The following is a 57,671-nucleotide window of genomic DNA, read 5'->3' as shown; positions in this document are numbered from 1 at the left end:
CTAGATTCTTAGCAAAAGCTGGCCTTGATATTGCAATATTCGGGACATCCCGCACAACAGAGATAATTATTATGTCCAGAACGCAAAGAGAAAAATCGCAAGGAAAAACAGGCACAGCAAAATTGTTTGGTAGGAATGGAAGGCACTTTAAACGCAACCTGGATGAGGCAAGTGATAGCGGCCGCAAAGGCGCTCACTTCCTTAGAAGTAATCGCAGGCACAATCAGAATTACACTGAAGATTTTTTAAGTGGATATGCGGACTGATTTTATTATTTCAGGGCGTCCATAAATACGCGATAGAAAAGGCGGCAATTTGTCGCCTTCCAATATCCCAATTCCCGGCGAATTGCATCCAATGTCAGGTTTTTAATACATCCCTCCTTGTTATTGCCAATAAAAATTATTGTCAATAAAAATGAATTTTTACCAAGATCAACCGTCAACCTATAAAGGGTCATTCAGGAGCATGTATTATGAATTCACGCAATCGAAAAAAAATTGAACCCATAAATAATAACCGCCCGGCCGAGGAAGACGAACTTAACTTTGAAAATGACCAACCAACACCCGGCTTTGATGAGCCTGTAGCTCCTCCGGGAGATGACCCTCATAGTAAAAATGCGGGACTCACTGAAGCATCCCAACCAGGACAGGGGCCAACAAATGACGACCTGACACCAGAAACATTAATTTTAGAAGACGGCGCACGCTCCCAATATGAACAGGAACAAGGCAGCCTTGAGCCAGCAGATAAAAGCCTGTCAGTTGTAAATGATAATGAGATTGGTGCCGGTGGTGGTTTGGATGAAGCAGAACTGGCCAAAGTAGACCCGATAAGCCGAAGAAAATAGTGCTTCGAAAATAATGCGTTAACTGTTAGTGTCAAGAAAGAATAATTTGAAGGCGATTTTTAATAAATCGCCTTCAAATTATTTATCCAGCAGCGTCAATAACACACCGTTAGTCCAGCCAAAACCATCCTGGACCGGATATTCTCCACCACCGGCTGTTAACTCAAGGTCATAGACATTGTATTTTTCTACCATCTTGCCGGTGTTCTTATACACGCGAAGATTTACGTTAACCCACCGCTCCTGGATTGTCGCAGCCAATTTATGCTGTTGGTAATTTTGTAAACCTTTAATCGTAATCCAATGCAATGGCGCCCATCCATTGGGGGCATCCCATTGTTGGTGGGTATTATTTAATGTAGTGCTCACCCCACCGGGTTTTAAAAATTCATGTTCAATGGTATGCGCTACGCGCTCTGCCTGATGTGATTCGGCCATCATAAAATATAAAGGGAACATGGCAGCGAGCGATTTATTATGCGTTGGCCGCTTCGAAATAAAATCATAATCATGAAAAAAACCATCGCGATCATCCCACATATAACGTTGCATTGCCTGCTGCCGTTGTTGTGCAAGCACCAGGTATTTTTTATGCAGCGCGGTATTTCCAGCACGTAAATAAGCCTCTGCCAATACCATTTCATGGTGATAAAGTAATGCATTCAAATCAATCGGAATGATCTCGGTAGTATGAATGCTCGACATATTGCCGTGGTCTTTAAACCAGCGGCCGCTAAAGTCCCACCCGGATTCTGCCGCAGCGCGGATATCGCGATACCGCTCAACAGGAAGGTGATGTGCCTTTACCAACTCAATATCTTCGATATAGGATTCCGGGCGCGGTGTAGCACGGTCATCCCAATAGCGATTCATAATAACGCCGTCAGGCAATAACACCACGCGCCTGTATGCTGGTTTTTCGTGAGTTAATTCCGCTGCACCATCCATCCAGAAATCATATTCTTTCTGCAGTTGTGCCATGTATTTTTCCAACACGGCCTCACCCTGTTTTTGTGCAAGTAATTTCACCATTAACGAATAAAATGGTGGTTGTGACCGCGATAGATAATAGGTGCGATTACCATTGGGAATAAAACCGAGGGTATCGATAAGATAGGAAAAGTTATCCACCATATTTTCAATCAAATCCCAACGATCCGATGCTGCCAATCCCAACATAGTAAAGTAGCTGTCCCAATAATAAATTTCGCGGAAGCGGCCACCGGGAACAACATAGGGTTTGGGGATCGGAATCAAGGTTCCGGTATCAGTCACCGTGCCGGGTTGGCGAGTTAATACATCCCAGAGAATGGTTATATGTTCTGCAGCTGTTTTGGAAGGGTCGGTTATAAAATGCGTCGGGCTATCCAATGGAACCGCAAAATTTTCTGCTACAAAATCGCTTAACCGGAAACCCGGCTGGTTTTTGCCAAGCTGATAACTTGCCAAAATCTGCTTGTCAGAATTTAACGGAATCGCGTCGACAAATGTTTTGGAGTCACTGAACAATCCCGATGTTTGAACTGCAATAAATAGTTCACCAAAGCGATCATCGGGGCCGGCCAAACTGACTGATGTGGTGTCAATCGTATTGACCACTGGCCCTTCCGTATTCGCCACCTCTGTATGAGTACAACTGACGCAGAGTATTTGCATTGTAAGGCACACGCTGCAGATGAGTGGATTCTTCATAATCCATCCTTAATTGCCAGGCAACTAAACATCCTATCCTCTTCTAAGGACAAAACTTCAATAGCTAAGTTCATGCCACAATTAAGGACGCATTGCCTGCGCAACAAAAAAATAAAGCGGCCAATGCCGCTTTGACAGGGGTACAGGTGTTACTTATCAGCACATGCTTTGCGGCAAAAATTTCCCAAACCAAGCATACTCAACAACAACAAAATAATCATTGAAGGTTCACTGACTGCCGTCCGTGTAACTTCAAGCTCCCAGCGCACCTCATTCATTGCCAGATTAGTGGAGTAATTTGTCATCGCAATTCCAAAGTTGCCGCTTTTAACAGGATCATAAGTGCAGTTGTCATCCATATCCCAAATTGCGCAGGTATCTTCCCCGGGTGCCCAACTCAAACCAAACGCAATAGTTTCCGTATCAATATCTGCATAAACCAATTCGCGATACCCCCATGGCATTGCATGGAATATTAAAAACTCCATAGTGCCAGCATCCCAATCATCACCGTCATCCACAATTTCACGGAAGCTCAAGAATAAAGTGATGCTGTGGGCAATATCAGTGTTGGGGTTATAACCATGCTCGCGCATGTTGGTAGAAAAACCGGTATATCCTGTTTCAAGCGGCACATCCCTCACCACATCGACGATAATAAGTGCGGAGCTCTGTAATGATAAAAGACACAGGATTGTTGCGAGCAACCAGCGTTGATACTTCATGATACTTATCCTTTAGTGGCAGTTCCCGGTGAGTGAAATTGGATTAAATTCCAATAGGTAATTTTTGGCGAAACAAAAAGCATTTTGCTCCAGCAAACAGGAGCAGCATTTTCCTATCGCAGGGGAAATTTTAGAAGATATTGAGCCGGCGACAAATGAAGTAATTTCATTAAAATCGCTTAAGGGATTGATGAAATTTATAGCTCATAACAAGCAGTAACACAGAAATTATCTATTGGATATTCTCCTCTGTCTGAGGCGCACCGCTTCCTTCTTTAATAGTGTTGTTGCAATCTTCAGGATCATAAGTTTTCTGGATTCCTCCTGCCACAAAACCAATAAGGAATGTCAATATTAAAACGGCACAAGAAACAATAATTCGTTTGCCAGGGGTGTGTAAGGACATGCCATTCTCCCGCTCTAACCAGATATCTTGCTATGTGAATTTACACCGGATTACATCCTTGACCATCATTGCCTGTGTTGTTTCCTTTTGTGCCAAGATCAAATAATTATGTATAAACAGCGTCAATATAAATATAACGCGTTATTTTTTTGCTGCGATAATCAACGCCCGGCAGTCGGCGTCATCGGCATTACCACTTTCAACAAATGCAAGCAAGGCTGCGAATGGAGTAAGCAAAGTTCCCAGAGCAATTGCAGCGGCACTACGAGCTCCCGCTTTTTTGCTATCCAGGCCAATTTCAGGCGACTTCAGGTTACCCGATAGGGTAATAGGAATGCGCGCAGAAAGCAGACTGTTATCCTTTGGTTTGGCATCCAGGCGCGCATCGATTTTTTCTTCTTTCAAATCGACACCAACTTTTCCCAGCAAGGTTGAATCATTAGTATCCAGCACAAACGTTTTGGAATTCAGCTGCCCATCTTTTATATTGAAGTCAGCGACGCCACAGCGGATTTTGGTGGACTTATCTTTGCCTAGAAACAACGGCAGCGCTTCGCCAACATCCACATCGGACGCTTCAATTAATAGCAAGCTGATTTGACCACCTGACATAATAATCGCCATCTCACCATTACTGGTTCCCAGTACATCAGCTAAGGATGCGCCCGTACCATTTATAGAAAAATTCCCGCCGAAGAATCCTTTTGTGGTTGATGCAAAGCGCGTATTTTCAAAAAATTTATTCAAACTCAGATTGCGCAAATTCAATTTCATACTCATAGGAGGGATATCGGGACGGGCATCAATCGTAATGGCGCCATCGACAGTACCGTCTGCCAATACCGCCTTAAAAGGGTCGAGCCTGAGTTGCCCATCCTTTAACAGGAACCGAACTTCCATTCCTTTGAACGGTACATTGGGTGCATTAATTTTTTTCGCTTCCAGCATTACATCCAAATCCGTTGCTCGCAGGCGCTCCACATTCAACGGCACATCAGGAATTAGCCTCGAACTTGCTTTTTTCTCCGCTGCCGCTTGTTTTTGCTCTGCAGTAACCGCTTCCTGTTCCGGGGATGGAGGAAGCCCGATAAAACCGCCCAAATCAGCACTATCCAGCACATTGGAAAGTAAATTCGCTTTGAGAAAACCGCGTGGGCCTGTTACATCGTATGAAAGTGTTCCGGACAAATCGCTTTCACCCACTTTACCGGTAAATTTATCATAGCCCCACACGCCGCCGTTTTTAGTAAGTTGGCCTTCGAGGGTATAAGGCGGTGTTGGAGGTAATGGAATTGCCGTCAGGTAAAAAAGATCCGCGAGATTGTCGCCAACAATTTTTAATGTCGCGTTGATGCCACTGAAATTAAATGCGTTGTTAAATACACCATTTAGCTCTACATGGGTTTGCCCCATTGTAAGTTTAAATAGCAAGGGAAAATCGGCTTCAGGGTCGCGCAGTGCGTCAAGGGAACCACCAGATGCACTCACAGTGAGCGGGCGGTTTTGTAATTTTCCATTCCCCGATAAAGTAAACTCATACTTTTTGCCGGTTTCTTTATCCGATTTTCCATCGTTTTCCGCCTTTACTGAATCCAGTTTTAAATCCAGATTCAATTCACGCACAGCATTGCGGAAGATAAGTCGACCATTATTTATTTCAATCCTGTCTTCCAATTCAAAATTGCTGAGTCCCGATCCTCCACCATCACTATTTTCAGCCATGAACGGAAAAGTCCAATTAGTGTCATCAACGGATTTTCGCTCAAGAACAATGACAGGCTTATCTAACGAAACACTACCCAACTCAAATCGGCCTATTAATAATTTCCAGGGTTTGATAGTAAAGTTGATAGCCTCAATAGAAACCATATCCGGCTCGCGATACCCTTGCGCGTTACTTAACCGAATATTCCTGGCATGGACTGCGGCATAGCTCCAATGCCAATCAATAGCGAGCGGACCATCTATAGCGAGTTCCCGCCCCGTTGTTTTACTGCCGCGCTCCTCAACAAACCAGCGGACCAAAGGCTCTGAAAATATAATAATGCCAATTATTGCGATTAGCAGCGTCAGCATTACAGCGCCGATAAAAGATCCTGTTTTATGACTACGAATTCGCTCAACATTCATCGGAATACCTACCCCACCAGTTCCTGATGACAATTGGACGACAATTAAACCGGTTTTGTTCATTACGTTTTTTACTGGTGCTTTTTTAATTATCGAGCTGCCATCAAAAAATATAATTTTTTAACGCAGACAAACACGACAATGCAACCTTCTGCTGGCTTTGCAGTCCATTTTTTATCTGCTTCATTTCCATTATTCGCGCCATACCCAAACAGGGAGCCTGCCCGATGAGAACTGCAATTATTGTTTTGTTCTGTTTATGCCTTTTGCCTTATGTGATGACGCTGATCTCGGCTTATTATCGGAAGCAACAATTGGGAGCCGTGAATAACCAACAACCACGTGAACAATACACACAATTGAAAGGTCCGGGCGCACGCGCTGTCGCAGCACAACATAATGCCTGGGAAGCATTAATAATTTACAGCGCCGCATTACTGGCCGTGGTTGCAACCCGGGCAGATCCACCTCACCTTGCACTCGCCGCAGTAATCGTCCTTATCGCACGTGTTCTACATGGATTCTTCTATCTTGCCAACCTGGATAAACTGCGCACCCTCGCATTTTTGATCGGTATCGTTCCCTGTTTTTATTTATTTTTTGTAGTTATCGCCGGCCTCCTGATGAGGTAGCCAGGGTATCTATAAAGAGGCAGCATAATGTTTGTCGCCATACAGTACCGGCGCTTGCTTACTGTCAGATCCAGGCTTTACCATGCGGGGAAAATATGCAGGAACACTTAATACATGCCCCATATATTAATTCTGGAAGACGAACCCTCTATTGCCGAAAGCCTGGTTTTCGTGCTTCAAACCGAAAGCTTTTCTACACATTGGGAAACGCTGGCCCATAAAGCGCTGGAGTATTTAAAAAACAACGCGGTGGATCTGGTGGTAATGGATGTAGGTTTACCGGATACCACTGGATTTGAAGCCTGTAAACAATTGCGTAAGTTTTCCGAGGTGCCGGTTATTTTTTTAACTGCGCGCGGTGCCGAGCTGGATCGTGTTGTCGGGTTGGAAATAGGTGCTGATGATTACGTAGTAAAACCATTTAGCCCGCGAGAATTAGCGGCGCGCGTCAAAGCAATTTTAAAACGTACGCGCCCGTTGCTGGCGGTTGCACAGGAAGTCGCCGGGTATAACGTTTCCACGGCAACCAATAACAGCGATACAGAATCACAACTTGCCACTAATTATGAATTTTTTATTGACGATGAACGAAAAATAATTCTTTATCACCAACAAATACTGAATCTCACCCGCCTTGAATTTTCGCTGTTGCAAACATTGATCGCACAACCCACACGGGTATTTAGCCGCGATCAATTACTGGATGCCATCGGCATTAACCCGGATGCGGGTTACGACCGTAATATTGATGGCCATATTAAAACCTTGCGCGCGAAATTACGCACCATCGCACCGGATGCAGAGCCCATTAAAACCCAACGCGGTTTCGGCTATGCCTATCATCCCGAAAAAAACAACTCACTCTGACCAGCAAAAAACAGAATGTATTCCATCGGCAATTTCAGGGAACCAACATGAGCCTAAGCGCACGGATTTTTATTGTCTATCTATTGTTTGTCGCATTCTGCAGTTATTTTGTATTGCGCACGGTGATGGATGAAATCCGGCCCGGTGTACGCCAATCCACCGAAGAAACCCTGGTCGACACCGCCAATTTACTGGCAGAGTTTTTGCGCGAACCGCTCCTGGAAAATCAACTGCAATCACCACGAATTCGTGAAATTCTCAAGGCTTATGGCCAGCGTCAACCCAATGCAAATATTTGGGGAGTTAGCAAGTTGCACGTGAATCACCGCATTTATGTGACCGATAACAAAGGTATTGTATTGCTGGATTCCAGCGATATTGCGGTAGGGCAAGATTACTCACGCTGGAATGATGTTCACCTTACTTTGCAAGGAAAGTATGGCGCGCGCTCCACATTGGAAACACAAGGCGATGAAAGCTCCAGCATCATGTACGTAGCCGCACCGATTACCCATGCCGGGAAAATTATCGGTGTTGTGTCAGTCGCCAAACCCAACCGCAGTTTACAGCCCTATATTGATCGTACCCAACGTCGCCTGGGTTTATTGGGGGCCGGTTTGATTTTATTGGGATTAATTTCTGGCGGTATTTTTTCCTGGTGGTTTAGTCGCGAGTTGCGCCGTTTACGTGAATATGCACTGAATGTGAGCCAGGGCCAACGCGCAATATTAACCCCGGGCTTAATTTACAGCGGTGAATTGGCGCAACTGGCAAAAGCATTGGAATCCATGCGCAATCAATTGGATGGCAAAGCCTATATCGAACAATATGTGCAAACATTGACACACGAATTGAAAAGTCCCCTTGCAGGTATCCGCGCCGCAAGCGAATTATTGCAAACTCCGATGAGCGAAGCACAACAGAAAAAATTCCTCGCCAATATCGAATCCGAAAGCCTGCGCTTGCAACAATTGATTGAACGATTACTAAACCTCGCGTTAGTTGAACAACAACAAAGCTTGCAAGCTCCACAAAATATTTTATTAAAGCCGCTCATTGAATCATTGCTGGATACACGTTCTGCGCGAATATCTCGCCAGACTATCCAGCTGCAATTGCAACTGGATGAAAATGCAGAAGTTTATGGCGAGAAATTTTTAATCGAACAAGCGTTATTAAATCTGCTGGATAATGCGCTGGATTTCACTCCGGTCGCCGGCAAGGTTCAGTTACGCACACAGCTAACAAATAATGGCTGGATGGTTTCCATCACCAATCAAGGTGAACCTATTCCCGAATTTGCAATGCCGCGCCTGACCGAACGATTCTTCTCCCTGCCACGCCCTGCTACTGGCCGCAAAAGCACCGGTCTCGGCTTAAGTTTTGTACAGGAAGTCATGACACTACACCGGGGCGAATTCCAACTGGAGAACACACAGGATGGCGTCTGTGCAACGTTACGTTTTCCACAATAAGTAGCCCGGCAGCAGAACTCCACACAAACTCCACATTTCTTCCATATAAACCCCACAAGCACTGGCGATCATAGGTTCACTTAATTGACAGGGAGAACCTTATGAAAAAATCGCTACTTTTAAAATTACTCACGATTGGAGCACTGATATTGTTATTGCTGGTTCCCGTCGGGATGATCGGTAACTCTATTGACGAACGCCAGCGCTACAGCGAATCGGTAGTGCGCGACATCGCAAAAAGCTCCACCCAAAACCAGACATTGACCGGCCCGGTGCTGGTAATCCCCTACCGCAAGATGGAACATATCACTACGCTGAACGATAAAAAGGAAAAGATTACCGAAGAACGCGAAGTTACCGGGCAATTATACTTTTTACCGGAACTGCTGCGCGTCGATTCCGATATGAATACCGAATTGCGTAAACTCGGCATCTATCGTGCGCACCTTTATCACACACGCAATAAAATCGATGGGAAATTTATTCTACCGCCCGCATTTGGCTTGGGTGATGATATTGCAAATTACGAATTTAAAACGGCTTATATTGCTATTGGAATCAGTGATATCCGCGGCATCGAAAATGCACTCGACCTGACCTGGAATGCAAAAAAGTTTACCGCTGAACCCGGCGCACAATTATCGCTACTGGGTAATGGTGTCCATATAAAACTGGATGTCCCCGATGCAGGAAAAGTTTACGATTTCTCACTCAATTTACAGCTGCAAGGAACCGGACAACTTAACCTGACACCACTGGGAAAAGAAACCCATGTGGCACTCGCTTCCGATTGGCCCCATCCCAATTTCCTGGGTGACTATTTACCTGTTGAACACACTATCAGTGACGCTGGCTTTTCTGCACGCTGGCAGACCAGCTATTTCTCCACCAATATGGAAGAACATTTCCAACGTTGTATTCGCCAGCGAGAGTGCGGCAACTTCGAGCAAAGTAAACTGGGGGTAAATTTAATCGATCCCATCAACCACTATGTAAAAAGTGACCGCGCCATTAAATATGCCTTGTTATTTATTGCATTAACCTTTGCCGGATTTTTCCTGTTTGAAATCCTCAAGCGCTTGCAAGTCCATCCAATCCAATATGCGTTGGTAGGTTTAGCATTAGCATTTTTCTATCTGCTACTCATTTCATTATCGGAGCATATCGGGTTTACGCTCGCCTATGTAATTTCAGCGGCAGCGTGTGTAAGCCTGATCGGATTTTATGCCAGCTTTGTACTACAAAGCCTCACTCGTGCACTGGGCTTTACCTCTGCACTCGCATTGCTCTACGGTTTGTTATACGGCTTACTCAGCGCAGAAGATTACGCATTATTGATGGGATCGATTTTATTATTTGCAATGCTCGGTGCCTTTATGATGCTCACACGCAAAGTGGATTGGTACAACCTGAATGCGGGGGCCAGCCAATGATTAACCTTATAGGTTCAATCATTATTCTGCTGGTTCCAATATTGAGTGCATGTTTCATCACCGTACGGTGCTGGAGGCAAGGCTGGAGTGCCAGGTTTGCGCTACTCATTTGCACAGCATTGGTTAGTTTGCATACGCAGGCGTATTATTTTCCAGCACAGCCACTGAAAGATCGCTACGCAAACATTATGTTGAAAACACCGTCAACGAATTGATGTAGCTATCCACAAAAGCTGTGGATAAAATTGTGGATCGCCCTTTGGTAAATGGGATGAAGCCAGTAAACACCAAGGCTGCGCAGTTTGATTAATATAAAAGCAGAAATGAAAATCTGGTCTATTATGAGCAATACATTTACAAGCAACTGATTGTAATAGCACGAATGCACCGCTTGCATGAGAAGGAGATTGTTAATGCCTATTCAAACAGTGCGGAACAAAAACCGTGCGCCCCGAACAACCAGCATTGCACTATTGGCCGGATTATTTGCAGCCCCATACAGCGCTGCCAACGACATTTTTGATCTCAGCCTTGAGCAATTAGTAGAACTTAAAATCATCAGCGCTTCCAAAAAGCCGGAGCCCATCGCCCACACCACTGCAGCGGCTTATGTCTTAAACGGTGACGAAATCCAACGCTCGGGGGTTACCACAATCGCCGACGCATTGCGCATGGTGCCAGGTGTCCAGGTCGCACGTGCAGACTCCAATAGCTGGGCGATTAGCATCCGCGGCTTTAATAGCACCCTCGCCAATAAATTACTGGTACTTATTGACGGGCGCAGCATCTATAACCCGGTTTTTGGCGGCACCTTGTGGGAAGCCCATGACCTGATGCTGGAAGATATAGAGCGCATCGAAGTTATTCGCGGCCCTGGCGGTGCACTTTGGGGAGCGAATGCAGTAAACGGTGTGATCAATATCATCACCAAACATACGCGCGATACCCGGGGCACATTGGCCAGCGTGCTTTACGGCAACGAAGAACAAGGTACATTTAGCGCCCGCCACGGGGGAACAATGGGCAAAGATGGCAGTTACCGTGTTTACGCCAAAGGTTTCCAGCGCGATGCGTCACGCAAATTGTCAGGTGCGGATACCTTCGATGCGTGGAATGGATTTCGTACCGGTTTCCGGGCTGACTGGAGCGACCGATTTACATTGCAGGGCGATGCCTACCGCACGAATGCAGATCAATTACGCATCGATTATTCGCTCACTCCTCCCTATATGCCCGTGAAAGAACAACGCATTCATTATGAAGGTGCACACTTATTAGGTCGCTGGACTGAAATACGCGCGGACGATTCACAATTTTCCGTGCAAGCTTATATCGATTGGGCAAAGCGCGATGAACCTTTTAACTTCATTGATGATCGGATGACCTACGACCTGGATGCGCAATACAATTTTGCGCCACAGGGCATGCACGAATTTATTGTCGGTGGCGGTTTGCGCTTTCTCGCCGATGATAAGCAAGGTAATCGCAATGTAGAATTTACGCCCCGCAAACGGCGCGATGAACTATACAGTTTTTTCGTGCAGGATAAAATCGCACTGCAACCAGAAAGCTTATTTCTAACACTCGGCGCCAAATTCGAACACAATAATTTCTCCGGTTATGAAACCCAGCCTAATATTCGTTTGCAATGGCAACCCAATACACAACAAACATTCTGGTCTGCTATTTCACGCGCGGTGCGCACACCTACGGCAATCGAGGAAGACGTGACCAGCACCTTGGGTACTGCCGCCAATGTACGGCTCGCAATTGAACCCAACGACAATTTTCAATCTGAAGAATTAATTGCCTATGAGCTGGGTTACCGGCAGCAACTAAAGCCCAATCTTTCATTGGATATCGCCACTTTCTATAATGATTACCAACACCTGATGACGACCAGTATTCAAACCCCGCGATTGGTTATCAACAAGATTGATCCACCCTATATTTTTATTCCGGTTAAATTTACCAACAATATGGAAGGCACCACACGTGGAATCGAAATCGCCACGCATTGGTCGGCGACAGAAAATATGAAATTGTCCATGAATTACTCGTACTTGCATTTAGCGCTGGATGCACAGGATGTAACACAAAAAACGGCCCAACTACTTTACCCACGCCACCAAGCAGGTCTCGCACTCTTTTACAATCTCGGCAAGCAATGGACACTGGACACAACTGCAACCTATGTTGATCAGTTGGCCACAACACAGTCCTATATCCGCTGGAGTGTAAATATGGGAAAACAGTTAGGAAAAAACCTGCGGATTAATCTAACAGGCGAAAACCTGGGTGATAATGCGCACCCGGAATTTGGTAGTGCAGCAGATATTAACGCAGGGGAAATTGAAAGAAGTGTTTTTGTAAAATTAACCTGGGGACTCTAAAAGGGCGAACATTTTCATTCGACATATAAAAATGGGGATACGATTTAACCCTTGATTTGGCTTTTATATAAATAGTTTCCGAATAATCGAATTGATCAGGGTAGAGAAGTTTACTCTTTTCTATAAATTTTCTTGTATTATCTATTTTAGAAAAATTTTTATCATTGCTGCTAAAATCCAACATAACATTGCTCATTCAATGTGAAATAGCGTTTTATACGCTTTTAGCTAACCAGCTCCGGCCTGCCATTAATGTTTTTTGCAATTCATTCTCCGCATCATTAAAACTGCGTATTAAATTGTCAGGTGATGCACCATTACCTATCAGTTCTTCAAGAATTAGTGCGTGCTCTGAAAATTTTATCGCACCGACAACCCCAAGGGTTCCACGCAATGTATGGAAAATTTTAGCGACATCTTCGTATTTCCTTTCATCAAAAAGATGTTTTGCTTTTTGCAAGGAAGCATTGCTGTTGCGGATTAAATTATCCACAAGCACCACAACTTTTGATAAGTAGCCCGGTACATTGGCACCCATTTTCAACAGGTTAGTTACATCAAAAACACCGTCTTTCTCTTGCGATACCGAATTACCCTCCTCGTCCGCATCAAGTGTGAGCGGCATTGCAGATGTATATTGCAGTATTGTCGCCAGCATTCTTTCAGATTCAATCGGCTTTGCGATTAAATCATTCATACCGGACGCAATACAGGATTCCCGTTCAAAAGCGGTAACACCGGCAGTCATGGCAATAACAGGAATATTTATTTTCAAATCCTGCCTAATTATCCTGGTTGCGGTAAAACCATCCATAACCGGCATTTGGACATCCATTAAAATTGCGTTGTAAGATGCTGCGTTGCTACGAAGAACATCAATCGCCAACTGGCCATTCTCAACAACATCAATAACTGCACCAGCCTGTTGAAGCAAATCGCGTGCAACGATTTGATTAAACTCATTATCTTCAACAAGTAACAAGCGAATACCTTCCAGTGGCTGATAAGGTTTATCGCTCTTTTGACCAGGCTTTTCACTATTTGATGGATAGCCCATGGCTTCGCTAACAATGTCGAACAAATTATTGGCAAGGACAGGTTTAAGCAGTAAATAAACTGCATTACCCTGATCCAATATTTCCTGTTGTGAAATATGGTCACGCATATACATATTTACGATGAAAATGATGGGAAAATTTCCCGTAAAAGAGCTGATTTTTTTAAGTTCATCATTGCCATCAGGCGCCTGGGCTCGCCAATTAACAATAGCCACGTCATATTTTTTATCGTTCCATTTTTTTTCATCGACTGACTCCACGTCATTTTCTGCAACGGTTATAAAATCGGCTTTCCATTGCCACATTGAAATACAGTTTTCCAATGCCCGCCGTGATGATTCATTTTTATCAATAACAAGGAGCCGAAGGTTTGTCAGTGAATGCCGCGGGAAATCGCGACGCTCAATATCATCGCAGCGAGAAAAGGGGATGGTTAACGAAAACTCACTGCCTTTACCTGAATAACTTTCTACTTCAATTTCACCTCCCATCATTTGCGCAATACGGCGTGAAATAATTAATCCTAATCCAGTGCCTCCGTATTGGCGTGTTATCGACGTATCTGCCTGGGTAAAAGGAGTGAATAAACGGTCCTGCTGTGCTTGCGTCATACCAATGCCGGTATCATTAATACTGAAGCGAATAGTAATCCGATCCGCATCCATATGCTGGCAACCGGCCCGCACACTGACCTCACCTTCATCAGTAAATTTGATTGCATTCCCGGCAAGGTTAACCAGGATCTGGTGCAAGCGATGGGCATCACCAACAACAATGGATGGAATTTCAGGATCAATATCAATGATAAGTTCAATGTTTTTTTTCATTGCCGCCATGCTCATCACTATACCGATGGACTGCATGACATCGTGCAGCCGGAATTGCACAGGCGTGATATCCATTTTTCCGGCTTCGATTTTGGAGAAATCCAGAATGTCATTCAAAATATTCAAAAGGGATTTTCCAGAAAGAGTAATCATATCCAGATATTTTTGCTGTTCTTTCGATAATTCCGTTTTGTGTAAAAGCTGGGCCATCCCCAGGATAGCGTTGAGAGGTGTGCGAATTTCATGGCTCATATTGGCCACAAATTCGCTTTTCGCTTTGTTTGCAAACTCTGCTTGTTGAGTGGCGAAGCGCAGCCGCAATTCCGCTTGTTTGTGTTGGGTAATATCGCTGGAAATACAAACCACCGTGCGTGGGTTTCCAGCTTCAACGATCATTGGCCTTGCAGTAACCCTGATTATTTTTGGCTTTGATGAATCTGCCTGGCGGATGATCATATCCGCAGTAGCTTCACGCGCACCTTTGAGTACTTTAACAGCGGGAAGATCATCGTAATGAAAAGCAGATCCATCCATGGTAGAGATATTATATTGTGCGTGCCAATCTTCCAACGTAACAATGGCAACATCTTTTCCGTATATTTCCAATAGCACCGGATTGTGGAATAGTGTTTTTCCATGTGCGTCAATGACAGACAACCCTTCACTCATACTACTGATAACGGATGTCAATAAATTTGATTGATGCCTTAATGAAAGCTCTGACGCCTGCTTCATTCGGAAATAGCGCAAAATAAAAAAATAAAGGCTTGCGAATAGCAACAGGTTTAAAGTTGTGAGCAGCAAAAAACTATAAAAGGTATTTTGAAAATGATCGCGCGCAACGCTTGCACGCTCACGTAATAGTGATCGCTCGGTTTTTTCAAAGGAAGATAATTTTTCGCGCAGCTCCCGCATGAGATTATTGCCGCGCCCCGTTGCAACAAGCTCCAATGCCTCAAAGTGCTTTGACTCATGTTGTAAATCTACTGTGGTTTGCAGCTCACTAAATTTTAACGCAATAAGTTCTTTAATTTTTTTCAGATTTTGTATTTGCACCGGATTATCTGCCGTGAGCGAACCGAGCAAATCAAGTTGGTGTGCGATGCTTTGACGGGCGTTATTGTAGGGTTCGAGGTAAGCTGCATCCTGGGTCAGAAGAAATCCGCGTTGCCCTGATTCTGCATCAGTAACGGCAATCCTTAATCCATCCGCTGCTTGCAAAACAGCCATGGTATGGTCGACCCACTGTTCACTACGCAAAAGCAATTGAACATTGCGGTAGGGCAAAAGGGCACTAACTGCAATTATTATCAGCCCGAATAAAAAGCCCGCTTGAACAGCGTTTAGAATCACTTTTTTCATTGAATGTTGGTCTCTCACGCTCACAACAGAGCGCCCTATATTGATATCCATGCATGACGCATAAAACCGCAATAAAAGAGAAGCACATTTATTGAATGATTATAACCCCACCGTCCGGAGCCTGATCTTTTAATTTAGCCGGAAGGCGGGGATTCGCCGCGCTTGGGAAGTGCGAGATACATACGCTCGATCATTTGCTTTCCATGCTTTCGTTCGAGTTTTCGTATAATGAAATGCCCGCGTGCCATGTCTTGAAAATGATCGATAAATATTGTGTTAATTATTGCCCCACCCGCAGCACCAATCGCAGGAATGGCCTGGGCGGCTGCTTTCTCTGTTACCTGAATTCCAAACCGCTGTGCAACAAGCGCGATGAACCTGATTAATAGCGGGGCACCTTCGCTGGTTAAAGTATTGTTTGCAATAAATTCCGAAGCCGCGGCAACAGATCGCGCCAATGTGGCGCGCACTGCATAATAGCCACTGTCTGAACCATCATCCGCCCTGCTATTTCCACCCAGTGCAAACACCTCCAGGCAAGCCAGTTTTGTTTCTATTGCAGAGATGGATTCACCTTCGCTTCTTGCAACGTCGGCAATCGAACGCAACATGATGGACGTTGAAACCGGTAATTCAATCGATAACGCAGCGATACCAAAAAAACCGCCGACGCCGCCACTAACAGCAACACCAAGCTTGTGCCAAATGTTTGAGGACTCTTCACCGGGAATATCTTTCATCGTAAAAATGGCGGCCTCTGACGCCTTAAGCAATGCAGCCTGAGTGACTTCGCCAATATTTTTATTCCAGCTATCCGGTAATAACGCGAGCCCCTTTTCGATAGGAGTTCCTATAAAACTGGTTACCTTTGCTGCAACACCGGGGTTTTCCAATAAATTTTTGGCAACCTGTAGCTCCTTTCTATCCTGTTCAGGAAAATTAAGTTCCATAGGTATCCCCCATCGTAGATTTCAAGCGGGTCCATAACGTATTGGTTAAAGCACGATATAGCGCGTATTTATCTCCGACCTTGCCACGAATACTTAAGTTCGTATGAGTAGGAAATTTTGTCGGGATTTGATAAGGAATGTTTTCGTTTTTTTATTCACCGTTTATTAGGAACGTTATTATTGCGACCAACGTTACCGGGTAATTTTCATTCCCTTGCATGTATCAATTTTAATTCTTCCGTCGCCAGTCCAACCCCTTCTTTTGCTGCCTCTTCCAAAAATTGTAAGCCGCGCGCTTTATCCTGGCTAACGCCACTGGAGCCGTAGTAAAGACTAAAACCATACGTAAATTTTGAATGGGAATGCCCCTGGGCGATTGCGCGCTCAAAATACTCACTTGAGCTTTTGGAGTTGGTATCGACAAAATCACCATAAAGATAAATCACCCCCAGGCGATAGGACGCTTCCGCAACACCGCCCTCGGAAGCGCTGATTAGCAATCTCATACTCCGCTCTTCAAACTCTTCTTCAGTCTCATTTTTACTTTCCAGACTGAAGCTTGAATACAAAAACTCCGCATCAGGATCTCCCTGCTCCAAATAAGGCGCTAGCAATTCATACAAAACGTCCAAATCACCGTCATCGAAAAGTGCTTCAGCTTTTTGTTTTATTGATTTTTCCATCTTTAATACCATATCAAAACCGCCAGAAAATCTGGCGATGATTGCACCAAGGTTCAATTGTTAAAATTCACAAATACCAGAGAAGAAATTACCTTCCTCCGCTACATATCCCCCCATAAAAATGGCCTGGGGCCGGATACAAAAAAGTTGGGTTCAATAATATTGTAAACGTTAAGCAAAACGGGTCAGTAGTGCAAGTATTAGCGGCGAAGTTACATTTGTAAACAAGAAGAAAAAAGGCCTGGAAACTGGTCGTTAAGCATAGCGATATATTAATAAACATCGCGCAAATAACGCTTGTCCATATTCAATTTACGGATGTAGTTAACGGTTTCAGCTTCATCGAATTTTCCGTATTGCTGGATAATATTGCGCAATGCCAGGTCTACATCTTTCGCCATCCGGCTGGCGTCGCCGCACACGCAAAAGTAAGCGCCCTGCTCCAGCCATTCCCAGATATCGGCGCCGCGTTCACGCATGCAATCCTGCACATAAATTTTTGTTGTTTGATCGCGCGAGAATGCCAAACTTAATTCATTGAGTACGCCGTCTTTCTGGAATTGTTGCAATTCATCCCGGTAATAAAAATCCGTTGTCGCGTGCTGCTCACCGAAGAACAGCCAGTTTTTTCCAGCATCACCGCGCGCTTGCCGCTCTTGCAGAAAACCACGGAACGGAGCGATGCCGGTGCCAGGGCCGACCATGATTAGCGGTGTATCGCCATTTTCCGGTACGTGGAAATGTTTACTTGGTTGAACGAAGATTGGCACATCCACATTGCTCGCGCGGTCAGCAAGGAATGTAGACGCAACGCCTTTGCGAATTTTTTTACTTTCGCGAAAACGCGTGTAACGCACCGCCGATACGGTTAAATCAATTCGTGTTGGCTGCGCTTTTGAACTGGAGGCGATGGAATATAAACGCGGTTGGATGCGTTTTAATACAGCGATAAATTCTTCCACGTTTGTGCGAATTGGAAATTCCTGCAGGATATCCACCAACTGGCGACCATAAAGCCACTCCTGCAATTCCTGCCTGCGTTCGGCATCCATTAATTTTTTTAGATCATTACTGTTGCAACGCGCTGCAATAAATTGCAACGATTCCAGGCTGGGGCGGCAAATTTCGTAGTTTTCTATTAATGCGCTGTGCAATGGTTTTTCGTGGGTATCGATAACTACCGGAGCATCTGCATTCAGGCCAAGTGCCTGCTCCAATTCATAAACGTAGTCAGGGCAGTTCTTTGGCCAAATGCCAAGCGCATCACCCGCTTCATACGCGATACCGGAATCGCCCAGATCAAAACCAAATTGGCGAACGTCCTTACCGGAACCTTCGCCACTCAAACGATTATTCACCACCAAACGCGATGCGTAGGGATTGGCTTTGGTGAAACCTGTTGCACTTGCACTAACAGACATAGGTGATATTGAACTCGCAGAAGCCGTAGTGGCCGCTTGTGCAAGCACATGCGGCGCTAATTGTTCCTTGAGCTTAGCAAACCATTCTGCTGCTGGCACTTCAAAATCCGTGTCGCAATCCACACGCTCTACTAACGCTTTGGCTCCAAGGGCTTGCAAGCGTGCGAATAATTTTTTGCCATGGCCACAGAATTGATCGTAATTGGAATCGCCCAATGCCAACAAACCGAATTGCAATTCATTGAGTGCTGTCACGGCACCATCATTTAATTGACTCCAGAAATCGCCGCCATTATCCGGGGCATCACCATCGCCAAAAGTGCTGGTAACAAAAACGGCAAATTTATCCACAGCAAGCCTTGCTATTGAGTAGCCATTCATGGGTTGCAAATTCACAGCCCAACCTTGCGCCGATAATTCCTGCATGAATTTTTGTGCAAGCGTTTCTGCGTTGCCGGTTTGTGAAGCCCACAGCAATGTCAATACCGGTTTATTTTCTGCGGATGCGGTGTTTACCCCCAAGGGCAAAACACGGCTAAACATACCGGCAAGCAAACCGTTTATCCAATGGCGATACTCCGCGTTGACCGGTGCATCACCCGGCAATACAGGCACGGCCTGGATAAATTTAGCACTGGCATGCAAGCCGCCGATAAAACCCGCGAGGTAAGTTTTTTCGTCCGTCGAAAAAGTCGGTGCGATTGTTTCAGCTACACCGACTTTTTCGGCGAAGGTTTTAATTAAAGTCATACTGGTTTCCTCGTCCGCAGGCGCCAATAGCCATTGACTATTTAACACGTCCTGTGTGCGGGCAGGTGCGGCGGTATAGTTATTGAAGCCGGGGGATTCTTCCGCAAAAACCTCAATACGTTTTAATACAACAGCGGCTACTTTTAATTCCGGTTGTAGGGAAATTGCATCCACTTTGTCATTGGTCACAGCATTGATGCAGAGATTATCGCCATATATATCGTTCCAATGGATGGGCGCGAAACAATTTCCGGGAAGTACACGATCCGTTATTACAGCGGGCAGAATTACGTAACCGCGGCGGGAACGCACTTCTACTTTGTCCTTGTTTTTTATGCCCAACTCAATAGCATCGTGCGGATTTATTTCAACAAAGGTACCGGGGTTTAACTTATTGAGTGTCGGGATTTTTCCAGTTTTAGTGAGCGTGTGCCATTGGTGCTGTACGCGACCGGTATTGAGCACCATGGGAAATTCCGCATCGGGCATTTCTGCCGGGTTCACATGGGGCCGCGGCAAAAAAATTGCTTTGCCGGACTCGGTAGCAAATTGGAATGCGGGAACCGAACCATCATCAGCAGTTTTTAAAGGTTGATTGACACCGGTATTTAAATAACGAATCGGATTACGATTGGAATTTTCATCGGCACAGGGCCATTGCAATGGATCTTTACGCAAGCGTTCATAGCTGACACCACGCAAATCGTAACCGGTTTTGGGGTTGTAGCTTTGCTTGATTTCGTCAAACACCTCAGCGGCAGAATTAAAATTGAATCCTTCACTAAATCCCATTTCGCGCGCAACACGCGCAACAATTTCCCAATCAGCCATAGCATCACCTGGAGGTTGAACGGCTTCCTGCATCAACGTGATATTGCGTTCGGAGTTAATCATTACGCCCTCCGCTTCTGCCCATAATGCGCCGGGCAATAAGATATCGGCATAGCGATTGGTTTCGGTATCAAGAAATGCATCTTGCGCGATAACCAGCCCGGCTTTTCGTAAACCTTCAATCACAATTTTGCGATTGGGCACAGAAGCCACAGGATTAGTGCAAATAATCCAGCAGGCTTTTATTTCTCCGGCGGCCATGCGCTCAAACATATCCACCGTACCTTTGCCTAATGTGGTACTGATGGAGCCGTGCGGAATACCCCACAGTTTTTCGATAAAATCGCGATCCTTTTCTACCAACAACGCACGTTGCCCCGGCAACCCTGGGCCCATATAACCCATCTCACGGCCGCCCATCGCATTAGGTTGGCCAGTGAGCGAAAAAGGTCCGCTGCCAAGGCGGCAAATTTTTCCAGTCGCCAAATGCAAATTACAGATTGCATTGGTATTCCAGGTGCCGTGGGTGCTTTGATTCAGACCCATGGTCCAACAAGTCATAAATTCGGGCGCAGCGCCGATTAAATCCGCTGCTTTAATAATTGCATCGACAGGAAGGCCGGTAATTTCACTGACATTTTCCGGCGTGTAATCAGCGAGAAACTCCGGAAAATTTTCCCAACCTTGCGTGTATTGCGCGATAAATTCTGAATCGGTTTTACCATTTTTGTGCAACAAAAATAACAAACCATTTAACAACGCGAGATCAGTACCGGGTTTGATCGGCAGAAACAAATTGGCTTTTTCAGCGGTGGTGGTACGACGCGGATCGGCGACAATTAATTTTGCACCGGCTTTTACACGATCCATCATGCGTAAATATAAAATTGGATGGCAATCGGCCATGTTTGCACCGATTACAAAAAATAAATCGGTGTGATCAAAATCCTGGTAAGAACCGGGTGGCGCATCGGCGCCCAATGAAAGTTTGTAACCCATCCCTGCGCTCGCCATACACAAGCGCGAATTGGATTCAATATTGTTGGTGCGCACAAAACCTTTGCAGAGTTTGTTCACCAGATATTGGGATTCGATAGACATTTGCCCGGAGACATAAAAGCTGAGCGAGTCAGGGCCGTGTTGATCAAGAATTTCGCGCAGGCGTTTTGCAGTGGTGCTGATTGCTTGCGCCATTGGCGTTTTCACGGGATCGCGATTGCGCTCGGTGCGCACAAACGCTGACTCCATGCGCCCGGAATTAACCAATGCCTGGGCGCTGGTTTGCCCCTTGGTGCACAGGCGGCCGAAATTGGAGGGATGATTTTTATCGCCCGATACCCTGGTAACTTTTTTACCATCGGTTTCAAGAACCATACCGCAGCCCACACCACAATAAGGGCACACAGAACGTACAGATTTAACAACTGAACTCGACATAGGGCTGCAACTCCTCGTTGGGAGGGGTTTAGCAAGCGCTATGCCAGTGGCTGGCAGCGGGAGTTGTTTTCGCCAGTAACACTCATTTGAGATCGAAAACCAAAGTTAACAATTTGATTTTCAATATTTTTTTATTTTTTATCTGGATCGGATATAAAGCCGGCCAAGAGTTCACTTGCAGAAAATTAAAATTTTTCGCCCCAGATAAAAGCAGTTTTCAGCGATGCGGGCACCGGTTTGTTTTTTAGTGGTGCAAATTTAAAAAGTGCAGCAAACAGAGTTGATGAGCCGCCCATTAAAATTGCACCAAACGTGCGCAAAAAAAAATAAACATCACGTGCGGAATTGCCCTACCAGTTGCTGCAACTCTGAACCTACCCTGGCAAGGGTCTCGCCGGACTCATTGGAGCGCGCCGCGTATTGGCTTGCCGATTCCGTTGCATCAGCAATCGCATGCATATTTTTGTTGATGGATTCGATCACCCGGGTTTGCTCCTCCGCTGCCGTGGCGATTTGCAAACCGCGCTGGTTAATCGTGCTGACCTGATCATCAATCGATTTAAGTGCGCTTGAGGTTTCTGTCACCATTTGCACCGAGACATCGCCTTTCACCAGGCTGCGGTTAATCGAATCGCTCGCAGCGGTTGTGCTCGCTTGCAAGCGCTGGATCATGCCCTGGATTTCCCGGGTTGAGGCTTGTGTGCGCGCAGCAAGCGCACGCACTTCATCGGCCACCACCGCAAAACCGCGGCCCTGTTCTCCGGCACGCGCGGCTTCGATGGAAGCATTGAGCGCGAGCAGATTGGTTTGTTCGGCGATGCCGCGAATCACATCGGACACAGCGCCGATGCCATTTACGTCTTGCTGTAGTTGTTGCAAACCATCGGTATTCAAACGCACTTCTTCCGAGAGCTGGTGGATGTTGTCGATAGATCGTGTCGCGGTCTTTTGTGCATCTTTAGTGGCCACTTCCGTCACGCTCGCCGCCTGGGCAGCGCCTTGCGTGCTGCGCGCAACCTCGACTGCCGAGGCAGCCATTTCGTTCATAGCGCTGGCAACTTGCAGGGTTTGTTCGCGTTGGAGATCCAGCGTTTGGAATGTAGCCGTAGTGTTTTGCGAGACTTGCTGGCTGATATCAGCCACCTGGCGAGTCAATTGCTGGATGCGCTGGATCATGCCGTGGATGGAATCCACAAAAGTATTAAACGCGGTGATCACCGCACCGATTTCATCATCGCTGGTGCGAGTAAGACGCCGGGTTAAATCACCGCCACCACGGGCAATATCCTCCAGGCTGCGCACCAGACCATTTAACGGCTGCAGGGTTTTATTAGCGATAAAGACGGCGACGAGAGCGATCACCGCCAGCAGGGTTAACGCCACACCAAAAACCATCATTAATGTGGAGTCAATATAGGCCTCACTCTGTTCACGCGCAGCGCCAACAGCCGCATCAATATTATCGATATAAAAGCCGGTACCGATCATCAAATTCCATTTTTCCAACCAAATGGCGTAGCTGAGTTTGGGATACGCCGTATCGCCCTGCCCCTGGCGGGGAAAATGGTAAGTCACAAAACCGCCACCGGCCTTGCCTTGCTTGACCAGATCGTTAATCAGGTAAACGCCGTTTACATCTTTATAGCCCTGGAAGCTATCGCCAATTTTGGCAGTGTCGCTGCCGGAAAATACGCGCACGGAATTGCCGTCATAACCAAAAAAATAACCGTCTTTTCCATATTTCAGGCGTTTGAGCAGCTCAATGGCCTGGGCTTTTTCCGGGGAGTCATTCCCGCTGGCAGCATCATACAACGGCTTGATTAATGAACTCGCCACTTCGAGGGAATGACTAAGCTCTGTCTTGTTTGCCTCCAGCAATGTCGCGCGGACAACTTCCATATCCTTGTCGAGAATTTTGTTCATCCGCGAACTGACCAGTGCGAGCAGCACTAACAAAATGACGATGCCGGGAACCAACCCCAGCAAAATCAGTTTGTATTTCATGGATAAGGAGCGCATCAGGTAAAACTCCAATTATTGTTATAAGCGTCAGCTTTAGTAATAGTTTGCAGTGATGGTTAAGTGGACTTAAAGGTAGTACAAAGTCACCGGAAGACAACATTACCGCCAGGGCCATTACCAGCCCTATTCCACTCCAATCACCAGTAAAAACAGGGACTTCTGAAAATATCGTCTAAAATTGTCTATATTCAACCAGATAGTTATAACTGCAACTTTAGTGATGGCCGCTCAATGACCCGGGAACTTGACCTTCAACCTTTACTGAGCAAGCTGGTTGTGCCGGCGCAAAACCTGGCACAGCTCAGTTTTTGCGGGGGTAATAAAGAACCCCAGGTCAAACAATGGCTGCAACAACTGCCACTTACCCAGGCCCAGCAAGTTAGTGCGCCGCTATATACAGCGGTTCATGAATTAAGCCGCCTGCAAACTTCCTGGGAAAATCGCCTGCTGCTATTGGAGTTGCTGCGAATTCCCGTACATCAAACCTTGAATGGACTGGCCCTGAAATACCTTAATCAACCGCTGATATTGCCCGAGGCCGCACTAAAAACCGCCACTGTTGCCCAGGCCATCCAGAAACATTTTTTAAATGGTTATTTAACGGTAGTGCGCGACTTGTGCATAAAGGCGCGCAAGACACCGGAAAACACCGAATACCCGATTGAACTACCGTTGGCCATCCAACGCGCCCTTACTGCACTTGGGCTCCTGTTATTGCGCTCGTATCAATTGTATTTACCGATTTCCAGCCAGATCTGGTCCGAGATCCATGCACTTTATCGCCTGACGTGTGCATTGGGTGTGGAGCATCTGCCGGTAGAAGAAAACCTTCCGCACCATCGTGGACTGAAGAATATCCAGCAGCTTTATTTACGGATTTTATTACTGGCGACGGCGCGCCCTAACCAGCTGCGCCAGGATGAAATTGAAAACACGTATAAGCTGCTGGACTTGCTTGCCCCTTATGCCGAACTGGAAACCTACACTCCAGCCGGCAAGGAAAACCTGTTTGTGGTATTGCTGGATAGCAACCGCCCGCCATTTTATAAATCCAACTGGCGCACACCCCATGAATCCGGCACCACGCTGCACTTAATGGAGTTGCGCACCACACAATTGGTACAACAGTTACAGGATGTCACCAAAGCATCTACAGATACTGGACACAGCCATTCTCCCACCGGGTTTAACCTGACCGCCGCACTGACCCGGCATCTGGAACAAGCCTGGAGCCATTTGGCGATGCGCAGTTTTGAGCGGCAAGATGTTAATACCGATATAGAAGTAACTGTGGGCCTTACTAATATTCACTTTCACATTGCGGGTGAACAGCCATTTAACCTGTTCCTCAACCAATCCAGCGCCCTCAGTAGCGCCCCGGAAAAAGGAGCGATTTACCAAAAACGCGGAGTGCAATTAAAAATCGATGACGGCAAAAAAGCTGATGATCCCTGGGGCGATACGTTTGATATCAAAGGCACAATCCTCGACGGCAAAGCCCTGCCCACACTGAATATTGAAAAGCAGTTGAAATCCCAGGAACGGGAGAACTACCAAGGCAATCACCCGGTTTATACCGTGCCCTTGATTGATCGCAGCCTCGGCGGTTATGGCCTGGAATGGCGCGATGAAATCCCTGCCCAGGTTCGCGCCGGCGAATTGCTGGGGCTGCGCGAATATGGCCGCACTAAATGGGCGATTGGCGTAGTTCGCTGGGCTCATCAAACCAAAGGGGCGACCCAATTGGGGATACAAATTCTCGCCCCGCACGCGCTCCCCGTCGGTTTGGCAGCGGTACATAAAACCGGTGGCTTTGCGGAGTATTTGCGTGCGTTGCAAATCCCGGAGCTGAAGGCTATTAACCAACCACCCAGCCTGATTGCCAATGCCATCAGTTTCCACGAATACAGCAAGGCCAGGTTATATCTGCAACCCCAGGCTGGTGTCAGCACCGACGATCTCTCCGTGCAATTGACCAACCGGCTATTTGCCACTGGCGCATTTAGCCAATTTGGCTATCGAGAACTGGTTACGGCCAAACCAGCAGAAGAGAAAAAGGATGATTTTGATTCGGTGTGGCAGTAAATCGATCAGGCTTTGTGCACCAAAGTGCGAACCAAACCACAAAAGCAACGATCAGATCGCATAAATCACACGTGAGGTTGAGACGCTAAACGATTTCAGTAATATAGCCCGATCAATAGCTTGCATACCAAGGCAAGCAAACGGCGACACATGGTAGAGTTTTCCGGCTTATCGGCAGAATGCCATCCACCTACATAATCCAACAAAAACAGGAAATGCGGACGCAACAGACTCGAATGCGTAAAAACGCGCTATAGTCAACAGCGATCATCGCCCCGGCAGCACATAAATGGCGATTGGCACAGGCCGCGTAGGTATCCCTGACAACAGAAGACTTATGACAACAACAGATACTATCCGCTTACTCATCCTGAATAACTCCCGCTCTGAAGCCGAGCGGCTCATCAGCATGCTGCATGCATCCGGCCACCCATGCCGTGCCCAGCATGTGGAAAGTGAAGAAGCCCTGGTCAAATTACTGCAAGAACAAAGCTGGGATCTGTTAATAGGTAACGACAAAACCGCTAACCCAAGCCCGCAAACGGCTATCAAACAAATTCGCCGCCTCACCAAAGATGTACCGGTTATTTTACTCAGTGAACTGGATGAGGATGAAAACCCGTTCGCGGTTATTGAAGGCCTGCGCCTGGGCGCCGCCGATGTCGTAAACCTGGATGATGATCAACATTTGTTGCTGGTCATTGACCGCGAGTTACGCAATCGCGAGCAACGCCAGGCACGCCGCAATGCCGATCGCCGTTTCCGCGAAGCGGAGCGCCGCAGCCAGCAATTATTGGACAGCTCGCGCGACGCCATCGCGTTTGTGCAAGACGGTTTGTATCTCTATGCAAATGAATCCTTTGCTGAATTATTTGCCTACGAAAATAAAGATGATATCGAAGCCATGCCGATTATGGATATGGTGAGCGACGCAGACCAAAGCCGCCTGAAAAATTTTTTGAAGGATTTCACGTTCAAAGGTGAAGAAGCAGAATCCAGCTCCCTTGCCTTTACCGGCATCACCCAATCCGGCGAAACCAAACACATTGACCTCGAAGTATCACTGGTTACTTACGACGAAGAGCCTTGCATCCAGTTCCTTGCGCGCACGGCAACATCGGTTGTGCACACGAATAACGAACAACTGGAAGCACAACTCAAACAAATCAAATGGCAGGATTTGGTGACCGGTGTTTACAATCGCCAATACCTGCTCAACCAGCTTGACCACATCATCGACACTGTCGATGAAAAACAAATTTTCTGTTTGTTTTATATTGAGCTGGATAATTTTAGCGATCGCATTAAAAACACCTTTGGTGTTGCCGGTGCCGATCTGGCACTTATTGATATCGCCACCCTGTTGCGCGCAAAAGCCAATACCAGCGATACCATCGCACGCCTGAGCGACTCGACCTTCGCGATTATTGCACCCAATGTTAAAGCAGATGCGGCAGTCAATCGCGGCTTGCAGCTGTGTAAAGACATTGAAGGGCATATCATCGAGATCGATCATAAAACGCTGCAAATAACTTGCAGTATTGGGATCTCGTTAATTAACGAAACCACCACCAATACCAACACTGTTATTGAACAAGCGCGCACAGCAATGGAAAAGGTGCATGCGAATAATGGCAACTGTGCAGCATTATTTGAACCGGATACACCGAAAGACGAAATTAAAATTGATATCGCCGCTGCAATTCAACAAGCGTTGGCATCTGATCGATTCCGCTTATTGTTCCAGCCAATTATTAGCTTGCGCGGTTCCGATGAAGAATATTACGAAGTGTATTTACGCATGCTGGATGAAAAAGGCGAGGAAATTTCGCCCAATCATTTCCTGGAGGCAGCAGCCAATATCAGCGCGGCCACCAAAATTGATCGCTGGGTAATTCTTGAATCAATTAAAATGTTGTCGCAACACCGCGCCAAAGGCAATAAAACCAAATTGATTGTGAACATTGGCCGGCAATCACTGTGCGATGAATCTTTACTGCCGTGGCTGGGCGTTGCTTTTAAAGCGGCAAAATTATCACCTGACTCCATTGTGTTCCAGGCACAGGAAATTGATGTCACCAATCACCTGAACGCGGCAAAACATTTTTCCAGCGGATTGGAAAAACTCAAAACGCATTTTGCAATTAGTAATTTCGGTTGCTCGCTTAATCCGTTTAACACCTTGAACCATGTTCCCGCCACTATGATTAAAGTTGATGGCTCATTTACAACGGACATCCAAAATAATAACGAAAGCCCTGAAACGCTGATTCATTTAATTGAACAATTAAATGGCGAAAATAAAATTACGCTGGTGCCATTCGTAGAAAACGCCAGCGTACTTTCTACGTTGTGGCAAGCGGGTGCGCATTATATTCAGGGGCATTATTTGCAAGAGCCGAGCACGGGGATGAATTACGATTTTAATATGGAGTCGTAATTCCGTTTCCCAAATGAAACAGATAAAAAAAACCGGAACACATATGTGAACCGGTTTTTTTTATATTTGCTTTTTTAACGTGGCGATTACAATTTATCGCGTTCGCGAAAACCCAACAGATACAAAATCGCATCCAGGCCAAGATTGGAGATATTGTGCTCAGCCGATGCTTTCACCAGCGGCTTCGCACGGAACGCAACGCCGAGGCCGGCAACACTCAGCATGGGCAAATCATTAGCGCCATCGCCAACGGCAATGACTTGCTCCAAGGCAATGCCTTCCTGCTTCGCCAACATTTCCAACAATTCCGCTTTGCGCTTGCCATCAACAACGATGCCCTTGACTTCGCCAGTGACCTTGCCATCGACAATATCCAGCTCGTTGGCATATACATAATCGATACCGAGCTTGTTTTGCAGGTAGCGACCAAAATAATTAAAACCGCCCGATAAAATTGCTGTTTTATAACCGAGCTTTTTCAACGTAGAAATTAATTTTTCTGCACCTTCATTCAAGCGCAGTTGCGCAGCAATTCCGGCGAGCACAGATTCATCCAACCCTTTCAACAACGCCATACGCCGTGCAAAACTTTGTTTGAAATCCAGTTCACCGCGCATGGCAGCTTCGGTAATTTCTGCAACCAGTTCGCCTACACCAGCAGCTTTTGCCAATTCATCGATAACCTCGGCATCGATCAACGTGGAATCCATATCGAAACATACAAGACGGCGATTGCGGCGATACACAGTATCGCGCTGGAACGCGACATCGATATTCAGCTGCGCCGACAACTCCATAAAATCTGCGCGCAACGCGGCCATATCAGCTGGCGTACCGCGTACGGAAAACTCTACACAGGCATTGGATCGACTGGCTTCTTCTGCGGTTAATTCCGCAAGGGGCACACGCCCAGACAAGCGGTTAATGGTATCGATATTCAACCCGTGCCTGGAGGTCACCGTCGTCAATTCGGCGATCATGGTCGCATCCACTTGTCGCGCCAACAGCGTCACGATATGACGGGTTTTTCCCTGTTGCACAGCCCAATGGTCGTAGCTTTCCGGGGTGACAGTTTGGAAGCGGACCTGAATCCCCAATGGTTCGGTCGCCCGCTGGATTTTCTCCAGTAACTGCGCGCGGATTTCCGGTGCAATACGCAATTCCACCAGGATTCCCAATGCCAGGGTGTCGTGGATCACCGCTTGGCCGATATCCAGGATGCGCGCACTCACATCGGCCAGCACCTGCGTAATCGCGCGGGTGACACCGGGTTTATCCACACCCGAGGCGTTAATCAATAGAATTTCGTTCACAGAGCCTCACTTGTTGAGCTACTTTTAGCTACTTATTCAGGCCAACCCCACGAACACCGGGCGAATTCCGGTATCGGCTGGCTATAGCATGGCCCAGGATGGGCGAAAGCGCGCATTCTAGCGGAATTAGTCCGGCGCGACAGTAGCCCGGCATGAGATCTTTCACAGGAGAACTATGGCTTAGCAGGCAGGTCAAACTTAGGCTAGAATGCAATTCCAGACGACATCGCTTCTGGCGACCGTCTTCCACGACTCTGGCAGGAACCGGAGTTAATCGATGAACGCATGCAGTTGCGCACGGACTTAATTAAAAATGGCAATTATCAACACCTATCGCAGTTACCCACAACTTACTCTTTGCAGCCTGCTGCTGATCGCCCTGGGCATTTTTGGCGGCTGGGCTTACAGCTACAACAGCGAACTCAACCAACGCGAACAGATCAACCATTACGGCCAGGTTCTGGCCAATAGCGCAGCGCGCCAGGCGGTGAATGCTACCTTGCAACAGGATCTTGTCAGCTTGCAGGCAATATTGCTGGAAGTGGGGCAATACCCGAATGTAATTGGCTCCACCATTCACTCCGTGGAAAATAAATTACTGGTACAAAGCGGCTTTAAACCGAACCAGGAAATTATCGGCAAGCGCTACACATTTTCCGCACCAATTGCGCTGCACAACAACGTTGCCGGTTATTTGGAAGTTTCGCTCGATGTGCCGTTGCACAATGAACGCGATTACCGTTTCTTTCTAATGTGGATGGGGGCAATTTTCGCATCGTTACTCGCGATCTGGTGGACCATCCAGCGCCAGTGGTGGGCACAACTGAAAGATAAATTGCCCAGCACCAGCGAGATCGTTACTGCCGTGGTGGAAAAAATGCCCACCATTGAAGATATCCCCGAACCCGAGCCGGAAGCGCCCAAACAAGTTTCTGTGCGTTTGAGCTTGCAGATTACCAACATGAGCAAGCTTTACCAGCAATTAAACAGCGAAAGCTTTGCGACAGTATTGCGCCGCTTTGAAAAGCAATTGCAAGGAGTGTTGAATTTATATTCCGGCGAACGCCAGATGTTATCTGGTGAAACCCTGATTATCGATTTCACTGGCGAATCATTTTACGAATGCAGTTTCCGCGCGGTGTGCGCCGCGCAATTACTCAATAACCTCGCCGCCAAAAACCCCAGCCCGCGTTTGCACCTCGCCGCCGCCGTCCATGAACTATCTGCACCGGTGAGTTCCAATAAATCATTGCTGAAAGATTTTGTGGTGCAGCACAACAATTATTTGAAACCGGATAAAGGTGAGATTTTAATTAGCCAGCGCTTGATTGATGCCGATTTGCAAGAGCACCTGGACATTGTTAGTGACAGCGGTAAATTTATCGCACTCAAAGCACCGTATGCCGCACTGCTTGCCAAACAGGAAGAGCAATTAACAGGCACAACTACCGTTTAGCACACCGCTCAACACCGGCTCCGGAATTATCGCCGGAACCGGTGCCCCACAATGTCACACAATTGCAATCCATTTATCACACAACCGTCACACCACAGTCATAACCTCAAGGGACACACCCTGTCAGGTAATGACTGCCATGCTCAACATCGAACAATCCCTCGCCAATAAATTTCCCGGTTTTAACCAACAAGCACCTATAGTGCGCAACTCCACGCTGAGTATTTTGCGCAAGCTCACCCATGAAAAGGAAATCAATGCATTTCTGCGCGAACACCAGGGCAATTTGGGCATCGACTTTATTGATCGCATTTTCGAATACTTCAATTTCAGTTACAGCGTTTCCCAGCGCGAGCGCAATAATATTCCCGCGCAAGGGCGAGTCATCATTATCGCCAATCACCCGATTGGTTCGCTGGATGGCCTGGCACTGGTGAGGCTGGTCAGTGAAGTGCGCAAGGACGTAAAAATTATCGCCAACGATATGCTGATGGCATTTGAGCCGTTACATGAATTACTGCTGCCGCTGGATAATATGACACGCGGCGCTTACAAACAAAGCTACAAAAATATTCTGCACGCATTGAATAACGACGAAGCCATTATCATATTCCCAGCCGGCGAAGTGTCGCGTGCGAGCCCCAAAGGAATTCGCGATGGAAAATGGCAAGCAGGATTCCTGCATTTCGCCCGCAAAACCAAGGCACCGATTCTGCCAATATTTGTCTCTGCCAAGAACTCCCTGCTGTTTTACAGCGCATCAATGATTTTCAAACCCTTGGCGACCGCCCTGCTCGCACACGAAATGTTTAACAAACATTCTGCCGAAATTAAATTCCGTATTGGTGAAGTCATTCCTCATCACGCGCTGGAAACTGACAAACTATCCGATAAAGCGCTGATCAAACGCCTGAAGAAACACCTGTATAAAATCGGTAAAAAGCGAAGTATAAAAGGGAATAGGCCGGCGATTTTTATCACCGAAAAAACCATTGCACATCCGGAAGACCGCGCCACCTTAAAAAAGGAGCTCAAGAGTGCTGAATTAATTGGTCAAACCCGTGACAACCACGGGATTTATTTGTGCGATTACAATCATCACCCCACCGTACTGCGCGAAATTGGTCGCTTGCGTGAACAAACATTTCGCCTGGTTGGTGAAGGTACCGGTAGCCGTCGCGATCTGGATAAATACGATCACTATTACCGGCACCTGGTGTTGTGGGATGAAGAAAAACTCTGCATTGCCGGCGCTTATCGTTTAGGTGAAGCGCATAACATTTTGCAGAAAAGAGGAATGGATGCGCTCTATACCGCCGATTTATTTGACTTCCATCCGTCGATTAAACCTTACCTTGAACAAGGCCTGGAATTAGGACGCAGCTTTGTGCACCCGGATTACTGGGGTAAAGCCAGCCTGGATTATTTGTGGCAAGGCCTGGGCGCTTACATCCAGCACCACCCGGAAATTCGGTATGTATTCGGCCCCGTTAGTATGAGTGCGCATTATCCAAAAGCGTTGCGCGATTTATTGGTGTTTTATTACGAGCGCTATTACAAAGACAGCGAAAGCCTTGCGGAAGGTAAACACCTGCATGAAATTGATGAAGATGTCTTAATTGATTTGCAGCACAAATTCAGCAAGCTTGACCGCGACCAGGGTTTTGAAATCTTGCAAACGGAATTCACCGCAGCCAACCAAAAAATCCCCGTATTATTTAAACAATACGCCGCGCTCTACGAAGAAGGTGGATACGAGTTGCTGGCATTTAGTGTGGATTCGGAATTTGGTAATTGTGTGGATGGTTTGTTTATGGGCGACCTCACGCAAATGAAAGCCGCCAAACGCGCACGTTACCTGGGTGCTTGAAAATCTTCCGGCTGGAACCAGTAGCGGGAATTTTTGTAATCCGTCCCCACAGGCATTTCCGGGTTATCGATATTAATCCAGCGTAGTTTTTTCACTTTATGCAAAGGAAAAGCTACGCGCGTTAACGGATGGCTTTGCATATGTTTTACAAATTCACCGCTATCGATCATTTTTTCCAATCCTGCTTCAATCCAGCGCGCCAACTCTTCATCTTTTGTATTGACAAAAAAATAGAGCGCAAACGGATAATTCAAAACCAGGTTTTCGTAAAATATTAATTCCGGATAAATCGCTTTGCGTTGTTCAATTTCAGAATACCCCTCGAAATAACCGCGCGGAAAATACTCGCAACGCAAAGTTGCCAGTTCCTGAAAAATTCGCTCGAAACTGGTGATCTCGCGCACTTGCAGTCCAGCGTTGCGCAAAACTTTGGTATCCGGCCAATCAATGCCCTGGCAGGCAGAATAAGCGCGCAGTGCTGTTAAATCGGCAACACCATCAAACGCACCCTGCATTCGTTGCTGGATAATAAAGCGGCGATGGCCGATCAAACCGCGATCCAATGGAATACGAATCGCACGCAATTTACGCTCGCGCTCCTGATCAGTGCCCATCCAATAGACATCTACTTTTTTTCCGCGAATCATTTCCTGCACGCCCACATACTGCTCCATCAATTGGGCTTCCTGAATCACCGGCACCGGGCGACCATTAGCACCCCGCTCCAGGGCTTTGTGCAATAGCTGAACAAAATAATCCTGGGCGATCGCGAACTCCGGCTTGGCAGCAGCAACTTTTACAATTCGTGCACTGGTGCCGGCAGGAGCTTGTGCATACGCATGGACAGCGATTATTGCAACCAACAAGCTCATAATAAAAATCGCGCGCACAATAAATACCCCGAAAAACATGGGTTGACACTCCTGCCAAAATCAATCCGGTTGCAATCCACCGAAAAGTATAGGTTAATCCCTTTATCACTTCCGCACCAAACCCTATTCAATAATGAGTTAAGTATGCACATTCATATACTCGGTATTTGTGGCACATTCATGGGTAGCCTCGCCCAACTTGCCAAGCAACTCGGCCACCGTGTTACCGGCAGCGATGCCAATGTTTACCCCCCCATGAGCACACAACTTGAACAAGCCGGCATTGAACTGATCCAGGGCTATGACCCGATTCATTTGCAACCGCCGTATATGTCCGCTGCGCCGGATCTGGTGGTGGTTGGCAACGCGATGAGCCGCGGCAATCCCAGCGTGGAATATGTACTCAACCAGGGCATTCCCTACACATCTGGCCCACAGTGGCTGCGCGATCACGTACTGCAAGGTAAATGGGTCCTGGCGGTTGCGGGTACTCACGGTAAAACCACTACGTCATCCATGCTTGCCTGGATTCTGGAATACGCGGGCATGGAGCCCGGTTATTTAATCGGTGGGGTGACAAAAAATTTTCCAACTTCAGCGCGCATCGGCAACACACCTTTTTTTGTCGTAGAGGCCGATGAATACGACAGTGCCTTTTTTGATAAGCGCTCCAAGTTTGTTCACTACAATGCGCGCACAGTAATTTTAAATAACCTCGAATTTGATCACGCCGATATTTTCCCCGACCTCGCCGCGATCCAAAAGCAATTCCATCACCTGGTGCGCACAGTTCCCAATAATGGTTTATTAATTTCGCCTGTAAATGACAAAGCACTCGCTGAAGTTATCCAACAAGGTTGTTGGACGCCGCAACAACAGTTTGCCGTAATCAGTGACGAAGAAAATCAATCCACCGAAGGGCTTACACCAGAATGGCAAGCAAAGCTATTAGCTACTGATGGTTCGGCTTTCGCAGTCATTCACAACGGCGAAGAAGTGGCCAACATACGCTGGGCACAAACCGGTATCCACAATGTGAATAACGGGTTAGCTGCAATTATTGCCGCGCGCCATGTCGGCGTAACACCGGAGCACTCAGCCAAAGCACTCGAACAATTTGCCGGTGTAAAACGCCGCATGGAAGTGCTCGCGGATATCCACAGCATAAAAGTCTATGATGACTTCGCACACCACCCCACCGCCATTAAAACCACCCTCGCCGGTTTGCGTGCAAAAGTGGGCGAGCAAAAAATTATCGCCATCATCGAACCGCGCTCCAACACCATGCGTATGGGCGTCCACAAAAGTGAACTCAACAAAAGCATCACCGATGCCGACGATGTATTGTGGTATCAACCTCCGAATGTGGATTGGGCGATGGATGAAATTGTCAACAAAAGCCCGGTGCCGGCAAAACTGTTAAGGGATCTGGATGAATTAATCCACTGTGCCATTTCTATCAGCGAACCCAACACACACATTGTAATCATGAGCAATGGCGGGTTTGGTGGAGTGCACCAGAAATTAGTGGATCATTTAACGAAGCATGCGCTTTAACTTAATTTAAAGAAATAAAATCGAAAATGGTTCGAACGCGTACAGCATATAAAAATCCGGTCATTCCAAAAATGCTATCACCGGGCAGCTTGCGCACCCGGCAACGAATTAATCGGCTATCCACGATGGAGGCAAAACCATGAAACAACGCACGATCACTCTCGCCATTACCGGAGCATCCGGTGCCCAATATGGTTTGCGTTTACTGCAATGTTTGTTGGCAGCGGATTGCAAAGTCTATTTGATGATTTCCAGCGCAGCCGAAGTGGTCATTCGCACTGAAACCGATTTGGATTTACCGCGCGATATCGATGAACAACAGGCATTTTTTAGTGCGCTATTCGACGCCGATGAAGATCAGGTACAAGTATTGGCGAAAGACGATTGGTTTGCCGCAGTAGCATCCGGCTCCAGTTCACCCAGTTCAATGGTAATTTGCCCTGCGAGCGGTGGTACGCTTTCAGCAATCGCCCACGGTGCCAGCAATAATTTGATTGAGCGCGCGGCCGATGTTGCACTGAAAGAGCGGCGCAAATTAATTGTTGTACCGCGGGAAACGCCTTATTCGGAAATCCATCTGGAAAATATGCTCAAGCTCACGCAAATGGGTGTAGTCGTTTTGCCGGCAAGCCCCGGTTTTTATATGCAGCCGCAAACAGTGGAGGAATTAATTGATTTCATCGTTGCACGCATCCTTGATCAACTGGGTGTGGCCCAGGATTTAATGCCGCGTTGGGGCGAAGATTAACATACCAGGCCAGATTAAAAAGATAGCAAGACCAACTTGTGACAAAACGGCTTCTGTCGGCTAGCATAATAAGATTGCCATTAACTGTAAAACCAGTCAGACCCGCCAAAATGCATCATTTTGTGCCACGAGGAAACATACCGGTTAACAATGGGGACTCCTTATAATGGAGCCAGATAATAATTTCCCGTTTGTGCTATTTGTTTATAAAGTCACTCAAGGCCGTGGCTCGTTTGAGTATTGCAGCCCCACCATCACCAAGTATTTTCAAATTTCCCCCGAGAACATTCGCAATAACCCTGGTGCATTTTTTGATTTGCTTCCCGAGCCGGAACGATCACTCTTACAGCAGCGCCTTAGTGATGCTACCGATTTACAAACATCACCCCAGCACGAACAAATCAACATAGAATTTAGCTACAAGCATGCCACCGGAGAAAAAAACCGCTATTTGTTACAAGCAAGCCGGGCCGATGAAGATGCTGTATGTGTGTGGTCAGGTGCAATTTTCTCTATTGATGCCAGCTATCGAAAACAGGAAGCTGCCATTAAATCGGCTAATTACTTTTTGTTTTTGCAAGATCAATTACCCGATTTATTTTATTACAAAGATACCCAATCCCATTTTCTGGGCGGCAATAAAGCCTGGCGAAATTTCCACGGATTCGCAACCACCGAACAATGGCTAGGAAAAACGGATAAAGATTCCCCAAGGTTCACACAGGAAAAAGGCGAGCAAATTTTTAACGAAGAACAAGCCATGTTGCGCTCGGGGCGAATGCAGCGATGGCGCGAGCATATTAACGATGCAGATGGTAGTGATCGCTATATCGATTCGATTAAAGTTCCTATTTTTGATGATCACCAAAAATTACTCGGCCTGGTGGGATTATCACGCGATATCACCGAACAAGTGCTTATTGAAAATGCATTGGATTATGCCAAAACTGCGGCGGAACAAGCAGCGCTGGCCAAGAGTTCATTCCTCGCCGTCATGAGCCATGAAATTCGTACCCCCATGAATGGTGTGATCGGGTGTGCATCATTGCTCGGCGAAACCGAATTGAATGATGAACAACAACAACTGGTGCGCACAATTCAAAGTTGCGGAGAAGGCCTGCTGGTTATCATTAACGATATCCTCGATTATTCAAAAATTGAAGCCGGGCAAATTATCCTGGATGTCCATGCATTTCATTTGCGCGAACTGATTGAAGATACGCTTGAACTTTTTGCCAAAAGCGCATCCGACAAAGGAATAGAACTTAATTCCTATATCGAACCGGAAGTCCCCTTGCATTTGGAAGGTGACTCGTCACGCATACGCCAGGTCCTCATCAATTTAATTGGCAACGCGATCAAGTTTACTGAGCGCGGTGACGTTACCCTGGAAATTTCATTAAAAAATAAAAACCCTGATGAAAGCAGCTGTAAAATTTTATTTTGTGTGCGCGATACCGGCATTGGCATTCCCGAAGAACACCAGGGCAATTTATTCCAGGTATTTACCCAGGCGGATACATCCATCACACGCAAATACGGCGGCACTGGATTAGGACTGGCGATCTCAAAAAAAATCGTGCAGCAAATGGGCGGCGAAATATGGCTTACCAGCAAACCACAAACAGGAACCCATTTTTATTTTACCACCCAGGTTATTTACGAAGAAAAACAACACGAAAAACAAGCATTGGACACCAGCTTGTTTCGCAACTTGCATGCACTGATTGTGGATGACAACGCCACCAATCGTAAAATTCTCGCGGCCACATTAATGCAATGGGGAATGCGGGCAACCGCTTATGCATCGCCGGAAAACGCGCTGGAAAATGTCGGGCTCGGCCACCATTTTGATGTCGCCATACTCGATCAATGCATGCCCAATATGTACGGCAGTGAACTGGCCAAGCGGCTCGGCGATTTGTATACCATAAACCCGATTCCGGTAATTATTTTAAGCAGCGCTTCCGAGCGCAATAGTAATCGCATCACACCGCACATCAGCTTGCAAAAACCAACGCGCAACAATGACTTAATTCGTGCGCTATTGCGCGCATTGAAACTGGGCAGCCATCACCCGGATGCATCACCAAAACAACTACAAACTACCAGCAAAAAAACACGTATCCTGGTGGTAGAAGATAACAGCGTAAACCAGATGGTTATTATAAAAATGTTATCCAAACTTGGTTACACGAATGTCACCGCCGTAGCCGATGGCAAGGAAGCTGTAGAAATCTGCCAGCGCATACCGGTCGATATCATATTGATGGATATTCAAATGCGCATTATGGACGGCTACACTGCGACAGAAAAAATTCGCGCACAACAAAACGCAGGCCCACAACCCTGGATTATTGCGCTCACCGCCGGTGTACAGCAGGTCGAAACTGACCGCGCATTTGCCAGCGGTATGAATGCATTTGCCACCAAACCTATCCAGCTTGAGCAATTGTTACAGGTGTTAAACGACGGCGAGGCAGCGCGGCAAAGCCAACACGCATCCGCCTGAAACGGTTCAAGCACTGTCCCCCTTCTGCTACACTCGCATTCCACATTCACCACATTAAATAGTTGATTATGAGCCTCCCCAGACAAGTCCGCATTGTTGAAGTCGGCCCGCGCGATGGTTTACAAAATGAAAAACAAGCCATTCCCACTTACGCTAAAATCGCATTGATAGAAAACCTGGTCGACGCTGGCTTGAATTACATTGAGGCAGGCAGTTTTGTAAATCCAAAATGGGTTCCGCAAATGGCCGACAGCAGCGAGGTATTTTCTGGTATCCAGCGTAAACCCGGTGTGACCTATGCAGCACTCACGCCCAACCTGCAAGGCTATGAACGCGCTATTGCGGCGGGGGCAAATGAAGTTGCTATTTTTGCGGCTGCGTCAGAAGCATTTAGCCAGAAAAATATTAATTGCTCGATTAAAGAAAGTATTGCCCGCTTTGAGACGTTAATTACTTCGGCAAAACAACAGAACATTCCGGTGCGCGGTTACATTTCCTGCATCGCCGGTTGCCCCTATGAAGGCAATGTCGATGCGGCAACCGTCGCCGGTATCGCCAATGATTTGCTCGCACTCGGCTGCTATGAAGTTTCGCTCGGCGATACCATAGGCGTTGGCACTGCCGGGCAAATCAAACAATTAATTGAAATTCTCGCGCGCACTATTCCTATCGAAAAATTCGCGGTCCATATGCATGACACATATGGACAAGCACTCGCTAATATTTATGCAGCCCTCGAATTGGGTATAAGTGTTGTAGATTCTTCCGTTGCAGGCCTGGGCGGCTGCCCTTATGCCGTTGGCGCAACGGGCAATGTCGCCACTGAAGATGTGGTGTATTTATTAAATGGCTTGGGAATTGAACACGGCGTGGATTTGGAAAAATTAATTTATGCTGGCAATACCATCAGCACTATTTTAGGCAAACCTACCAATTCCAGGGTAGCAAGGGCAATGAGCTAATTTCCTCCCTGTGATAAAGGAAGTGGCAGGATTTAACATGAGAGAAGCCAATTGAACAACGAACTCGAACAACAACTCAACCAGGAGACAGCGCAAATTCACTGGCGTGAACTCCAACGCTTTTTTGCCAGCGGCAATGCAATTGCGATAGATACAAGCCTTGACCTAACCCATGTAGCAGCACAAATCGCCGCCGACAATGCAACCCAATTAAAGCAATGGATGGATGCAGGCTTGGTAGATGCTGTAAAAGACTCACAAGCATTGCAATGGTATGAAGCCAATGCATTGGTATGGGCAGTGGTCATCAAACCGTGGGTATTGGTACAACCGATTACTGGAAAGGTGAATTAATTATGCGAACTATTCGTCGCGCCCGGGCGTCTGATGCTGAGGCGCTTAGTAATTTGTATAGCGGACTGGATACGTTATCGAAACCCTCCATTTTACCGGAGCGCATTGCATCGGTAGCAGCAAGTGATCATACACATTTGCTGGTATGCGATGACGATGGCGAAGTCATTGCGACTGCCCTGGTTTGCTTATGCCAGGATGTTATGTTTGAGAATCAACCATTTGCAATCGTAGAAAACGTCGTTGTCGGTGCGGAATACCATCGTGAAGGTATTGGTAAAAGCATGATGGATTATATTGAAGAACTTTGCGTGCAACAAAACTGCAGCAAGATCATGTTGCAAACCAGCAGCGAAAACCGCAACGCACGTGATTTTTATAGCGCTATGGGTTACGACCCGGACGCAAAAATAGGTTTTATCAAATACCGTCGCTATTTCGGCCAATAATTTTTTATAGTTTATATTCAGTATTAACAAAGGAATTTACGATGAACCTTACCGCATCAGGTATCGCACTGCGTTTTTTGTTTGCACTCTTATTAGTGCTGCTCAGCTACAACCCCAGTGGTTATTCTTATTTTCATTGGGTCCATAACACATTTGACCATATCACGCCGTACGTTGTAATTGCCGGATTAATTTTATTGATTGGCTGGGGTGTTTATATTAAAGCCACGCTGAATTCATTGGGTGTAATTGGCATTATTATATTGGCCGCGTTATTTGCCAGCCTCGTTTGGTTATTTGTGTATTGGGGATTTTTAAGCGTTTCCAACATTTCTGCGATGGCCTGGGTCATTGAAGTTTTACTGGCCGCACTGCTCGCCGTAGGTATGTGTTGGTCGCACATCACGCGCCGCATGAGCGGGCAAGTAGATGTGGATGAAATTGAAGAAAAGTAATTAGTGTAACCGGAGGTTTATAATGCTGGACAAAATGAAAGACCTTGGCTCGCAAGCGTTGATTATCACCAACGATGCTATAGGTGCAGTAACGACTTCGGTTACCAGTAGTGTTGATTCCCTGAACGAAAAAGCGGTCAGGGCATCGACGGCACAAATGTATAGGATCCTGGAAATTGCATTGGAAGAATTAAAAGGCCGGCCACTTGCGGATCAACTATTATCATTAACCTCTTCAATTAATGTAGGGGTTGCTGCACTGGAATTACAAATCCACCTCAACGGAGACCAGGAACCGCGCAAACTCTCTGACAGCCCGGAAGATTCAAATTCATAAAGAGTTAAGCTTAAGCTTAACTCTTTATTTTTTCATCGCTATTTTTCTCCGGTATAAGCTTTTTCCAATCCACTGGGGCCCACTGGTTTTTTCGGCTTCCATACCCACATCAAACCGCGCACAAAACCGTCGCCTTTTACTGTCACATGATCAAGGTCCTGCATAACATAATTTTGCAAGGCTAATCCCTGGTAACGGCGCTCTGCCAATACTTTTTGAAATTTGATGATCGGATCGCGGAACACCGGATATTCACGCGTACCGTAAGAAATAAATACCCGCCCATTTAATGTTTTATTTTTCTTTGCATAGGCATCATCAAGTTTGAAAATTGCCTGTTTATCCCACTCAACAGCAGGGCTTAGCGCAACAAATCCGGAAAAGAAACCAGGCGCGTTATAGGCCGCGGTCAGGGTGAATAAACCACCCAGTGAATTTCCTGCTATAACCCTATCAGAAGTCGCTCCACGGAATTTGGATTCCACTAATGGCGCAACTTCTTTTTGGATAAAAGACAGAAATTGCTCCGCCTTTCCCGAGCCTTCATCAATCGCAGTGAAGGTATAATCCAAACGCCGCTCCTTGCTGTAATCCGCCGTCGCCGGATAAGACAACCCCACCATAATAAATTCGGGGACTTCATTATCGTAAATCAGGTTTCCATAAGTAGAAACCAGCAAGGGCGTATCCCAATAGGCATCCAGATAATAAAGAACCGGATATTTCTTCTCCGGTTGCGATTGATAACTGGAAGGAAACACAATCACCAATTCATGGTTGCGCCCGGTGATTTTGGATTGGATAGGGACAATCTCTGTATTCGCTAGCACAAATTGCTTTGTGCCCTGCTCCGCGTATGCCGATGCAGCCAATCCCAAAAATAAAACGCAAAAATACCAATATTGATTAAATCCGTATTTCTCTAACCCAATTATCTTTAATCCGACATTTTTCAACATAGAAACCTCATTTCCAGATAATCGCGTGACTCTGTCATAAAAACCCCTGGTGAATGTTAATTATTCCTGATGAGAAATTAAATATTGTTTGATAGCGTCCTTATTCGGTTGTTGTAACAGCCAATTCCTGAATTCCTTTACGCGAAAGAATGATTCTTCACCCAATAATTTTTCATAACGTTCATTCAATGCAGCTTCCTGGCGCTGCTTACGGATATTTCGTTGCCATGCGTCAGTAAACACCTTGGGTAATTTACCTTGTAAATCCAGGCGTTTGAGCAATTGCCATTCACCTTTATCCAGCCAGGCCTCATCACACGCCCTGCATAAATCGAGCTTATGCTGCGTTTGCGAGCCAATTTGATATTTCACCATCAAGCGGCTGCATTTGGGACACGAATGAACCGACTCGGATTCATTAGCTTCATCATCATTCGCCGATTCCACAGTAATACCGGCAGTAGTATAACGATCAGCCCAAAAGCGATAATTCATTAACGATACCAAAACACCGTTACAAGAAGGACAACTCGCCACGATCAATCCCGGCTCTAATTCTTGCGGTTCCAATGGGATATTTTTACAAGTGCTGCAATGCATGACTCGCTCCTTTTTGATTATTAATAACGTCGATAAAATAGTGGTTATTTAAATTCCTGCCATAAATTTTCAAATTCTTCCAGATAGGCACTGACCAGTTTCGGTTCGTCAGTAACGAGGATATTTTCCTGGTTGTAATCCGTGGCTGAACGAGTCCAGTTGAAACTACCATTGACGAGGATTTTCTTGTCGATCACGGCGAACTTGTGATGCATATGATTTTCAGTGGAATCCATACGCACCGGCAAACCGTGGTTAATCAGGTAATAAATATCACTACCCTGATCTTGTGCTTTATCGTTGTCAGTAATCAAACGTACATGAACCTTACGTTGATAGGCCGTTAAAATGGCATTGGCAAGGCGATCATCTGAAATGGTGAATACACTAATGTCTATTGATTGTCGGGCACTGATAAGTAGATCAAGCAGCTGACGACGGCAATCCTCACCCGGGCTGAAATGGGCTTCCGCGATGGAGGAAGTTTCAGATTGACGGAAATTGTCGATCACCTTGCTAAGTTTTTCCAACCATAACAAGGTCGCAACGGCATTATCACCGCCAACGTGAACAAACTCGCGCGCAAGCTCGAATGCTTTGTTACGCGTGTAAGCAATATCATCATTGGCCAGGCGCGGGAGGATATCGCGCAACTCCAGTGCTTCTGATTGACTTAATTTAAAATCACTCAAACTGGCCTGCAACCAGTTTTCCAATTCTTGTTGTCGCATGAAAATTCCGTTATTTCATTGAAGGGGTTTTGATATATTTATTTTAAAAATAATTGACTGCCAGATAAGTCAATAACAGCAACCGGAATGGCTGCAACAGTATATAAAACAAAAAGGGGCGCGCTGGTACCACATTTTCCCTCATGGGCGATTCCGTCCAGTCTGGAAGAATGCACAAACCACGCCTGCAATCGCTCCGAATAAATGCGATTCAAATGATACACGGGGATCTGTTGGCAGCACGCCCCATAACATTCCACCGTAAAAGAACGCCACCACCAACGCGATCAATATGTTCAGGAAACGCCGATCAAACCATGCAATCGCGATAGTCAGGCTCCATAAGCCAAAGATCCAGCCACTGGCACCAATATGCAACGCATTGCGCCCGAAACACCACACCAACACACCGGTTAACGTAATAATAAAAAAACTGCTCCACAAATAACGCTTTAAAGAATGCACAAAAAGCAAACTGCTAAAGATAAACAAACCAACCAGGTTATTGATTAGATGCCCAAGGTCGCTGTGTAAAAACGGTGCGATGTAAATTCCCGGTAATGAATCCAACTGCCGCGGAATTAAACCAAACTGAAATAACCATCCCTGGAATACCCAATTAAATACCTGTGCAACAACCATTATTCCCGCAAAGAAAAATAGCCAGCGAAACTTTGCAGATAAGCGCCGCATCGATTATTTCACCTCGGGCAACGGTGGCGATTGTGTTGGGTTTTTGGTCGTCGCAAGCTCTTGTTGCAGGTTTCTGATTTGCAGGGATACTTGTTCAATCTTTTCATGATTGCGCAAATCGATATCCAGTTTTTTATCCATATTGCGTACTAATGGCAAAATGGCACCTTCCAGGGTTTGCGCAAGCACGCTCAACACTTTATCCAAACCTGGCAGGGGCTGATTAATAACTTCTACTGTTGGTGCTGCCGGTTTCACTAATTTTTCTAACCGCTGTAATGACTGGCTTACCAACTCTGCAACAGCTGTATCTTGCGATACAACCGGTGTCGCGGTTTCAGGTTTATGCTCCGCCAACGTTGCAATTTTTTGCACGCCTTCAGCTACATCCGCCAATTGCACTATCAATTTCTGGCCGGTATCGGCTGAATCGCCGCCCATGGCTTTATTGCGCAGGAAATCTTTTTTGATCTGCTCCCAGCGCGCCTTTTGCTCGCCTGTCATATTACCGCGCAGTTCTGCCAGTTTGAGTAAATTGCTTTCCGCACCTGTAGTAAGCATTTGCGCTTCACCCAAATAATGGTCAGCAATCATTTGCATCAGCTCGGCATCATTCATGACCGCCGATACTTTCTCGGTCATCTTGTTCATATTGCGATAACTACCCTGCAGTTTGAATGGAGGTTCAACGCGGAATTTATCGTCCTGTGCGGCAGAGGCAATGTACTGCTGGTTTATTTTCAAAATTACTTTCTGGATCTCAAATAATTTTTTCAACACACCAACAATTTCATTGACCTCTGCCCCCGAATAAGCATGACTTAAATCGGTAGTCGCAACCTGCTCACCTTTTGCCATGGCGATAAATTTATATACATCCTGCATATCGCGCAGTGCTAGCGGTGATAGCACTGCATTGGAGGTCAAGGCGTTTTCGATATAGCTCAACGCAAACTGTTCCTCCATGCCTCCGAGGATGTCGCCGAGGTTATAAATGTCGGCACGGTTGGCGAGCATGTCCGGCACTTTAAACGCTTCTCCGGATTCGGTGTAAGGGTTACCCGCCATACATACGCAGAATTTTTTTCCGCGCATATCGTAGGTTTTGGTTTTTCCTTGCCATACACCGTCAATGCGACGGGTACCATCACAGAGCGAAATAAATTTCTGCAAGAATTCCGGATTAGTGTGCTGGATATCGTCAAGGTAAAGCATGACGTTATTGCCCATTTCCAATGCAAGGTTTACCTTTACCAATTCCTGGCGTGCGGTGGCGTTAGGTGCTTGCTCAGGATCAAGCGATAGCACGTCATGGCCTAATGATGGGCAATTGATTTTCATAAAAATCAATCCCAACCGATTCGCCACATATTCCATCAATGTGGTTTTACCGTAACCCGGTGGCGAGATCATCATCAGCATACCCATTAAATCCGTACGCTTGTTATTTCCCAATGCGCCCATTTGTTTTGCAAGGTTATCGCCGATAATTGGTAAATAGGATTCATTAATTAAACGGTTGCGCACAAATGAGCTGAGCGGTTTCGCTTTGAATTCATTGAGCCGTAAGCTATAACGCTCTTGTTCAACAATTTGTTGGCGCAATTGCAAATAGCGTTGATATTGTGGCACCACTTCATAGCGATGTTGCGCAAGCCGTTGCACAAATGTGTCGATTGAAAACGACAAGCTGCGATCCTGAATTAACGGATGCTCTCCCATCAAACCTGTGACGGTCACTTGCAATTCAACTTCGGTAAATCGGCGGTCTACATGCTGATCGGTTTTTAATAGCGCGACAGCTTCAGGAATGTAATGGCTTAAATGTACCAAACCTTTATCTTTAATCAGTGCCTGTAACCAGGCAACTGCAAGGCTCCAGCGCTCTGCTGGCCACCCCTGCATTTTATCGGCCACATCCAGGTAATGACGCCAGCTCGCCTCATCCAATGACTGCTTTAATGCCTCCACTAATTCCAGCGCATATTTGCTGGTAATAAATTCCGTGCGCTCACGGGCCAGCTCTTCTATCAGATATTCAGCAGCACGCTTCACGTCCAGTGCAGTTGCGGGAATTGGATGATGCTCAATAAATTCGGCAAGGGTTTCTGCAACTTCAGCAACGAGAATTGTGAGGGCATCACCGCTCCCAAACAGGCGCTGCATATGTTTGGCTGAAATAGCGCGGTCTTTCCATGTCTCAAAAGAAAGTGCGCTATCCAATGTTTTGGATGCGAGCGAAAACTCGTTAAGGTTTGACCAAAATACCAATGCAAGCCCGCGAGCAAGGGGATCAAACTTTAATAAATCAGCGGCATCCAGTGCCGGTACCAACGCTGCAAGAATTAATGCGGCGTCCTGATCATGGATACCTTTTTGATAGCCTTCCTTATAACGAGGCGCACTGAATTCACGCACCAAACGGATTAATTTTTCAGGATCAATCAACGCTTCATGCAATTGGTTATGAGATAAACCGTCGGTATTATTTTCGGCTGCATCCAGGATTAACGCGGCGAGATACTCTGCGCGATAGACGTTTGCTGTTTCAGATTCAAGGCTGACAGACCAATAATCTTTTAACTCCAACAACTCGGTGTTATTAACAGCGGCATAATAATCCGTACCGGCAAGATGGAAATTTAATTCACCCTCGCGCGGAATAATCGTCAGGTCCAGTTCCTGGGTATTTACACTGAACTTATGCTTGCCCAGCTTGATGACATTGCCACCCTCTTCAAAAATATCGCTTTTATCGCGCAATGCACGCAATGCCTGGCCCTTAATGGCTTTAAAGCGCGCGTCGAGATCATCTGCCTTTACCGCATTATCAAGCGCTTTTAATTGCTCAACCAAATCATTAATTTTCAGGACCAGGGCATCCGATGCGAAATATGTATTTAAATCTTCCTGGCTGCTGATCCCCAGCGAACGTTTTTCGATACTGGCGAGGATACGGGCGGCGGCATCGGTAATGCTTTGTGCTTTTTTCTGGCGCTCATCTAATAAGCGCTGCTTATGCTCCTGGAAACTTTCATAAATTTCCTCACGTTTCGCCATAATATCCGTAAGGAATTGATCAAACTCACTGAACTGTCCTTCCAATTCTTCCAGACGCACGAGTGATTTTGAAAGTTGTTCGTCGCATTTTTCCGGCGTAGTTGCCAACCCCAAAGCATGGGCAATACTTTGGGAGAATAATTTAAATTGCGCACCAAATTGCGCAACGGCTTCAGCAGAACCAAAATTCCTTTGCTTGTATTTTGCGTTAGCCCTACTTTGGTTGAGCCTGGCATAGACTTCGGAAATTGCGTCTACAATGCGCGTACGCACTGTAGCGTCGTCTACCTTAAGTGTGCCCATCAACTCCGACAACAAATCCAGACCCGAAGCGGTTTTTTCAATCACTTCAATAATGGGGGTAATCGCTGCGTTTGTTTCTGCCTTCTCCACTTGCTGATTTAACTCATCCAGTTTGGTGAGATAAGGTGTGAGGGATTTTTCATCCGACAGATAAACAACTGTTTGCTCACTTAATGTGGTGTTTGCATCAAGCAACTGCTGATCCAGCTGCGCAATACGCGCCTGGTCGATATAACGGTAATCTTTAATTGTTGCCAGGTGGCCGCGCTGTTTACGTACACGGCTTAATGCATCCACATAATCCTCAGCCGTGCTCCAATTTTCCGGACGTAGCGATTGTAAAATAGTTTCTTGCTCACGCTCTGCATCCTGCATGGCTTTGGCAGATTGCTGACGGATAGATTCTACCTTTTCAAACTCGTCGATAACCAATTCCGCCGTTGCGGAAATTTCTTTTAACACAGACGCAATTGAACTGGTTTCGTTTTCACTGAGCCAATAATAACTATCGAATACCTTTTTAGCAGCAAGGCTTAATTCTTCATAGAGGCGCACAGAAACCGATTGGTTGCCAATAATGCGACCAATACTGTAAAAATCTGAAATGCCGCGCACTAATTCATTGTTGCCAACGCGGCCATAAAAATTTTGCCGTGCCGGCACTTTGCTCGCAAATTCTGTACTGACGTAAGGTGTTTCCCATATTTGCATGGGATGTACCCGGGTAGGTTCAGCTTCAGCAGAGAAAATAACTATTTCGCCATTATCAGCAAGCGCATAACCGCTGCCATAAATGGGATTTTGCAATTTCTTTTCAATAATGTTGTATGCCAGTAGCGAAACCAAGCCGACCGCCGGTTCATAAAATACGTAGAGCACATCTTCGCCGTTGGGCGAACGGATCATGCGCTTGAAGCGAAACGTACTATTATCTTCCTCAAAGGTTTTATATTCGCCAGTATTTAGATAATAGCCGCCGGGAAAAATAATACCGTGGCTTTCCGGTAACTGTACGCAGCTTTGTCCGATTTTATCGATCCGCAATACACTTTGTGTCAGTGAATTGAAAATCAGGTAGCGAAATTGCTCCTCGCGATAAGGGCGGATTTTTAACAATACCAAATTACCAACTGCTGCATAAAATACGCTGGCGTCATCCAGTGACTGGGTTTTATCTTCAACCGTTTCGCGATAAATACCCAAGCCGTCTTCAGTATTATTTTCGATTTTAATGGTGAGGTCACCACCAACCGTTTCAACAAATACCTTGTCGAGGATATTTAAATGCGGGTGGCGCCCATGTACAGCATTTTCGCGGGTAGCGGGAACCCATTCGAAATCAAAAGCCGGAGGCAATTGAATATCGCGTTCACCACGATTATCAATGTACTTTACAGTTTTGCCGTCGGGAGAAATTGACCAGCGGAATACGCGAATATCATCCAGCCGCTCACCAATCTGGAAACCGGCAAGCAACTTTCCGTTATTGATCGTCAACTCAACGATGCGCGTATCTTTGTAATAACGATACAATTCATCAAAGTCGTTAACAAAGCTTTGTTCCGCTAAAAAAGTATCCGCAAAGCCGACTTGTTCCAGCTCAACACCGGCGTCAGTATCTTTTTTAATAAAGAGCGAAAATACATCTTCAACTTTGGTTTCTTTTTTTAAACCAATAAAGACGTTATATCCAAATAGCAGATAATCGCCAACCTGCACTATATCGCGAGAAATGCAATTATTTTCCGTGCGCACACGCACACGCGCTGTTGCGACCATGGCAGAACTGCCAAACTCGGCGAGGCGTGCATTATTCAGTTCACGTACTTTTTGGGTAAGCTGCTGACCTTGATCCAGCAAACGCTTGCGAATAATTTCATAAGCTCCGCCTTCGGCAACGGCTTTATCTACAATATTGTCAGCAGCCTGGGCGGCATCGTTTTGCTGCGCCATGATGGATTCCTTTTAAACTAAGCAGTCAACGTAAATAAAGTTTCTTACTGCAAACTGTTTATCGCTGGAAATCTGGTTTCAAATATTTATCAATATTCGCTACATAAGGCTTGCCTGAAAGAATACAGGTATTTCACTAGCGCAAAATATATTTTGCTTGCTACTCACCATTACACAGCGCCTTCATGGAGCACGATCAATTGCATCACTGCATTCATTATTGCGTTGCCCCTAAAGAGATAAGGCAAGCACATCCCTGTAATTGCAAATTGACAGTATTGAAACCAAACCTCAACGTTAAACATGCTTACGAGCAACAAAACCTTATTCGATCTTTTCAACAATGAAAAAAATCAACCCACCACCTCAACGTCTTCCGCCTTTTCTTTCGCTACCGGAGCCGCAACAGCACCCTTATTAACGAAACGGTCCAGCACCGCCTGAATCACACCACTCTTTCCAGCCAGTCCGTCAATCGCTTTACCAATCGATAAGGACTTGGCGAAATTATCAAAAAATTGTGCCTCACCTCCGACAATATCGATATGCGCTTTCTGCAACGCGATCGCAAGAATCTCTGCATTTTCTTTCGCAATTTCTTTGCCCGCTGCAATGCTTGCCAAGGTTTCCTTCAGCGAAGTTTCCAATCCCATACGGAACTCCTCATGTGAACGCGCGCTTTCGCTCATCGCATTCATCGCCTCGAACTTCTCAGTCAAGCCGTCCGCCTCTGCTTTAAATTGTTCGCGTGTAACTTCAGCGCCCGCCAGGCCCACTTCTTTTTTCGCTGTGGCCTCAGAAGTGCCTTTGGTAGCAATAACATCGGCTTCTGCATGGCCTTTCGCACTAATCACTTCAGCTTCTGCTTTGCCGGCTTCTGCATTTGCAGTGCCTTTCGCACGAATAACGCTGGCCTCAGCCACACCTTCTTTTTCCAACGCCGTTGCTTTGGCTTCCTGCACTTTCGCATCGGCCAAGCCGGGAGCTGCACGCTCGGCTTGAATCCCCTCGGCCAGTTTTTTCATCGCCTCCGCTTCTTTTGCAGAGGCTTCCAATTTGGCCTGTGCCATTGTCATAATTTCGCTGGCTTTGTGCTTTGCGGAAAGTTCTTCTGCTTCCGCTGCTTTCACCTGCTTCACTTTTTCTTCTTCCGCTGCTGCTTCTGCAGCCAGCACTTGTACTTGTTTCTTACGGTCCGCATCAGAAACTTCGCGCACTTCCTTAATACGTTCTTCTTCAATTGCAACCGTTTTATCCACTACTACACGTTCGCGAATAACGTTAGCGATTTCTTTCTTCTGCAATTCAATCGCTTTTTCTGCTTCAATGGTTTGCAATTCCACTTCACGTTTACGCGCAACTACTTCCAGATCACGGGCCCGGGTGACTTTTTCCTGTTCAATCGCTACTGCACGCAAACGATTTTGCTCAGCCACTTCAATTTCACGTTTCTGGTTTTCAGTTTGTACCGACAGATCCTGTGCAACCTGAATCGCCGTTTGCTCATACTTGCGACGTTCTTCTTCCTGGACTTTTTTGGTTTCCGCTTCTTCGCGCGCTTGAATGGAGGCAATCTCGCGTTTCTGGCGCGCTTCAGCATCCGCCTGCTGGCGCTCAAGGGCGAGCATGGCTTCTGTGGTTTCTACATTCTTTTTCTTGATTGCCAATTCTTCATCGCGCTCAAGGATATTGGTACGTACATTTTGCGCAGCAGTTAACTCGGTAATTTTTTTGATCCCTTCTGCATCCAGGATATTATTCGGATCAAGCGATGCCTTTGGAGTTTGTTCAATGTAATCGATTGCTACATCTTCCAATACATAACCATTCAAGTCATCACCAATTACCTGGATGATTTTTTCACGGAACTCCAAACGGTTTTCAAACAATTGGATAAATTCAATTTGTTTACCAACAGTCTTCAAGGCTTCAGAGAATTTCGCCGCAAATAACAACTCCACGGCTTCGCGATCGGAGGCGCGCTCCGCGCCAATGGCCTTGGCCACACGCAATACGTCTTGCGGTGTTTCGTTTACACGCAAATAGAATGCAACAGTAATATCTGCGCGCAAATTGTCTTTACAGATCAATCCATCGCGACCACGGCGGTCCACTTCCAGCGTAATCAGCGAAATATTCATCAATTCTTTTTTGTGGATGATGGGCCACACCAGGGCACCGGTAAAATGTACTTTAGGTGTAGATGTCGTATCATTCACGATCAAGGCAGTTCCCTGCGCTACCTTGTTATAAAATGCTTTGAAAATACCCGCCAAGCCCATCAAAGCTAAAAATACAAAAAACACGCCGGTTGCGACTGGTGCGAACATAGCAGGATCAAACATTTTTAGTACTCCTTTTTACCCTTTAATAGTTAACAATTATTCGCTGGGCTTACCCAGAAATTCCGCTTCAGAAATTACGTTATACACATGCTGCCCCGCGCGATACTCCAACAACACCACACGCTCACCACGTACAAATTGCTGCTCGCCAATTGCGCGAACCTTTACAATTAAACCTGCACCGCCATCATCAAAACTAGCCTCACCGGAATGCGCATCGACTTTTGATGAACGCACTATTGCTGTTTGACCAAGAATTTTCTTTTCTACATATTGATCGGCTTTTGCAAAAAGCCTACGCAATGGTTTTATTAATTGCGCAGTGATAAGCACAGCTACATACAACGAAAATATGAACACCGGAATACCGATAACAAACCTGAGCCAGCCATAACCGAACAACCACGATTCGAAATAACTAAGGTAGTAACTGATAAACCAACCGATCAATGCGATGAGGGTAATAATGATTGTGACCGGAACCCCGTTGAGCCCCAAGCGCAACAGAATGCCGGCAAAGGTTTCGGCAAAGCTGTGTTCGGCATGGGCATGCAGGTGCCCATCCGGTAAATCTACATCCAATATTTCGATGTCGAATAAACCGATAGCTGCGCACACCCAATAGAGCGTGGCCACACCCAATACAAAGGTGAAGATCACCGTAGGAAAACTGACAATGGTGAGTAAAAAATCATTCATACTGAATATTCCAGAAAACTATACAGATGGTTTTTAAACACATTCCGAATAGATTTGCCATGGCATAAAACTACTGGCAAGCTCGCTTCTCGTGATTCCATTCTTCATCGTCCTTAATATTAAATTTTTACTGCACGCGATTAATTTTGGTTTGTGGATTTATTTTTGATTCGCGCCAACACATCTTCCGCTGATTTTCCACTGGTCGTTATTCCAGCAGCTTCCAACTTTGCCTTGAGTGAATCATCGCCACTGGTTTTTGCCATTTCATCGGCAGCTTTAAATTGCGCATCTTTTAACGCCTGGCGCTCCTTGATGCGCTCCAGCGATTCCATTGCCGTGCGCATTTTTGAATCCGAGCCACTGTGGCGCTCAGCAACGGCAGCTTGTGCGCGCTGCACATTTTCAGTGGCCTTTACCGTATCCACTTGCTGCTTCAGACGCTTGATATTTTTTTCTGCCTGGTCAATCGCCGCGCGCAATTTTGCGACGCTTTGCGCAAAACCTTCCGCAGCTTCTTTTTCCGAAGTAAGGCTATTTTCAAATTCTGCAATGCGCTCTGCGACTTCCAGCGCGAGTTTTTCATCACCTTTTTCCAATGCCTTTGCCGCGTAGCCTTCATGCTCGTCGATATTCTTTTGCAATTGTTTGCATTTTTCTTCGGCCAGCTTTTGACGCGCCATAATTTCCGCAAGGCTGTCTTTGGAGCGTTTTAATTCTTCACCCGCATCGCGAACTTCCTGATCCAGAATACGCAACGCCTGACTATCTACTATCGCCTCACCTGCTTCATTCACGCCACCGCGCAAGGCAGTAATCATTTTCGACCAGATATTCATACGTATTTACCTCGATAATATCCGCTAGGAACTTGTTAATTAAAATCCATTATTTCAATAGCTTTTTATTTCAGGAATTTTTTATTTCAAGAGTTTTTTATTTCAAGAGAAAATCCGCATAAGCCTCGGTTGCCTGGATGACGTTAGAAGCCAGAATTTCAATTTCAAATACAATATCTTGCAAACTGGACGCAGAACTCAGCGCACCGAACATGTGGTAACAATCATCGCCATCGATTTTGTCCAGGCTAATCGTCGACAATGGAAAATATTTATGGGTGCGCAATACCGTTTCATTAAACAAGGCCGGGTCAGTCACTTCTGACAATGACCACAAGGTTGCTTCAACCACTATTTGCTCGCCCGATACGGTGACGAACAACGGCAAATCGCCATATTCATACATAGTGATATGTAGCGCCGGCGCCACACCATCAATTAATTCGATCTCCGCCCGCTCACCGGCAAACAATTCCGATTTGCCCAGTGCATCGTAGAGGCTTGGGGTGGTCCAACGGTTAACAACATCGGTCATTCGACTTTCTCCTTTCACTGGCATAAACCCACGGGAAACAACCTGTTTGGCAGACACCCGCAACTCCATCTCATAAAGAGAAAGGCGGCGCGCATTCTCCGGGAGAATCCACACCTCTTTTTTCACGAACCCTTGTTCCCGCAGCCGGTTGCGGTATTCGCGCTGGTAATGAGCTGATGATTTTTTCTGCATGAAAGGAACATTAAAACATTACATGTAATAAATCAAATATTACATGTAACAGAAGGCAATACGGGTAACCGGAAAAAAAAGTCCGCTAAACAGCCACTTATCAAAGCGCCAAAAGATGAAACCCACCTTTTGATAATCAAAAGATGGGCTCTTTGGCAATATCAATCAGAAAATAATCTAAGCGACACACTATATTCAGAAAACCGGGGAAAGATGATTTATGATTCCTCGCCCTGCAAACAAGCAAACAACAAGGAACAACCTAAGGAACAACCTGTTGATGGATACCCTGATTTCCCCGGTTACGTTACTGCCAGTCAACCTGGTCCATATCGTTTATCTTGCTGTGTGCCTGCTTGGATTGCTGCTTGTCAGTGGTAACGAGCGCATCAGCAGTGTGCGAATCCTGTTATCACTGGTAGCGCTATTGATGACTTTCAATTTGCTGGAAGAAACGGGTATTTCACGCAATTTGCACATGGTTACGCCGGCACTATTGCTGGGTTTTGGCCCGGTGTTCTATTGGTTTTGCAATCAATTGGTTTATAACAAGGCACCGAGTGTTCGCCAATTGGCCCTGCATTTATCGCCCATACTCCTGACCCTGCCATTTACCCAGTGGCTGCAAATTGTTATTGCGTTGGGCAGTATCAGCCAGATCATTTATTTATCGTTTGCTATCAATTTGATCCAGCGTTACCACAGAGTGGTAAAACAAACGAGTTCCAACGCGCCGGATATTTCAATCCACTGGATGACCGGCATTATCGCCATGCTGTTGGTTATGATGCTGCAGGATCTGGTGCGGCTGAACCTGCAGCCATTTCTTGCACCGGAGTGGCTACAGCGCTGGTACTTCATCAATATCAGTATTTATACCGGGCTTATCAGTTACCTGATTATTATGGTGGTACGGCAACCACAGCTATTTAATCAATTCAGTGAATTTGAATACCTGAACAAAACCCCACAACCGGAAAAAACCACTACCGATACAGAAGCGCATTCATTATTTCAGGAAGTGGACAAGATTATCCGGGATCGCCAGCTTTATCGGCAATCCAGGCTTAGCTTGCGCGATCTTTCGACCGAGACCGGCATCCAGGAAAAAACCCTATCCTGGATTATTAACCAGGGCTCACAGAAAAATTTTTCCGAATATATCAATCAGCTCAGGGTTGATGCAGCAGCTATTGAGTTTGCAACCAATCAATCTGGCAACTTACTGGATGTGGCCTATGCGGTTGGGTTCGGCTCAAAATCCACATTTAATTCCGCATTTAAAAAGCAAACCGGTATGACGCCAAGTCAATTCTGCAAGAAAATTGCAGAGCAAAACGCGCTTCAAAGTGCAGAATCATGATTCGGGACGAAAACCCGCACTAGAATTCCAACAATGGTGCATCCAATTATCAGGAGCGCACCATGAAACTTATCCCGATCACGCTACTGGTTATTATTTGTAGCTCAATAACCGGTTTTACTTTTTCCATAACACAACCCGATAAAACCCGACTGCTGAGCAACAAGCAAGTTGAGCAATGGCGTGCTGACATTGATTTTTTGCAGCAAGCGCTGGCGCGCCGCCATATCAATTTGTATCACACGATTAACGCGGGATTTTTCAAGCGCGAATTAACGCGGATAAAACAACAATTAACCTCGCTCACCGAAACAAGCCTGGCTATCGAGCTAATGCGCTTGATACAACGAGTGGGCGACGGCCATACCCAATTTGCTTACCAGGGAACTGAATACCATCGCTACCCCCTGGAGCTACGCTTGTTTGACAAGGAGTTACGCGTGATTGGTATTGTCCGGCAACACAAACAGTTGCTGGGGGCAAAACTCGTTGCGATTGAGGGGGCGACCATCGAGCGGCTGCATGAATTAACCTCACCAATCCTTCAAGGCGTTGAAAATATTTACTCGGCGCAACAGCGTTTTACAGAGACAATCATCGTAGCGGAAATTTTGCATGGTTTAAAAATCAGCCCAAACCTGCAACAGGCCAGCTTCACCTTTAAATTATCAAATGGAGACGAATTCAGTATCAAACTGAAGAGCTTTTCCAGTCGGCAATTTAATAATCAGGATATGGATTTTCTTATGAAGCCAGCGCTAACGCAGTTTACACACAGCAAAATCTCCATTGAAGGCCTGGATTTATATCTTGGCAATGACAACCAAATAGCCTACCTGGATTTCCACCATTATTCAGACTTTGCGGCAATGCAGGATTTTTCGGAAGATTTGATTGCGTTGTTGCGCGCGAAAAATACCAAAGAAGTGATTATCGATTTGCGCAACAACGGCGGCGGAGATTTTTTTGTGGGATTACAACTCGCCTGGGCATTAATCATGGTCGACAATCTGAATTGGCGCGACGGGCTTTATGTACTAACAAGCCGAAAAACTTTTTCGGCAGCGATGAGCAACGCAGTGCAGTATCGTCAATTATTAAATGCAACGTTAGTGGGCGAACCAACCGGTGCGAACCCGGTAGGCTATCAAGATGCCGGCAATTTCAAATTACCAAACTCTGGCTGGAACGTGATGTATTCCAAGCGCTTGTATAAATTTCAGGAGACATCAACGCCCGGTGTGCAACCGGATATTTTGCTTGCGCCCGATTGGGAATTGTTCAGACAAGGCAAGGACAACCAGCTCGAATGGGTATTGGAAGATATTCGCAAACGCAACAAGGGCTAACGCTTGTTGTGTATCTCCCAGGTTTCCAGTTTTTTCTTATCGCTTTTGCGCAACAATACATAGGTCGCACCAACCCAGCCATGCTGCTTTTGGGCGGAATGAAATGCGAGGATTTCAGGGAATTGGGGCAACCAGTGCGCGATACAACTTTTGAGCTGTGCCGGTAAATTGCGCCCCTCACCTTTACCGTGGGTGATCAGCGCGCAGCGGATATCATGATTCATGCAATCTTTGATGAACTGGAATACCGCGTTGCGCGCCTGATCGATAGTCATATGGTGCAAATCCAGGCGCGCATCGATTTGGTATTTACCCAATCGCAGGTTGCGATAAACCCCGTTTTGCACACCATCGCGCTTGAATTCAATCACCGCCAATGGATCAACCGGCTCAATGTATTCGCCGGACAGGAAATTTTTGTCTTTTGCCAGCTCGGCAGTAGCAGCCTTGCGGCGGGTCAATGAGTTGGTTTTATCCAATTGTGGTGATGCCAGGACCACTTTTTCTTCCACTTTGATAGGTTTTACATCCTTCATTTGCTGGAAAAACAAATCGGATTCGGAATTCTTGGACATGACAAGAGCGCCTTGCAGAAATGGATCGGTGGCTTTTGGCAAGCCGGAGGCAAATTGTAAATCAATTCCCCTTTCGTAACAAAAAGCTTGCACAAGCCGGATTACACTTGTAATCTAA

General features: G+C 46.2%; 42 protein-coding genes. 21 read left to right on the top strand and 21 right to left on the bottom strand.

The annotated features are described in order from the left end of the window. The first annotated feature begins 475 nt into the window (after positions 1–475). Positions 476–853: a hypothetical protein gene (locus A596_RS17850; protein ID WP_039917336.1), complete on the top strand. Its 378-nt coding sequence runs from the start codon at positions 476–478 to the stop codon at positions 851–853. 78 nt (positions 854–931) lie between these two features. Here the strand turns inward: A596_RS17850 and treA are convergent, their stop codons facing one another. Together treA and A596_RS17840 are read right to left on the bottom strand one after the other, a co-directional pair. After that, positions 932–2,452, bottom strand: a complete 1,521-nt coding sequence (gene treA / locus A596_RS17845) for an alpha,alpha-trehalase TreA (RefSeq protein WP_200882963.1) — start codon at positions 2,450–2,452, stop codon at positions 932–934. Positions 2,453–2,694: 242 nt separating this feature from the next. After that, on the bottom strand, positions 2,695–3,270 hold the full coding sequence (locus tag A596_RS17840) for a PEP-CTERM sorting domain-containing protein (RefSeq protein WP_039917334.1): 576 nt from the start codon (positions 3,268–3,270) through the stop codon (positions 2,695–2,697). A gap of 64 nt (positions 3,271–3,334) precedes the next feature. On the opposite strand from A596_RS17840, the gene A596_RS23160 reads away from it, so the two are divergent. Further along, entirely contained in the window at positions 3,335–3,490 is a 156-nt protein-coding gene (locus A596_RS23160; RefSeq protein WP_160280178.1) for a hypothetical protein, read from the top strand. Between the two features lie 12 nt (positions 3,491–3,502). On the opposite strand, the gene A596_RS23155 is transcribed toward A596_RS23160, so the two are convergent. After that, positions 3,503–3,676, bottom strand: a complete 174-nt coding sequence (locus tag A596_RS23155; protein ID WP_160280176.1) for a hypothetical protein — start codon at positions 3,674–3,676, stop codon at positions 3,503–3,505. Positions 3,677–3,817: 141 nt separating this feature from the next. Next, positions 3,818–5,869, bottom strand: coding sequence for an AsmA family protein (locus A596_RS17835; protein ID WP_039917332.1), 2,052 nt, complete (start codon positions 5,867–5,869; stop codon positions 3,818–3,820). A 164-nt stretch (positions 5,870–6,033) separates the two neighbouring features. On the opposite strand from A596_RS17835, the gene A596_RS17830 reads away from it, so the two are divergent. From A596_RS17830 to A596_RS17805, 5 genes are all read left to right on the top strand, one after another. Then, positions 6,034–6,438 carry an MAPEG family protein gene (locus tag A596_RS17830; protein ID WP_039917330.1) on the top strand — a complete coding sequence of 135 codons (405 nt, stop codon included), beginning with the start codon at positions 6,034–6,036 and terminating at the stop codon, positions 6,436–6,438. A gap of 114 nt (positions 6,439–6,552) precedes the next feature. Next, positions 6,553–7,305 (top strand): two-component system response regulator CreB, encoded by a 753-nt coding sequence (gene creB, locus A596_RS17825; RefSeq protein ID WP_039917329.1) that lies wholly within the window; start codon positions 6,553–6,555, stop codon positions 7,303–7,305. A gap of 47 nt (positions 7,306–7,352) precedes the next feature. Continuing rightward, entirely contained in the window at positions 7,353–8,780 is a 1,428-nt protein-coding gene (gene creC / locus A596_RS17820; RefSeq protein ID WP_039917326.1) for a two-component system sensor histidine kinase CreC, read from the top strand. 101 nt (positions 8,781–8,881) lie between these two features. Continuing rightward, positions 8,882–10,213 carry a cell envelope integrity protein CreD gene (gene creD, locus A596_RS17815; RefSeq protein ID WP_039917324.1) on the top strand — a complete coding sequence of 444 codons (1,332 nt, stop codon included), beginning with the start codon at positions 8,882–8,884 and terminating at the stop codon, positions 10,211–10,213. Between the two features lie 413 nt (positions 10,214–10,626). Continuing rightward, positions 10,627–12,606 carry a TonB-dependent receptor plug domain-containing protein gene (locus A596_RS17805; protein ID WP_052417652.1) on the top strand — a complete coding sequence of 660 codons (1,980 nt, stop codon included), beginning with the start codon at positions 10,627–10,629 and terminating at the stop codon, positions 12,604–12,606. 214 nt (positions 12,607–12,820) lie between these two features. Here A596_RS17805 and A596_RS22290 read toward each other — a convergent pair whose 3' ends face one another. From A596_RS22290 to A596_RS17780, 5 genes are all read right to left on the bottom strand, one after another. Further along, positions 12,821–15,877 carry a CHASE3 domain-containing protein gene (locus tag A596_RS22290; RefSeq protein WP_160280174.1) on the bottom strand — a complete coding sequence of 1,019 codons (3,057 nt, stop codon included), beginning with the start codon at positions 15,875–15,877 and terminating at the stop codon, positions 12,821–12,823. A 110-nt stretch (positions 15,878–15,987) separates the two neighbouring features. Next, on the bottom strand, positions 15,988–16,803 hold the full coding sequence (locus A596_RS17795) for an EcsC family protein (protein ID WP_039917321.1): 816 nt from the start codon (positions 16,801–16,803) through the stop codon (positions 15,988–15,990). Between the two features lie 206 nt (positions 16,804–17,009). After that, complete coding sequence (locus A596_RS17790) at positions 17,010–17,486, bottom strand: tetratricopeptide repeat protein (RefSeq protein ID WP_160280172.1); 477 nt, start codon at positions 17,484–17,486, stop codon at positions 17,010–17,012. A gap of 272 nt (positions 17,487–17,758) precedes the next feature. Further along, on the bottom strand, positions 17,759–21,925 hold the full coding sequence (locus tag A596_RS17785) for a bifunctional nitrate reductase/sulfite reductase flavoprotein subunit alpha (protein WP_039917317.1): 4,167 nt from the start codon (positions 21,923–21,925) through the stop codon (positions 17,759–17,761). Between the two features lie 333 nt (positions 21,926–22,258). Further along, entirely contained in the window at positions 22,259–23,929 is a 1,671-nt protein-coding gene (locus A596_RS17780) for a methyl-accepting chemotaxis protein (RefSeq protein ID WP_084128608.1), read from the bottom strand. 249 nt (positions 23,930–24,178) lie between these two features. Here A596_RS17780 and A596_RS17775 point away from each other — a divergent pair, with 249 nt between their 5' ends. After that, positions 24,179–26,032, top strand: coding sequence for a hypothetical protein (locus tag A596_RS17775; RefSeq protein ID WP_052417650.1), 1,854 nt, complete (start codon positions 24,179–24,181; stop codon positions 26,030–26,032). Positions 26,033–26,369: 337 nt separating this feature from the next. Beyond that, positions 26,370–28,472, top strand: coding sequence for a GGDEF/EAL domain-containing response regulator (locus A596_RS17770; protein WP_039917313.1), 2,103 nt, complete (start codon positions 26,370–26,372; stop codon positions 28,470–28,472). Positions 28,473–28,558: 86 nt separating this feature from the next. Here A596_RS17770 and serB read toward each other — a convergent pair whose 3' ends face one another. After that, positions 28,559–29,785 carry a phosphoserine phosphatase SerB gene (gene serB / locus A596_RS17765; RefSeq protein ID WP_039917311.1) on the bottom strand — a complete coding sequence of 409 codons (1,227 nt, stop codon included), beginning with the start codon at positions 29,783–29,785 and terminating at the stop codon, positions 28,559–28,561. Between the two features lie 313 nt (positions 29,786–30,098). Here serB and A596_RS17760 point away from each other — a divergent pair, with 313 nt between their 5' ends. Both A596_RS17760 and olsF read left to right on the top strand, forming a co-directional pair. Then, a complete protein-coding gene (locus A596_RS17760; RefSeq protein WP_039917308.1) occupies positions 30,099–31,241 on the top strand; it encodes a hypothetical protein in 1,143 nt (380 codons plus the stop codon). A gap of 139 nt (positions 31,242–31,380) precedes the next feature. Then, complete coding sequence (olsF, locus tag A596_RS17755) at positions 31,381–33,111, top strand: bifunctional ornithine lipid synthase OlsF (protein WP_039917306.1); 1,731 nt, start codon at positions 31,381–31,383, stop codon at positions 33,109–33,111. Here olsF and A596_RS17750 read toward each other — a convergent pair. Then, positions 33,096–34,022, bottom strand: a complete 927-nt coding sequence (locus A596_RS17750; RefSeq protein ID WP_039917304.1) for a type 2 periplasmic-binding domain-containing protein — start codon at positions 34,020–34,022, stop codon at positions 33,096–33,098. The two genes, olsF and A596_RS17750, sit on opposite strands and share 16 nt — an antisense overlap. A gap of 105 nt (positions 34,023–34,127) precedes the next feature. On the opposite strand from A596_RS17750, the gene mpl reads away from it, so the two are divergent. The 8 genes from mpl (at position 34,128) to A596_RS17710 (ending at position 41,357) form a co-directional block, all read left to right on the top strand. Further along, complete coding sequence (gene mpl / locus A596_RS17745; protein WP_039917301.1) at positions 34,128–35,540, top strand: UDP-N-acetylmuramate:L-alanyl-gamma-D-glutamyl-meso-diaminopimelate ligase; 1,413 nt, start codon at positions 34,128–34,130, stop codon at positions 35,538–35,540. A gap of 139 nt (positions 35,541–35,679) precedes the next feature. Further along, on the top strand, positions 35,680–36,288 hold the full coding sequence (locus tag A596_RS17740) for a flavin prenyltransferase UbiX (protein ID WP_039917298.1): 609 nt from the start codon (positions 35,680–35,682) through the stop codon (positions 36,286–36,288). 166 nt (positions 36,289–36,454) lie between these two features. Further along, positions 36,455–38,800, top strand: a complete 2,346-nt coding sequence (locus A596_RS17735; RefSeq protein ID WP_052417649.1) for a response regulator — start codon at positions 36,455–36,457, stop codon at positions 38,798–38,800. Positions 38,801–38,868: 68 nt separating this feature from the next. Then, the gene (locus A596_RS17730; protein WP_039917297.1) at positions 38,869–39,762 is read left to right on the top strand and encodes a hydroxymethylglutaryl-CoA lyase; all 894 of its coding nucleotides are present in this window, start codon (positions 38,869–38,871) and stop codon (positions 39,760–39,762) included. Between the two features lie 51 nt (positions 39,763–39,813). Further along, positions 39,814–40,116 (top strand): DUF2288 domain-containing protein, encoded by a 303-nt coding sequence (locus A596_RS17725; RefSeq protein WP_039917291.1) that lies wholly within the window; start codon positions 39,814–39,816, stop codon positions 40,114–40,116. 2 nt (positions 40,117–40,118) lie between these two features. Continuing rightward, complete coding sequence (locus A596_RS17720) at positions 40,119–40,565, top strand: GNAT family N-acetyltransferase (RefSeq protein ID WP_039917289.1); 447 nt, start codon at positions 40,119–40,121, stop codon at positions 40,563–40,565. Between the two features lie 41 nt (positions 40,566–40,606). Beyond that, complete coding sequence (locus A596_RS17715; RefSeq protein WP_039917288.1) at positions 40,607–41,020, top strand: DUF6524 family protein; 414 nt, start codon at positions 40,607–40,609, stop codon at positions 41,018–41,020. A gap of 22 nt (positions 41,021–41,042) precedes the next feature. Next, on the top strand, positions 41,043–41,357 hold the full coding sequence (locus A596_RS17710) for a hypothetical protein (protein WP_039917287.1): 315 nt from the start codon (positions 41,043–41,045) through the stop codon (positions 41,355–41,357). 38 nt (positions 41,358–41,395) lie between these two features. On the opposite strand, the gene A596_RS17705 is transcribed toward A596_RS17710, so the two are convergent. The 9 genes from A596_RS17705 to A596_RS17665 form a co-directional block, all read right to left on the bottom strand. Continuing rightward, a complete protein-coding gene (locus A596_RS17705; RefSeq protein ID WP_039917286.1) occupies positions 41,396–42,316 on the bottom strand; it encodes an alpha/beta hydrolase in 921 nt (306 codons plus the stop codon). A 60-nt stretch (positions 42,317–42,376) separates the two neighbouring features. Next, entirely contained in the window at positions 42,377–42,916 is a 540-nt protein-coding gene (locus A596_RS17700; protein WP_052417647.1) for a TFIIB-type zinc ribbon-containing protein, read from the bottom strand. A 44-nt stretch (positions 42,917–42,960) separates the two neighbouring features. Continuing rightward, positions 42,961–43,647: a phospholipase D-like domain-containing protein gene (locus tag A596_RS17695; protein ID WP_039917284.1), complete on the bottom strand. Its 687-nt coding sequence runs from the start codon at positions 43,645–43,647 to the stop codon at positions 42,961–42,963. Between the two features lie 141 nt (positions 43,648–43,788). Continuing rightward, complete coding sequence (locus A596_RS17690; RefSeq protein ID WP_039917282.1) at positions 43,789–44,340, bottom strand: rhomboid family intramembrane serine protease; 552 nt, start codon at positions 44,338–44,340, stop codon at positions 43,789–43,791. Positions 44,341–44,343: 3 nt separating this feature from the next. Beyond that, a complete protein-coding gene (locus A596_RS17685; RefSeq protein ID WP_052417646.1) occupies positions 44,344–49,656 on the bottom strand; it encodes a DNA repair ATPase in 5,313 nt (1,770 codons plus the stop codon). Between the two features lie 353 nt (positions 49,657–50,009). Further along, positions 50,010–52,001: a flotillin family protein gene (locus A596_RS17680; RefSeq protein ID WP_052417645.1), complete on the bottom strand. Its 1,992-nt coding sequence runs from the start codon at positions 51,999–52,001 to the stop codon at positions 50,010–50,012. A gap of 36 nt (positions 52,002–52,037) precedes the next feature. Then, positions 52,038–52,700 (bottom strand): OB-fold-containig protein, encoded by a 663-nt coding sequence (locus tag A596_RS17675; protein ID WP_039917281.1) that lies wholly within the window; start codon positions 52,698–52,700, stop codon positions 52,038–52,040. A 140-nt stretch (positions 52,701–52,840) separates the two neighbouring features. After that, on the bottom strand, positions 52,841–53,539 hold the full coding sequence (locus tag A596_RS17670) for a PspA/IM30 family protein (protein WP_039917279.1): 699 nt from the start codon (positions 53,537–53,539) through the stop codon (positions 52,841–52,843). A 97-nt stretch (positions 53,540–53,636) separates the two neighbouring features. Beyond that, a complete protein-coding gene (locus tag A596_RS17665; protein ID WP_039917278.1) occupies positions 53,637–54,266 on the bottom strand; it encodes a YjfI family protein in 630 nt (209 codons plus the stop codon). Between the two features lie 280 nt (positions 54,267–54,546). Between A596_RS17665 and A596_RS17660 the strand changes: the two genes are divergently transcribed. Next, positions 54,547–55,629 (top strand): helix-turn-helix domain-containing protein, encoded by a 1,083-nt coding sequence (locus A596_RS17660; RefSeq protein WP_039917277.1) that lies wholly within the window; start codon positions 54,547–54,549, stop codon positions 55,627–55,629. Positions 55,630–55,691: 62 nt separating this feature from the next. Then, the gene (locus A596_RS17655) at positions 55,692–56,978 is read left to right on the top strand and encodes a S41 family peptidase (protein ID WP_039917275.1); all 1,287 of its coding nucleotides are present in this window, start codon (positions 55,692–55,694) and stop codon (positions 56,976–56,978) included. Here the strand turns inward: A596_RS17655 and smrA are convergent. Further along, positions 56,975–57,553: a DNA endonuclease SmrA gene (gene smrA, locus A596_RS17650; protein WP_039917273.1), complete on the bottom strand. Its 579-nt coding sequence runs from the start codon at positions 57,551–57,553 to the stop codon at positions 56,975–56,977. The two genes, A596_RS17655 and smrA, sit on opposite strands and share 4 nt — an antisense overlap. Positions 57,554–57,671 lie beyond the last annotated feature (118 nt).

Source organism: Cellvibrio mixtus subsp. mixtus J3-8 (genome assembly GCF_000766945.1).
Classification (GTDB): domain Bacteria; phylum Pseudomonadota; class Gammaproteobacteria; order Pseudomonadales; family Cellvibrionaceae; genus Cellvibrio; species Cellvibrio mixtus_A.
The sequence above is the reverse complement of the archived record's forward strand: the minus strand, read 5'-3'. Positions and strand labels throughout refer to the sequence as shown.

Excerpts from the sequence above, each read along its gene's own strand:
- A596_RS17850 (WP_039917336.1), top strand. The coding sequence starts at position 476 with ATGAATTCACGCAATCGAAAAAAAATTGAACCCATAAATAATAACCGC.
- A596_RS17840 (WP_039917334.1), bottom strand. The coding sequence starts at position 3,270 with ATGAAGTATCAACGCTGGTTGCTCGCAACAATCCTGTGTCTTTTATCA.
- A596_RS23155 (WP_160280176.1), bottom strand. The coding sequence starts at position 3,676 with ATGTCCTTACACACCCCTGGCAAACGAATTATTGTTTCTTGTGCCGTT.
- A596_RS17835 (WP_039917332.1), bottom strand. The coding sequence starts at position 5,869 with ATGAACAAAACCGGTTTAATTGTCGTCCAATTGTCATCAGGAACTGGT.
- A596_RS17830 (WP_039917330.1), top strand. The coding sequence starts at position 6,034 with ATGAGAACTGCAATTATTGTTTTGTTCTGTTTATGCCTTTTGCCTTAT.
- creB (WP_039917329.1), top strand. The coding sequence starts at position 6,553 with ATGCCCCATATATTAATTCTGGAAGACGAACCCTCTATTGCCGAAAGC.
- creC (WP_039917326.1), top strand. The coding sequence starts at position 7,353 with ATGAGCCTAAGCGCACGGATTTTTATTGTCTATCTATTGTTTGTCGCA.
- creD (WP_039917324.1), top strand. The coding sequence starts at position 8,882 with ATGAAAAAATCGCTACTTTTAAAATTACTCACGATTGGAGCACTGATA.
- A596_RS17805 (WP_052417652.1), top strand. The coding sequence starts at position 10,627 with ATGCCTATTCAAACAGTGCGGAACAAAAACCGTGCGCCCCGAACAACC.
- A596_RS17795 (WP_039917321.1), bottom strand. The coding sequence starts at position 16,803 with ATGGAACTTAATTTTCCTGAACAGGATAGAAAGGAGCTACAGGTTGCC.
- A596_RS17790 (WP_160280172.1), bottom strand. The coding sequence starts at position 17,486 with ATGGAAAAATCAATAAAACAAAAAGCTGAAGCACTTTTCGATGACGGT.
- A596_RS17785 (WP_039917317.1), bottom strand. The coding sequence starts at position 21,925 with ATGTCGAGTTCAGTTGTTAAATCTGTACGTTCTGTGTGCCCTTATTGT.
- A596_RS17780 (WP_084128608.1), bottom strand. The coding sequence starts at position 23,929 with ATGAAATACAAACTGATTTTGCTGGGGTTGGTTCCCGGCATCGTCATT.
- A596_RS17775 (WP_052417650.1), top strand. The coding sequence starts at position 24,179 with ATGACCCGGGAACTTGACCTTCAACCTTTACTGAGCAAGCTGGTTGTG.
- A596_RS17770 (WP_039917313.1), top strand. The coding sequence starts at position 26,370 with ATGACAACAACAGATACTATCCGCTTACTCATCCTGAATAACTCCCGC.
- A596_RS17760 (WP_039917308.1), top strand. The coding sequence starts at position 30,099 with ATGGCAATTATCAACACCTATCGCAGTTACCCACAACTTACTCTTTGC.
- olsF (WP_039917306.1), top strand. The coding sequence starts at position 31,381 with ATGCTCAACATCGAACAATCCCTCGCCAATAAATTTCCCGGTTTTAAC.
- A596_RS17750 (WP_039917304.1), bottom strand. The coding sequence starts at position 34,022 with ATGTTTTTCGGGGTATTTATTGTGCGCGCGATTTTTATTATGAGCTTG.
- mpl (WP_039917301.1), top strand. The coding sequence starts at position 34,128 with ATGCACATTCATATACTCGGTATTTGTGGCACATTCATGGGTAGCCTC.
- A596_RS17740 (WP_039917298.1), top strand. The coding sequence starts at position 35,680 with ATGAAACAACGCACGATCACTCTCGCCATTACCGGAGCATCCGGTGCC.
- A596_RS17735 (WP_052417649.1), top strand. The coding sequence starts at position 36,455 with ATGGAGCCAGATAATAATTTCCCGTTTGTGCTATTTGTTTATAAAGTC.
- A596_RS17730 (WP_039917297.1), top strand. The coding sequence starts at position 38,869 with ATGAGCCTCCCCAGACAAGTCCGCATTGTTGAAGTCGGCCCGCGCGAT.
- A596_RS17720 (WP_039917289.1), top strand. The coding sequence starts at position 40,119 with ATGCGAACTATTCGTCGCGCCCGGGCGTCTGATGCTGAGGCGCTTAGT.
- A596_RS17715 (WP_039917288.1), top strand. The coding sequence starts at position 40,607 with ATGAACCTTACCGCATCAGGTATCGCACTGCGTTTTTTGTTTGCACTC.
- A596_RS17710 (WP_039917287.1), top strand. The coding sequence starts at position 41,043 with ATGCTGGACAAAATGAAAGACCTTGGCTCGCAAGCGTTGATTATCACC.
- A596_RS17705 (WP_039917286.1), bottom strand. The coding sequence starts at position 42,316 with ATGTTGAAAAATGTCGGATTAAAGATAATTGGGTTAGAGAAATACGGA.
- A596_RS17700 (WP_052417647.1), bottom strand. The coding sequence starts at position 42,916 with ATGCATTGCAGCACTTGTAAAAATATCCCATTGGAACCGCAAGAATTA.
- A596_RS17695 (WP_039917284.1), bottom strand. The coding sequence starts at position 43,647 with ATGCGACAACAAGAATTGGAAAACTGGTTGCAGGCCAGTTTGAGTGAT.
- A596_RS17690 (WP_039917282.1), bottom strand. The coding sequence starts at position 44,340 with ATGCGGCGCTTATCTGCAAAGTTTCGCTGGCTATTTTTCTTTGCGGGA.
- A596_RS17685 (WP_052417646.1), bottom strand. The coding sequence starts at position 49,656 with ATGGCGCAGCAAAACGATGCCGCCCAGGCTGCTGACAATATTGTAGAT.
- A596_RS17680 (WP_052417645.1), bottom strand. The coding sequence starts at position 52,001 with ATGTTTGATCCTGCTATGTTCGCACCAGTCGCAACCGGCGTGTTTTTT.
- A596_RS17675 (WP_039917281.1), bottom strand. The coding sequence starts at position 52,700 with ATGAATGATTTTTTACTCACCATTGTCAGTTTTCCTACGGTGATCTTC.
- A596_RS17670 (WP_039917279.1), bottom strand. The coding sequence starts at position 53,539 with ATGAATATCTGGTCGAAAATGATTACTGCCTTGCGCGGTGGCGTGAAT.
- A596_RS17665 (WP_039917278.1), bottom strand. The coding sequence starts at position 54,266 with ATGCAGAAAAAATCATCAGCTCATTACCAGCGCGAATACCGCAACCGG.
- A596_RS17660 (WP_039917277.1), top strand. The coding sequence starts at position 54,547 with ATGGATACCCTGATTTCCCCGGTTACGTTACTGCCAGTCAACCTGGTC.
- A596_RS17655 (WP_039917275.1), top strand. The coding sequence starts at position 55,692 with ATGAAACTTATCCCGATCACGCTACTGGTTATTATTTGTAGCTCAATA.
- smrA (WP_039917273.1), bottom strand. The coding sequence starts at position 57,553 with ATGTCCAAGAATTCCGAATCCGATTTGTTTTTCCAGCAAATGAAGGAT.